Below are 57671 nucleotides of genomic sequence, written 5' to 3'. Positions count from 1 at the left end.
CTCAGCTCAGCCGGCTGAATGAACCGTTCGAAACAGGACGCAGGGAATCCGAACACGGTGGCAGGTCCTTCCATCTATTGGGGCCGAGTGAGGGAGATTAGGCACGTGGCAGAGGCGCTGAGCACCAGCGCACGCGCTCAATCCGCACGCCAGTCAGTGGGATATCGGGGCCAATCCGACAGGAAGATGCCGCCCCTGTAGGTCTTCTGCTGTTGTCCCGTGCTTCTTCTCGGAGCTGCGGTCCGTTCCGAGGCCGTCAGACACACAGAGGCGGCATCTAGGGGTCACCGCATGGGACGCGCTTGCCGAAACATCGCACTGCGCGCATCAGCCCCATGCGACGCATCTCTAGTACCACCACGAGGTTCAGCGGGCCGAACGGAAACGTGCCCGACAGCTGTGACGGGGAAGGTACCTAGTTGTTCGGCCATAGGCTGGCCCGGCCGCTCGATCTCTCATCGGGCCACGACACTCGTCTGCGCGACTCCTGGGCCACACGCCGCAACTTTTCTTAGGCCTGGGCTGCTCACGTAGGTCGTGAGCTGTCCTCAGATAGACGCTCCGCAGCCCTCGTTGATTCATGCGTAGGAACTGGCGGCCAGCATCGCCGAGCAGGTCACGGGATTGCCCTGGAGGGCAAACTGAGACGGGAATTGAGACGGGAGCGGATCGCCGAATTTCCGGCGGCCCGCTCCCTGCCTGCTCAAGGTGGTGGGCGCGGTAGGTTTCGAACCTACGACCCCTCGCTTGTAAGGCGAGTGCTCTCCCACTGAGCTACGCGCCCGGCACGGCATGCGGCCGGAGTCGTCATCGTACCCTGCCGCTGATCGAGGTCTGAGAGTGGCGAGGCAACGGCGGCCGGAAGGGTCAAGCGGTCAGGGTGGCCAGGGCCGAACGCCACGCCTTCTGGTCACGGGCCTCGCCGGGGCCGTTCATCTCGGACCAGACGACGGTGCCGGCGGCGTCGATCAGGAACGTGCCCCGGTTGGCGTAGCCACGCTCCGGGTCGAAGACCCCATAGGCCGACGCGACCTCCCCGTGCGGCCAGAAGTCGGCCAGCAGCGGGAACTCGAAGCCCTCCTGCTCGGCCCACACCTTGTGGCTGTAGACCGAGTCGACGCTCACCGTCAGCACCTGGAGGTGGTCGCCGGTGTACTCCGGCAGGTTCTGCTGGATCTCGGTCAGCTCGCCGTGGCAGCGCCGGCTGAACGCCAGCGGGTAGAAGACCAGCAGGACCGCCTTGCGACCGTGGAAGTCGCTGAGGCGTACCTCCTGGTTGTTCTGGTCCTTGAGCAGGAAATCCGGGGCCGGAGCGCCCACCTCGATCGGCATCTCCCCAGACTAGGGCAAACACCTATGGGTCGGCGCCCTAGGGGCGCCGACCTGGAGCGGGAGGGGCAGTGAGTTACTTCTTCTTGGCGCCCCGGGGGGTGACCAGGCGGGCGCCGGTCCAGTCCTTGCCGGCGTTGACCGTCGACGTCTGCTGGAGGCCCGCCGTCGGGGCGGACTCGCTGACCTCGCTGGGCTCGACGTGGCCGTCGCGGCCCGCCTTGGGGGTCAGCAGCCACACCACGCCGTTGTCGGCGAGGGGGCCGAGGGCATCGGTGAGGATCTCGAAGAGGTCACCGTCGCCGTCGCGGTACCACAGCAGCACCGCATCGACGACCTCGTCGGTGTCTTCGTCGACCATGTCACCGACGCGTTCGGTCAGGGCGTCACGGAGATCCTCGTCGACATCGTCGTCGTATCCCATCTCCATGACCACCATGTTCGGCTCCAGGCCGAACCGGTCCGCCAGGCTACGTACGCCGTCGGCCTGACCCGCGGTCGCGCTCACTGTCCAAATCCTCCTAGCCGTCGAGAAAAAAGCCGGAACCTGGGGGTAGTCCACACATTCCGGGGCCGGTGCGCAAGTGGCGCACCGAGTGTGTGGCAATTTACCGTGCCAGCAGGGCGTGGGCACCCTGTGTGATGGCATCCTCTCCCACGAGGACCTGTTGGGCGGCCGGACCCAGCGGAACCGGCACGTCAGCGGCGGCGACCCGGCGCACGGATCCCACGAACGAGCCGTCGACGAGCGCCGCGAGCACGCCCTCGCCGACGCCGCCGGAGCGCCGGGTCTCGTCGACGATCAGCACCCGGCCAGTGACGGTGGCCTCTCTGACCAGGTCAGCGACCGGTAGCGGGTTGAGCCAGCGCAGGTCGACGACCCGTGAGCCGTACCCGTCGGCGGCCAGTTGGGCGGCGACACGCAGCGCCATCCGGACGCCGTTGCCGTACGTCACGATGGTCAGGTCCTGTGCGGTGCCGAGGCCGTAGGTGCGGGCCCGGCCGATCGGGATGTGCCCGTCGGCCCACCCGCCGGGGGCCGGATACGCCGCCAGCCATTCGTTGTCGCCTTGCTGATAGAGGTCCCTCGTCTGGTAGACGGCCACCGGTTCGACGAAGACGCTGACGGTCCCGTCGACTTCGGCGGCGGCCAGGCAGGAGCGGAGCATCGGCGCGGCGTCGGCGGCGCGGGCGGGCACGGCGACGACGAGGCCGGGGATGTCGCGGAGGGCGGCCACCGTGTTCTCGTTGTCCAGGTGGCCGCCGACCCCGAACGGCTGGGCCAGGCCGGGCACCCGCAGCACGAGCGGGTTGCGGTAGGCGCCGGCCGACAGGTACGCCATGGTGGCCGCCTCGGCCCGTAGTTGCTCGGCCGCGCCGTGCAGGCCGGCGAGGCAGTCGAGCTCGGGGACCGGGATCAGCCCGGCCAGGCCGGCGCCGGCGGCCAGCCCGAGGATCGTGGTGGGGTCGGGCGGGCTGTCGAACACCCGTTCCGGGTCGCGGCCGGCGAGGCCCGTGGTGACGCCGTGGCGCCCGCCGCGGGTGGTGGCCGGGCCGAACACCAGCAGGCCCGGATTGGCCGCCAGAGCGTCGTTGAGGGCCGCGGTGATGGTCTGTGCCAGGTTCATCGGGCCGGCGTCCTCGGGGAGCCGTCCGTCGAAGGCACGCTGCCGGGCGGGCGCGCCGGCGCCGAGGGCCCGGCCGGCGGTCTCCGCGACGGCGTGGGCGACGCGCAGCGGGCGGCGGGCGGCCAGCGAGGCGACGACCTCGCCGGCGGAGGCGAGTTTCGGTTCGCCGAGGACCTCCTCGGCGGCTTTGCGGACCTGCCAGCCGATCTCGTCGTAGCGGGTGATCACCTCGTCCGGCCCGTACAGCCCGGATTCGACGAGCAGCCGGGCGGTGCTGATCAACGGGTCGCGGTCGAGGCCGTCGCCGGGTTCCGGGTCGCCGGGGCGGCCGAGCAGGAGGACCGTCGAGAGATGCAGGACCGCGGGGCGGCGTTCGGTGCGGACGAATGCCGCGGCCTCGGCCGCCGCGTCATACACCGCGGCGAGATCACAACCATCGGCGTACGTGTACCGCACGCCGGGCCGCCCACGGAGGGAGGCGCCGGTCCACCCGTCCGGGCCGGGCTCGCCCGGGGTGTCGTCCTCGCAGATCAGCAGGAGCGGCACTTTCTGCCCGGCCAGTTCGAGCCGGCCGGCCGCGTGCAGGGCGGCGGTGGCCCCGGCACTGCCGGCCCCGCCGTCACCGAAGGAGGCGGCCACGATGGCGTCCTCCGGCCAGGCGAGGCCGGAGGCAAGACCGGGCGAGGGGCCGGGAGAGGAGAGACCGGACGAGGAGGCGGCCCGGCTCAGGGAGTGGGCCAGGCCGACCGCACGGGGCAGGTGCCCGCCGGGTGAGGAGAGGGCCGGGATCAGGTGCAGGGCCGGATTGCCGAAGATCTTGTCGCGTCCGCCGGTGAGCGGATCGCGGACCGAGGCGACGACTCCGCGCAGCACGTCACGGGCGGCTTCTTCGAGGCGGTGCGCGGAGTCCTGGCCGGCTGGGCCGGAGTGGTTCGCCGCCCGTACGCAATAGAAGGCCGCCGAACGGTGATGCAGGAGGGCCGGGTCGTCGCCGCGCAAGGCGGCGGCGACCGCGGCGTTGCCCTCGTGCCCGGACGATCCGCCGGTGTGGAAGCCCTCGTTGAAGCTGCGCAGCCAGCGCGCGGCGAGGTCGAGGTGGCGGCTGGTCAGCTGGGCGTCGAAGAGTTCCCGGGCCGCTGCACCGGTGAGGCCGGCGCCGTCGCGGACCGGGTCGCCGGGGGCACGCCCGGACTCCGGTGGTCGCAGGGCCGAGACCGCATCGCGGAACCGCTCGTCGAGGCTTTGCGGAGTGGTCACGGAATTCAGCATTCCCGACTGCGGCCGGTGATGCCACTGCGAGAACGATCGATCTGGCGAACACGGGACGTCACCCGGTGGTGTACTCAACGACATGATCTTGTGGTGGGCCGTCGCGCGCCTGGCGCAGTGCGTGTGCTGGCTGGCCGGTGTCATGTCGGTGTTCCTGCTGCTCGATCTGTACACATAGGCTCGGCCGATGCGCAGCGAACTGATCACCGTGCGGACCGGCGGGTCTCCGGCTGTCGTGGACATCACCCGCGAGGCGGCGGACTTCGTCAAGTCCGAGAGGGACGGCCTGCTGCACGTGTTCGTGCCACACGCGACGGCCGGGGTGGCGATCATCGAGACCGGGGCGGGTTCGGACGACGATCTGCTGACCGCGATCGACGATCTGCTGCCGACCGCGGACAAGTGGCAGCACCGGCACGGCTCCCGGGGCCACGGCCGCGATCACGTCCTTCCGGCGTGGATCGCCCCGTACGCCACGTTGCCGGTGATCAACGGCCAGATCGCGCTCGGCACCTGGCAGTCGGTCTGCCTGGTCGACACCAACGGCGACAACCCGATCCGGCAGGTGCGTTTCTCCTTCCTGGAGGGCTGATCCACAAAGTTACTGGTCAGTACGTGTGTCGAGCGTCGCTGAGACGGCCCGTAGACGTGACGACGCACACCGTGAGGGGGCAGGATGGAGACCTATTCCGCGCGATTCGCCACCTAGGTCGCACGGACGTCCGACACTCACACCAAGAGGATTGCCTGTGGCCACGGAGCGCAAGCGCCCGGTGATCAGCGATGGCCTGCCGAGCCAGCTTCCCGACATCGACCCGGAAGAGACCAACGAATGGGTCGAGTCGCTCAACGGAGTCATCGACGAACGCGGCGCGAAAAGAGCCCGTTATGTGATGTTGCGCCTGCTGGAGCGGGCCCGGGAGCGACAGGTCGGCGTGCCGCCACTGACGTCCACGGACTACATCAACACGATCCCGCCGGAGCGTGAGCCCTGGTTCCCGGGTGACGAGTTCGTCGAGCGGCGGATCCGGGCCTACATCAGGTGGAACGCGGCGATGCTGGTGCACCGCGCGCAGCGGCCGGAGATCGGCGTCGGCGGGCACATCTCGACGTATGCGTCGAGCGCCAGCCTCTACGAAGTAGGCATGAACCACTTCTTCCGGGGCAAGGACCACCCGGGCGGTGGCGACCACATCTTCTACCAGGGCCACGCCTCCCCCGGCATGTATGCGCGGGCCTATCTGGAGGGCCGTCTCACCACCCACCAGCTCGACGGTTTCCGGCAGGAGCTGTCGCACCCGGGTGGCGGCCTCCCGTCGTACCCGCATCCGCGTCTGATGCCGGATTTCTGGGAGTTCCCGACGGTCAGCATGGGCCTCGGCCCGCTGAACGCGATCTACCAGGCGCGGTACAACCGTTACCTGCACAACCGCGGGATCAAGGACACCAGCCAGCAGAACGTCTGGGCGTTCCTCGGCGACGGCGAGATGGACGAGGTCGAGTCGCTCGGCGCGATCGGCCTGGCCGCCCGCGAGGAGCTGGACAATCTGACCTTCGTGGTCAACTGCAACCTGCAGCGTCTCGACGGCCCGGTCCGCGGCAACGGCAAGGTCATCCAGGAGCTGGAGGCGTTCTTCCGCGGCGCCGGGTGGAACGTGATCAAGGTCGTCTGGGGCCGTGAGTGGGACTCGCTGCTCGCCGCCGACACCGACGGCGCGCTGGTCAACCTGATGAACAAGACGCCCGACGGCGACTACCAGACCTACAAGGGCGAGTCCGGGCTGTACGTGCGGGAGCACTTCTTCGGCCGTGACCCGCGTACCCGCAAGCTCGTCGACGGCATGACCGACGACGAGATCTGGAACCTCAAGCGCGGCGGGCACGACTACCGCAAGCTGTACGCGGCGTACAAGGCGGCCACCGAGCACACCGGCCAGCCGACGGTGATCCTGGCGAAGACGGTCAAGGGCTGGACGCTCGGGTCGCACTTCGAGGCGCGGAACGCCACGCACCAGATGAAGAAGCTGACCCTGGACGACCTGAAGGGCTTCCGGGACCGGCTCTACCTCGACATCAGCGACAAGCAGCTCGAGGAGAACCCGTACCTCCCGCCGTACTTCCACCCCGGTGAGAAGTCCGACGAGTACCAGTACATGATCGAGCGGCGGCGTGAGCTGGGCGGGTCCATCCCGACCCGGCGGACCAAGGCGAAGTCGCTGGCCATCCCGGACTCGAAGGCATTCAGCGGCCTCAAGGGCGGCAGCGGCAAGCAGAAGATCGCCACCACGATGGCGTTCGTCCGGCTGCTCAAGGACCTCATGCGGGACAAGGAGTTCGGGGCCCGCTGGGTGCCGATCATCCCGGACGAGGCCCGGACCTTCGGCATGGACTCGCTCTTCCCGACCAAGAAGATCTACTCGCCGCACGGCCAGACCTACACCTCGGTGGACCGGGAGCTGTTCCTGTCCTACAAGGAGTCGACGGACGGCCAGATCCTGCACGAGGGCATCAACGAGGCGGGCTCCACGGCGAGCTTCATCGCGGCCGGCACGTCGTACGCGACGCACGACGAGCCGATGATCCCGCTGTACATCTTCTACTCGATGTTCGGGTTCCAGCGCACCGCCGACGAGCTGTGGGCGGCCGCCGACCAGATGACGCGGGGCTTCCTGCTCGGCGCCACCGCCGGCCGGACCACGCTCAACGGTGAGGGCCTGCAGCACGAGGACGGGCACTCGCTGCTGATCGCGGCGACGAACCCGGCGGTGGTCTCCTACGACCCGGCCTTCGGGTTCGAGATCGCGCACATCATGGAGAACGGCCTGCACCGCATGTACGGCGAGAAGCAGGAGAACATCTTCTACTACCTCACCATCTACAACGAGCCGGCGATCCAGCCCGCCGAGCCGGCCGGCCTCGACACCGAGGGCCTGCTCAAGGGCATCTACAGGTTCAGCGAGAGCCCGCAGAAGGACGGTCCGAAAGCGCAGCTGCTGGCCTCCGGCACCGGCATGCGGTGGGCGCTCAAGGCGCAGGAGCTGCTCGCCCAGGACTGGGGGGTCAGCGCCGACGTCTGGTCGGTGACCTCGTGGACCGAGCTGCGCCGCGACGCGATCGAGGCGGAGGAGCACAACCTGCTCCACCCGAGCGACGCGCCGCGCAAGCCGTACATCCAGCAGAAGCTGGAGGCCACCGAGGGCCCGTCGGTCGCGGTCAGCGACTGGATGCGGGCCGTGCCCGACCTGATCGCCCGGTGGGTGCCGAACGGCTACACCTCGCTGGGCACCGACGGTTTCGGCATGAGCGACACCCGGCACGCGCTGCGCCGCCACTTCCACGTGGACGGCGAGTCGGTGACCGTGGCGACGCTGCGTGAGCTGGCCCTGAAGGGTCAGATTCCGGCGCACGTGCCGGCCGAGGCGGCCAAGAAGTACGCGATCGACGACGTCAACGCCGCGCCGGTGGGCGAGACCGGCGGCGACTCGTAGGAACCGCTGTCGAGGGGGCCCGGGCGGGCCCCCTCGGCACAGCGTCAGGCCGGCACGTAGCTGATGACCTCGACCCCTGTCGAGGAGCGCCAGCTGCCGATGTGGGTGAGGGCGATCCGGGTGCCGGGCTCCCAGAGCGGGCGGCCCTCGCCGATCACCACCGGGTTGATCATCACCCGGTACTCGTCGATCAGGTTGTGCCGGGCCAGGTGGTTGACGAGGGTCGCGCTGCCGTTGATCAGCAGGGTCTCCGAGCCGGTCTTGAGCTTCTCCACCGCCTCGGCGACGTCGCCCTCGATGAAGGTGGCGTTCCACTCCGGCTCGGTGAGTGTCGTGGTCGCCACGTGCTTGGGCATCTCGTTCATCTTCACACCGAACTCACCCGTCTCCGCGGCCATCTGCGGCCAGACCGCCTTCATCCCCTCGTAGGTGACCCGGCCGAGCAGCAGCGCGTCGGCCTCCGCCAGGTTGTGGGCCTGCCAGGCGCCGAGCTCCTCGTTGAAGTACGGCCCGCTCCAGACCGGCTCCTCGAAGACGCCGTCGAGAGTCATGTACTCCACCGCCACGATCTTGCCCATCGTCCTCACCTCGTTGCTCGACGTAAGTCCCGGCTGGTTGTCGCGCTCTCTCTCGCTGCTCGCGAGACAACGCCGACAACCGGCCGCCATTGAAAACGGCAACGAGCGGGCGGCGCGCTGGTCGCGGCGCAATGATCCAGGTGTGGGATTCCGGATCAGGCACAAACTGCTCCTACTCGGCCTGGGCAGCGTCCTCGTCACGGCGATCGTGCTGGTCGCGGTCGGGGCGTGGCAGAGCGGCCGGTTCGCCGACAGCACCGAACGCGAGGTGCTGCGCCAGAACGAGGCGGCGCTCGCGCAGACCGCCGCCGATGTGAGCGCGCTGGTGCGTACCGTCGCCGACGAGGTGCAGCAGGGCGTCGACAAGAGCATGGCCAGCGCGTCAGCCTTCCTGACCCGCAACGGCGGCATGCGGACGACCAGCCGGCGGGTCACCTGGACCGCAACCAACCAGGTCACCCAGGAGGCGACCACGGTCAGCCTGCCCCGGGTCGAGATCGGCGGCACGTGGCTGGGGCAGAACACCGACCTGAACCGGGTCACGCCCTTCGTCGACGACGCCCGGGACCTGTCCGGCGCCACCGTCACCGTCTTCCAGCGGATGAACGCGGCCGGTGACCTGCTGCGGGTCGGCACCACGGTCAAGTCCGCGAAGGGCACCCGGGCGATCGGCACGTACATCCCGGCGACCGCGGACGGCAAGGCGAACGCGGTGGCCGCGGCGATCTCGGCCGGGAAGACGTATCGGGGGGTCGCGGCCGTCGTCGGCACCCCGTACATCACCGTCTACCAGCCGATCAAGAGCGCCGGTGGCGCGGTGATCGGCGCACTCTTCGTCGGTGTGCCGCAGGCCGACGCCCTGGCCACCCTGACCGGGACGATCAGCGAGCTGAAGATCCAGGTGAACGGCTGGGTGAGCGTGTTCAGCACGGCCGCCGTGGACCGGGGCCGGATCGTCGCCTCCAACCTCGAAGGCGCGGCCGGGACCACCGTGCTCGACGCCGCCGACGCCAACGGCACGAAGTACGTCGAGGAGATCGTCACCAAGGCGCCGGAACTCACCGACGGGGGCACCTGGCAGGCGAAGTACCGGCTGCCCGGTGCGGCCGGGGCGCCCGCCGGGGACACCACCACGACGGTCGGCTACTACGCGCCGTACCAGTGGGCGGTGACCGTGGGCGGCTACGACGCGGACGGCGCGGCGGCGGTCACCGCGGTCCGCGACGGGCGCGGCACGATGCTGACCTCGTTCGTGATCGCCGGGGTGCTGCTGGCGCTGGCCGGCGCGGCTGCGGCGTACCTCCAGGCGTCGCCGATCTCCCGCCGGATGGCCGCGCTGACCGGGGCGCTGACCCGGCTCGCCGACCGGGACCTGACGATCCGGATCGACGACCGTGGCCGCGACGAGATCGGCGAGGCCGGTGGCGCGCTCAACACCGCGGCGACCGAGCTGCGGGCCGTCATGCAGGAGGTGACCGGCGCCTCCGACGAGGTGGCCGGCACCGCCCGGCGGGTGGCGGCCACCGGCGGCGAGATGTCGGCCGCCGCGGACACCGCGGCGAGCCGGGCCGACACGGTGAGCGCGTCGGCGGAGAGCGTGTCGCACGTGGTGGCGACGGTCGCCGCCGGCGCGGAGGAGATGGGCGCGTCGATCACCGAGATCTCGCACAACGCGCAGGAGGCCGCGCAGGCCGGGCGGGACGGGGTGGGCCTGACCGCGGCGGCCGCGGACGTCATCGCCGAGCTGCGCGACTCCACCTCGAAGATCACCGACGTGGTGCAGCTGATCGCCACCATCGCCGAGCAGACGAACCTGCTCGCGCTGAACGCGACCATCGAGGCGGCCCGGGCCGGCGAGACCGGCAAGGGCTTCGCGGTGGTCGCCGGCGAGGTCAAGGAACTGGCCCAGGAGACCGCCCGGGCGACCGAGGACGTCACCTCGCGGGTCGCCGCGATCGAGGCCAACACGGCCCGCGCGGTCACCGCGATCGACGCCATCTCGGCCCGGATCGCGCAGGTCAACGACTATCAGACGGCGATCGCGGCGGCGGTCGAGGAGCAGGCCGCGACGACCGCCGAGATGGCCCGCAACATCTCCGAGGCGGCCGGTGGCAGCCGGGACATCGCCGACGGCATCGGTACGGTCAACGGCGCGATGCGCAGCACCAGGGACTCGGTGGCGGTGTCGCACCGGGCGGCCGACGAACTGACGGCCACCGCGCAGCGGCTGACCGGTCTGGTCGGGCGCTTCACGGTCTGAGGCGGTCGGTAGTCTGGGGCGGTGACTGTTCGCGTACGTTTCGCACCCTCACCGACCGGCATGTTCCACGTCGGCGGCGCCCGATCGGCCCTGCAGAACTGGATCTACGCCCAGCAGCACGGCGGTGTCTTCGTGCTCCGGATCGAGGACACCGACGCGGCCCGCAACCGGCCCGAGTGGACCGAGGGCATCATCTCGGCGCTCGACTGGATCGGGATCGAGCGGGGGACGTACGAGGGGCCCTACTTCCAGTCCTCCTACGCGGCCGACCACACCGCCGCCGCGACCCGGCTCTACGGCGAGGGCAAGGCCTACTACTGCGACTGCACCCGTGACGACGTGGTGGCCCGCTCGGGCAACAAGCACACCGGCTACGACGGCTTCTGCCGCGACCGGGCGCTGGGGCCGGGCGAGGGCCGGGCGCTGCGCTTCCGCACGCCCGACGAGGGCGAGACCGTGGTGGAGGACCTGGTCCGCGGCAAGCCCACCTTCGAGAACCGGCTGATCGAGGACTTCGTCATCGCCCGCAGCGACGGTTCGGCGGTGTTCCTGCTGGCCAACGTGGTCGACGACCTGAGCATGGGGATCACCCACGTGTTCCGGGCCGAGGAGCACCTGCCCAACACGCCGAAACAGCAGCTGCTGTGGGAGGCGCTGGGCCACACCCCGCCGGTGTGGGGCCACGTGCCGGTGATCGTGAACGAGAAGCGGCAGAAGCTGTCGAAACGGCGTGACAAGGTCGCCCTGGAGTCGTACCGGGACGAGGGCTACCTGGCCGCCGCCATGCGCAACTACCTGATGCTGCTCGGCTGGTCCCCGTCCGGCGACCGGGAGATCGTCCCGTGGTCGGTGGTCGAGGCGGAGTACCGGATCGACGAGGTCAACCACGCGCCGGCGTTCTTCGACGTCAAGAAGCTGCGGGCGTTCAACGGCGAGTACATCCGGGCGCTCACCCCGAGCGAGTTCACCCAGGTCTGCGCCCCGTGGCTGACCGGCACCGAGACGATCGCCGCCCCGCCGTGGGAGCCGGCGAAATTCGACGCCGAGCTGTTCAGCACGATCGCCCCGCTCGCGCAGACCCGGATCGCGGTGCTGTCGGAGATCGTGGAAAATGTCGACTTCCTCTTCCTGGACGAGCCGGTGCAGGACGAGGCGTCCTGGGCGAAGGCGATGAAGGACGGCGCCGCGGAGATCCTCGACGACACTGCGGCCGCCTTCGGCGCCCTCGCCGACTGGTCGGCCGAGACTCTGAAGGCGACGCTCGAGCAGGTCGGTGAGGCGCGAGGTCTCAAATTGGGAAAGACCCAGGCGCCGGTACGGGTGGCGGTGACCGGCCGCACCATCGGGCTGCCGCTCTTCGAGTCGATCGAACTGCTCGGCAAGGAGCGCACGCTCGCGCGTATTTCCGCTGCTAGGGCGCGCCTCTGACGCATCTACCGCATCCGACGAGCGGCGCGCCAGAGCCGGTCGTCGGATCCGGTGATGCTCTCCGTCACCAGGGTGACCACCGGCCCCGCCTGTTGCGGAGTGTGGGTACTATTCGGCGGCTGATCAACGGCCGTTCCCGTCTCCGCGGTCATCCCCACATGGCTCCAATTCACCCTGCCTCGAGATGCGGGCAGGGCGGTGCCCAGGGAGGCTGGAGACCTGGGCCGTGTTCCCGGTTCCACCGCCGGGCACGAGCAGCAGGTCGAGTGGGCCATGTCCATCCACGGGCGGGGAGGTCGGATGGTGCGGGGGGCGATCACGAGGCTGGTGTCGACGGCTGCGGCAGCAGTTGTGGCATTGGCTCTGACGATGGGGGCGGGGCCGGCAGCGGCACAGGCCGCGCCCAAGGCACCACAACCGGATGCGATACAACTGGTCGGCAACGGCATCGAGGAGACGGTCCTGGTCCGGCAGGACGAGCGGCCGCGACTGTTCCAGATGCTGACCAGCGAGGTGGACTGGCTGGCGTCGGCCCCGTCGTCGAGCTCGGCGCCGAAATCGGCGCAGCTGGGCCCGAAATACACGCTGACGCTGCTGGTCAAGAACGCGCCGAGCCAGCTCTTCCACCTGTACCCGCTGGCCCAGGGTGGCCCGCGGGCACACCGGCCGGCGAAGCAGCCGTCCGGTAAGAAGGCGGAGGCCTGGTTCTACGGTCGGCTCTCGATGCCGGAGTCGCTGCGGCTCGGCGGCGCGCCGCTGGAGGCCAAGCCGGACCTGGTGCACGGCGGCATCGGTGGCGGTGTCGGCACCGATCTGGCCGTGGAACGGGCCGACCCGTTCGAGGAGGTGAGCCAGGCGATGACCGAGTTCCGCCGGCTGTTCCTGCTCAACGGGGCGGTGCTGCTGGTCATCCTGACCGGGCTGGCCGGGATGGCGTTCCTCATCCGCCGGCGCGTCTGACATCCTCCGGTTGTTCCGTTTTCACACGGGGCGCCGCTGAGTTCTCGATCATGCCGATCAGGTCTTCCAGATCGGCGTCGAACTCGGCGGCGCCCTCGAGCATTTCCGGGGTTGATCCGGGCAGCCCGCCGGTGACCTCGCCGGTCGTGTAACCGAGCAGGAACGCGCAGATCAGCCGGGCCTGCCGGGGCACTTCGGTAGCCGGCACCCCGGCGTCGGCCAGGATGCCCTGGAGCGCGGCGGCCAGCCAGGACGCCGACGGCCCGGCCGCCGAGCGGTTCAGCAGCAGTGGGAAGGCGCTCGGGTGGGCCCGGGCCAGCGCCCGGACGGCCCGGCCCAGCGCGGACAGGCGGTGCCGCCAGTCCAGATCCGCCGGGTCCCGCCCGACATGACTGCCGAGTTCCAGGTGCAGCAGGTCGACCAGGCCGTCCAGAAGGGCGTCCTTGCCTCCGACGTACGGGTAGAGCGCCATCGAGGTGAGCCCGACGCGTTCCGCCACCGCCCGCATCGACATCGCTGCCAGCCCGCGTTCGTCCACCAGGGCCAGCGCCTGATCCAGGATCTGCCGTCTCTTGTCGTCCACCACGCCAACCTGACCAGTCCGGCCGCCGCATAGCCCGGAAACGCGCCCGTCACTCACCCGTACGGGGCAGGCTCTAACACCAGCGGCCGGGTGGGCGGCCGCGGCCGGCGGCCCGGCGCCTCGGGCGGACCGCGCCGTGCAGGTGCGCGCCGGCCCAGCCGCGCAGCTCGGTGCGGCATCCGACCCGGCCGGTGCCCGGGTCCACGATCAGCTCCTCGTCGGCCGGCGACACTGCCGGCGAGTCGTCGAGGGCGGGATCCCTGTCGGAGCACGCGAACGCGTCGTCCCGTTCCATCATCTCGCCTCCTCGATCCGTGCGCTGGGCGCCGGCTCCCCCGGCACCGACCTTTCATCGGCCCTTTCATCGGCACAGCCGCGTCTGGTGTTAACCCTGCGGCCGGAGCGCCGTCCGACACGATGCCAGGTCACCGACCGAAATCGCGGGAGAGGCGCACCGCTACGCCGGTCAAATGTCATAAAAACTCCTAAAAACCGCATCCGCCGTGTTTCCGACATATGTCACCCATACCGAGGCAACCGGGCGGCTCGGGCTCCGGCGTGCAACCCTGTGCGCGTGGCAGACACCGACACCGGCACATCGGCCGGGGGCAGGCCGGAGACCCCGGCGAAACCCCTGGCCCCGGGCACCCTGCGCCGCATCGAGCGGCAGGCCGGCACGCTGGCCAGCGCGGCGGTGGCACGCATGGATGAGACGCTCCCCTGGTTCCGGGCGCTCCCGGCCGACCAGCGCTCCTGGGTGATGCTCGTCGCACAGGCCGGCGTTCGATCTCTGGTCGAGTGGCTGCGCTCCGGCGGGACGGTCGCGGCCAGCACCGAGATCTCCGACGAGGTGTTCGCCGCCGCGCCGCGCGCGCTGGCCCGGGTGATCACGCTCACCCACACCGTCGAGATGATCAAGGTGACCGTCGACGTGGCCGAGGCCGAGGTGCCCGGCTTCGCCGAGTCCGGCGAGCAGGAGGCCCTGATCCAGGCCATCCTGCGGTTCTCCCGGGAGATCGCGTTCTCGGCCGCGCGGGTCTACGCGCGGGCCGCCGAGTCCCGCGGCGCCTGGGACGCCCGCCTCCAGGCCCTGCTCGTCGACGCCCTGCTGCGCGGTGACTCGTCCGACGTGCTGGCCAGCCGGGCGGCTGCGCTGGGCTGGGCCGACGCGCCGCCGGTGGCGGTGGTGGTGGGGCGCTCCCCGGGTGGCGACATCACCCCGGTGCTGCACGCCGTCTACCGGGCGGCCCGGCGGGCCCGGCTGGAGGTGATCGCCGGAGTGCACGGCGACCGTCTCGTCGTGGTGGTCGGCGGCGCCACCGATCCGGTCACCGCCGCGTCCGCGCTGGCCGGCGGCTTCGGCGAAGGCCCGGTGGTGGTCGGGCCGGCGGTGCCCTCACTGGACCAGGCCACCGAGTCGGCGCGGGCCGCGCTCGCCGGGTTCCGGGCGGCCCCCGCCTGGCCCGGGGCGCCCTCCCCGGTGGCCGCCGACGATCTGCTGCCCGAGCGGGTGCTCTCCGGCGACATGGACGCCCGGCGCAAGCTGCGACACGACGTCTTCGGGGCGCTGACCCGGGCCGGCAGCGGGCTGCTGGAGACCCTTGACGCGTTCTTCGCCTCGGGGAGCGTGCTGGAGAGCGCGGCCCGGGAGCTCTACGTGCATCCGAACACGGTGCGTTACCGATTGCGGCGGGTCGCCGAGGTCGCCGGCCTGTCACCGCTGGACGGCCGGGACGCCTTCACCCTGCGGATGGCCCTCACCATCGGCCGTCTGGACCCCGCAACGTGACCGGGATCTCTCACCATTCGACACGTTCACCGGAGGTATGAATGTGGTTGAAGTGACCCAAGAACACCTCTGTTTTGTAGGAACCCTACAACCCACGTCGTAGGGTTTGGTCGCGCCCGGCTACCCCGGAATGCCGCCGGATCCGGAAGAGTCGAGGACGTGCTCGCCGTACTCTCGCCCGGCCAGGGTTCCCAGAAGCCCGGCTTCCTCACCCCCTGGCTCGACCTCCCCGGCGCCGAGGCCCGTCTGACCGAGTGGTCCGCCCTCGCCGGCGTCGACCTGCTGCACCTCGGCACCCGCGCCGACGCCGAGGAGATCAAGGACACCGCCCGGACCCAGCCGCTGCTGGTCGCCGCCGCCCTGCTGGCCGGTGAGCAGCTGCCGCTGGAGCGGGTCGCGGTGATCGCCGGGCACAGTGTCGGCGAGCTGGGCGCCACCGCCCTCGCCGGTGTGCTGACCCCGGCCGACGCCGTCACCCTGGCCGGCGTCCGCGGCCGGGAGATGGCCGCCGCCTGCGCCCTCGAGCCGACCGGCATGAGCGCCGTCCTCGGCGGCGACCCGGACGAGGTGGTCGCCACCATCGAGAAGCACGGGCTGTTCCCGGCCAACCGCAACGGCGCCGGCCAGATCGTCGCCGCCGGCGCGCTGCCCGCCCTCGCCGAGTTCGCGGCCGCGCCGCCGGCGAAGGCCCGGGTGATCGCGCTCGCGGTGGCCGGCGCGTTCCACACCCCGTTCATGGCGCCCGCCGAGACCGCGCTGGCCGCCGTCGCCGAGGGTGTCACCGTGCAGGACCCGGCCCGGACCCTGCTGTCGAACCTGGACGGCGCCGCCGTCACGGCCGGCCCCGAGATGCTGCGCCGCCTGGTCCGCCAGGTCACCGCCCCGGTCCGCTGGGACCTGTGCATGCGGACCCTGAAAGACCTCGGTGTCACCGGCGTCATCGAACTTCCGCCCGCCGGCACCCTCGCCGGCCTGGTCAAGCGAGAGCTCAAGGGCGACGGCGCCCCCGAGATCGTCACGCTCAACACCCCGGACGACCTGCCGGCCGCCCTCGATCTGATCGCCCGCACCGAAGGAGACGCACGATGACCGCGGGTTCCCGCATCCTCGCGATGGGCCACTACCAGCCGTCGCGGGTGATCACGAACGACGACCTGGCCAGCACACTGGACACCAACGACGTCTGGATCCGGGACCGGGTCGGCATCGCCGAGCGGCGGGTCGCCGACGGTGAATCGGTCGCCGACATGGCCACCTTCGCGGCCGAGAAGGCGCTGGCCGCCTCCGGGCTCACCGCGGCCGACATCGACCTCGTCATCGTCGCGACCTGCTCGGCGATCGACCGCTGCCCCAACGTGGCGACCCGCGTCGCCGACCGGCTCGGCATCAACGCCCCGGGCGCGTTCGACGTCAACACGGCCTGCTCCGGGTTCTCCTACGCGCTCGCCACCGGCGACCACGCGATCCGGGCCGGAGCCTCCCGTAACGCACTGGTGATCGGCGCGGAGAAGCTTTCCGACATCACGGACTGGTCCGACCGTACGACTGCCGTGCTCTTCGGCGACGGGGCCGGAGCCGCGGTCCTCTCCGCGGTGCCGGACGGTGAACCCGCCGGGATCGGTCCCGTCGTCTGGGGTTCCACTCCGGAGAAGGGCGAAGCCCTGAAGATCGCCGGCTGGCAGCCCTACATCAAGCAGAACGGACAGGCGGTCTTCCGCTGGGCCACCACCGCCCTCGCGCCGTTCGCGATCGAGGTCTGCGAGAAGGCCGGGATCGCCCCGTCCGAACTGGCCGCCTTCGTCCCGCACCAGGCCAACACCCGGATCATCGACGGCATCGTCAAGCGGCTCGGCCTGAGCCCGGACGCGATCGTCGCCAAGGACCTCGTCGAGTCGGGCAACACGTCCGCCGCGAGTGTCCCGCTGGCCCTGTCCAAGCTGATCGAGCGTGGCGAGCTGCCCTCCGGGGCGCCCGTCCTGCTCTTCGGCTTCGGCGGCGGCCTCACCTACGCCGGCCAGGTCGTCCGCTGTCCTTAGGACATCGGTTACCTGACCGACGCCAGCAACATTTATTCAGGACGCTGGAGACGTAACCGGCTCACCTACAGCGGAGCGAAACTCCGGGTAGGTCCTGAACAAATGTCGACCGCACCATCGAGAGGAAAGATTCCCACAATGGCAACTCGCACAGAGATCACCTCCGGCCTCGCCGAGATCCTCGAGGAGGTCGCCGGGGTGAACCCGGACGACGTCGCCGAGGAGAAGTCCTTCACCGACGACCTGGACGTCGACTCGCTGTCGATGGTCGAGGTCGTGGTGGCCGCCGAGGAGAAGTTCGGCGTCAAGATCCCGGACAACGAGGTGCAGAACCTCAAGACCGTCGGCGACGCCGTCAACTACATCGAGGCGAACCACTGACATGAGCAACGTAGACGTCGTCGTCACCGGGCTCGGCGCGACGACCCCGCTGGGCGGGGACGTCGCGTCCACCTGGGACGCCATGCTCGCCGGCCGCTCCGGGGTGGGTCACCTCACCCAGGAGTGGGCCGGTTCCCTCCCGGTGCGGATCGCCGCGCAGCTCGCCGTCGAACCCTCCGAGGTCATCGAGCGGGTCCGGCTGCGCCGGATGGACCGTTCCGAGGCCATGGCCGTGATCGCGGCCAAGGAGGCGTGGGCCGACGCCGGTCTCGCCGACTCGGGAGTCGACCAGGAGCGTCTCGCCGTCAGCTTCGGCAGCGGCATAGGGGGCGCGATCACCCTCCTCGACCAGGACGACATCCTGGAGCAGTCCGGCCCGCGGCGGGTCAGCCCGCACACCGTGCCGATGCTCATGCCGAACGGGCCGGCCGCGTACATCGGCCTCGAACTCCAGGCCAAGGCCGGAGTCCGGGCGATGGCCAGCGCCTGCGCCACCGGTGCCGAGGCGGTCGCGCTCGGTCTCGACCTGATCCGGCTCGGCCGGGCCGACGTGGTCGTGGCCGGCAGCACCGAGGCCGTCATCCACCCCCTGCCGGTCGCCGGATTCGCCTCGATGCGGGCCATGTCGACCCGCAACGACGATCCGGAACGCGCCTCCCGCCCGTGGGACAAGAACCGGGACGGTTTCGTCCTCGGCGAGGGCGCCGGCGCGCTGATCCTGGAACGGGCCGACCACGCGGTCGCCCGGGGCGCCCGGATCTACGCGCGTCTCGCCGGCGCGGGCATCACCTCGGACGGGTACGACATCGTCCAGCCCGACCCGGAGTGCCGTGGCGGCATCCGTGCCATGCGGATGGCGATCGAGGACGCCGGCCTGACCGGCGCCGACATCCACCACGTGAACGCCCACGCCACGTCGACCCCGGTCGGCGACATGGGCGAGATCAAGGGAATCCGGGCCGCCATCGGCAGCCACCCGATCCTGACGTCGACCAAGTCGATGACCGGCCACCTGCTCGGCGCGGCCGGCGCGCTCGAGTCGATCGCCGCGATCCTGGCCCTCCGGGACGGCATCATCCCTCCGACCATCAACCTCGACGACCCCGACGAGCGCCTCGACCTGGAGGTGGCGGCCCACAAGGCGCGGACCGCCGACATCCAGGCGGCGATGAACAACTCGTTCGGCTTCGGCGGCCACAACGTCGCCCTCGTCTTCACCCGCGCCTGATCCCCCTGCCGTGAGCCGATACTCCTCGGGTGTCGATCCGACCCCGGTCGGGCAACACGACCCCGAGGAGCGGCTCCGGGCCCTACTCGACCGCGGAACCATGCGGCCGCTGGCCACCGCTCTCACGGCCCGCGGCCGTGTCGACGGCGCCCCGGTCGTCGCCTTCGCCGGTTCGGGCGGCGCTCCCGATGCGCACAACATCGTCACGGCCGTCGACACCGCGGTCCGCGAACGGGTTCCGGTCATCGGGCTCTGGCAGTGTGCCGGGCCGCCGCTCGCCGACGGGCTGTCCGCCCTGGACGCGGCCGGCCAGGTGTTCGCCGCCGTGGTCCGGGCCTCCGGCCGGGTGCCGCAGATCTCGGTGCTCCTCGGCCAGGCCACCGGCGCCGCGGCCTACGTCCTGCCACTCACCGACGTGATCATCCATTCCCCCGGCCGCCTCCCACCCGGCACCGAGCCGGACCACACCACCGCACCCGAAACCACGCCGGACCGCACCACCGCACCCGGCACCGAGCCGGACCGCACCACCGCACCCGAAACCGAGGCGGACCGCACCACGTCGCCCGGCGCCGGGCGGCCGGGCCTCGTCGCTCCGGATTCCGACAGCGCCCTCGCCGAAGCCCGCCGGATCGCGCTGCTCCTCGGCAGTCAGGGCCGCGTCTCCCCCGACGACGTCGCTCCCGGCGGCACCACAGGCGTCCCGTTGCACACCTTGGTGCCGGCCGGAACCGACCGCGCCTACGACGCCCGCCCACTGGTCCGGGCCATCCTCGACGCCCCCGGCACGGAACTCCACGCCGACCGGGCCACCAACATGATCACCACGCTGGGCCGCCTCGCCGGCCGGACGGTAGGTGTCGTAGCAACCAACCCGCTGCGGCTCGGCGGTTGCCTCGACCCGTCCGGCGCCGAAAAGGCCGCCCGTTTTATCCGAATGTGCAACGCCCTCGGAGTCCCGCTAATCATCCTGGCCGACTCCCCCGGCCTCCTGCCCGGCCCCGAACCCGACGACGCACCCCACCGGGGCGCCAAACTGCTGCACGCCTTCGCGGAAGCCGTGGTGCCCCGCGTCACAGTGATCACCCGGCGCGTCTACGGCGGCGCCTACCTGGCGATGAACTCCCGCTCTCTGGGCGCCACCGCCGTCCTGGCCTGGCCGTCCACGACGATCGCGGTAACCGGCCCGAAAACCGCCGTGAACCTCCACCACCGCCGGACCCTGGCCGCCGTCCCACCCGCCGAACGCGAACCGCTACGGGCCCGCCTGCTCGCCCAGGAACTCGACCTGACCAGCGCGGCCCGAGCCGTCGAACTCGGCCTGGTCGACGAGATCATCCAGCCCGAACAAACCCGACGGCGCATCGCCGAAACCCTCGCCGCGACCCCGGCCGGCCGCGGAAACCACACAAACATCCCCTTATAAGCAAATATTTCGGTACGGCCACACCGCCCACAAACCACACCACCCCGAACCGGGCCTACCCCGCAACGCAGGCGACCCGCCCGGTCCCCAACGCGCCCGCCGGGCATATGCGCCCGTCCCGCTCAAACCTCCGCGCCGCCGGCGTTCCCTCCGCGCTCGAGCACGTCCGTCAGGCGTTCACGTCCGCCCAGCTCAGGGCTCCGCGCCCCGCCCGGGCTCCAACGCACCCGCCGGATGTCTCTCCGGTCAACGAAGCCCTCCGGCCCCCAAGGATTCGGTCCGGCACGCCTCGACCGCTCCCGCACCGACCTCGCGGATCTTGCATGACTATTCACGCTCGCGCCGATCTTGCAGCTCTTTCCGCGCCCCAACAGGAAGAAGGCTGCAAGGTCTCCCCGGCGCAGTGGACCTTGCACGACAAACCACACCCAGACATGAAGAACCCTGCAAGATCGCCTCAAGGGTGCATATTCCTGCAAGATCCTCGAAGGAGCGCGCCGGGCCTGCGGTCGGATCGGCCGCGCAGCGGGCCAGGAAGCGGAACGGACAGCGGGACAGGAAGCGGAACGGGCGGCGGGACGGGCGCATATGCCCGGCGGGCGCGCTAGGGACTTGGCGGGTCGCCTGCGTTGCGGGGTAGGCCCGGTTCGGGGTGGTGTGGTTGGGGGGCGGTCATGCGTACCGCCGAGGTTATTTCGCGCATGCGCTCCGGGGCAGCTTGCCGACCGCGATGGGTGACCGGCCGGGGGCCTTCGCCTTTCCCGCGATGACGGCCGCGAGTGCGGTGAGTGACAGCTTGCTGGACGAGTAGGTGGCGACCAGGGTCGGTGTCGCCGCCTGGGCGAGGAGGCCGGGTGAGTCCATCATCACCGTGATGGCTGCCGCGTCGTCGAGGTCGACGCGCTGGTCTCCGTAGCCGACCAGGCGGATGACCGAGCCGCCCGAGCTCTGGACCTGCACACCAGCCTCCTGGAGGGCCTTGACCAGGTTGACCCGGGCCACCTCGCGGTTGGCGGGCGCGGTGACCGAGACCGGGCCGGTGGCGAGCGGGCCGGCGCACGGGCCGCGGAGGACGGTCACGGCGGCGGCGTCGAGGGCCGTCACAGCCTGTTGGTTGGCGGGGGAGCCGATCACGGAGAGTTCCGGCTGTGGGGTCTGCGCGGTGCGGAACTTGAGGGTGAGGATTCGGGTGACGGCTTCGGTGAGGCGTTCGCGTTTGAGGGTGCCGTCCTTGAGGCCGGCCAGGATGCCGTCGCGGGCGCCGCCGATGTCCGGGGGCATGAGCAGCATGTCGTTGCCGGCGTTGAGGGCGCGGACGGCGGCCTCTCCGGCGGGCCATTTCTTGGCGGGGGCCATGTTCATGGCGTCGGTGACGGCGACGCCGGTGAACTTGAGCCGGCCCCGCAGCTCGTCGGTCATGATCTTGTGGGAGAAGGTGGCGGCCACGCCCTTGTCGACCGATTGCAGGTTGAGGTGGCCGGACATGACCACTCCGGCGCCCGCGGTGATGCCGGCGCTGAACGGTGGCAGGTCCTGCTGCTCCCAGCGTTTGCGGTCCTGGCCGATCAGCGGCAGCTCGTCGTGGCTGTCTGCGGTGGTGTGGCCGTGGCCGGGGAAGTGCTTGAGGGCGGCGGCGACACCCGACGACTGCAGACCGCGGACGGCGGCGGCGACCTGGTCGGCGTTGGCTTTCGGGTCGCTGCCGAAGGAGCGGGAGCCGATCACCCCGCCGCCGGTGGTGTTGAGGGTGTCTGCGACCGGCGCGAAGTCGACGGTGACGCCCATCGCGGCGATCTCCTGGCCGGCCGCGCGCCAGGCCGCCTCGGTCAGGTCGGGGCGGCGGGCGGCGCCGAACGCCATGGCGGCCGGGAGGATCGTCACACCGTCGGTGACCCGGGTCACCGTGCCGTACTCCTGGTCCATGCCGATCATCAGCGGCGCGGAGGCGGGCAGTTTCCGGGCGGCGTCCTGGAGGCCGGCGGTGAGAGCGCGGACCTGCTTCGGGTTCTCCACGTTGGTGGTGGGGTTGGTCTTGCTGGTCGGGTCGTCGACCGTGAACCCGACCAGGATCAGGCCGCCGAGACGGTACTTGGCGATCAGTTCGGCCGGTGTGTTCACGCCGCCGAGGCCCTGGTTGGCGCGGGCGTTGTCGGCGTCGACGTCGGTGGCCGAGCTGCCGTAGGCATACGGCATCAGGACCTGGCCGGCCAGATCCTCGTCGCTGAGCCGGGCCACGATCTCGGCGGCCCGCGCGGCGGGGTCACCGACGGGGGTCGCCGAGGCGCTCTCCGGCGCCGGCGAGGCGGGACGCGGCGCGGTGGCGGCCGGCGGGGCTGCCGCGGGTTCCGGTTCGTCGCCGCACGCCCCCAGACCCAGCAGCAGGGGTACGACCAGAGCACGCGCCAGATTTCTCACGATCGCCATCGAACCAGTTCACGCCAAACGTCGCCACTTCGCACCGCCACCACGTTTTGGGCATGCTTGTGGGGGATTTGCCCCGTCGCCAGGTGGGGCAGGTCAGCCGACCCTGGTGAGCAGCGTCACCGGGGCGCCGTCGCCGGCGTACCGGTACGGCTCCAGCTCCACGTCCCAGGCGGTGCCGAGCGCCTTCTCCAGCGCATGCGACAGCGCCTCGGGCGCACGGACCGAGGACATGATGGCGCGCAGCCGGTCCTCACCGATCTGGATGTCGCCCGAAGCGCCCATGACCCCGTGGAACAGCCCTCGGCCGGGAACGTGCATGAAACGTTCCCCGTCGACCCCTGGGCTGGGTTCCTCGGTTACCTCGAATCGGATCATGGGCCACTGTCGCAGGGCAGCAGCCAGCTCGGCGCCAGTGCCGGCCCGACCGGTCCAGCTGCACTCGGCTCGGCGCATGCTCGGATCGACCGGTTGCACGGTCCATTGCAGGTTGACCGGCGCGGTCAGGACGCGCGCGATCGCCCACTCGACATGCTGGCACACGGCGAGTGGGGTCGAGTGGACGTATACGACGCCACACGTTGGCACGGTGACCTCCCGGAGACCGAGGTGCGTCTTCCCCTACGACCTCGACCGCGGTTGATCGTGTCCCATGATGCCGGTTGGTACGGATGGTGCGCCAGAGAATCCGCAACATCGACTATGGGAGCCGCCGTAGTGGCATACCCTGCCCAACGGCCTTACCTGCTCTGACGGTATGGTCGAGGGGCCGTCGTGTAGAGTTGCCACGGCCTTTTTTCTTTCTGCCCCAAGCTTTCCTTCAAGGAGTACCGCCGTGGCGAGCAACACTTCAAAGACCGCCCGCGCATCAGTCCGCGCCGGCCAGGGCAGCGGTGGCGCCCTCAGCGTGCTCGGTGAGTACAAGTACGTGATCCCGCTCGCCGACGGCCGCTTCGCCTACGTGCGCAACCTGACCAACGGCAAGACCGCGCACCTCAAGACCGACTCGGACGCCTTCGTCGAGGAGATCCGCGTGCTGACCGGTGCCGGTCACGGCGCCAAGATCCGCGCCGAGCTGGTCACCCTGCACGAGAAGAACCCGGAGCACGGCTGGGCCGCCACCGAGAAGCGTCTCGTCGACGCCGGCGTGTTCGAGGGCTGAGTCCCCGCACCACGCGAAAGCGCCTCCCGGTTTCGACCGGGAGGCGCTTTTTCGCATGATCAGTGGATCAAGGCAGCGTGATCGGTGGGTCAGGCAGCGTGATCGGTGGGTCAGGGCAGGAACTCGACCCAGCCGCTGTCCAGGTCGTAGACGGCCCCGGCCACCTTGATCCGGCCGGCCTCGATCTCCGCGGCCAGCTCGGGCACGTCCCGGAGCCGGTCCACGGTGCGGCTCACGTGCTCGCGGACCGCCCGCTCGTCGGTGTCGTCGCCCTCCAGCCCGACCGCCTGGACCGCCGGGGCCAGCTCGTCGACCAGGTAGCCGACGTAGCCCACGTCACCGCCCGGGGTGGCGCCGGCCCGCAGCGCCTCGACCGTGGCGTGCACGGCGCCGCAGCGCTTGTGCCCGACCACGAGCACGAGCGAGACGCCCAGCTCGGCCACCGCGAAGTTGATCGAGCCGATCAGCGAGCGGTCGAGCACGTGCGCGCCGGAGCGGGCGACGCAGATCGAGCCGAAGGTCTGGTCGAAGATCGCTTCCAGGGGGACCCGCGAGTCGATGCAGCCGAGCACCAGCGAGTGCGGCTTCTGCCCGTTCGCGGTGGCGGCGGCACGTGCGACGTCGTGGCCGTAGCGGGGACGTCCGTAGACAAAACGCTTGTTACCGGCGATGAGTTCGCTCATGGCTGCGGAGGACGTGCTGACCTGGGCGTCACGAGTTGCCGTCATGTTAGCGATTTTCGTCGGCCCGGATCCCGGGTGAAGTGTTTGCGAGGTAACTCACTGTCCTGACAGGGCCGTCGCCTCAGGGCGAAAGTCCTCCCGAAACATGCTGGTAATACTCGGGATCACGAGTGATGCTTATTACCCGCGGGTACTGCGGGGACCGTGACCATCACGGAGGTACCCATGTTCACTCTCGCCGACGGCGTACGGCTGCACGTCTCCGTGTCCGGCCCCATCGACGCGCCGGTCACCGTGGTGCTCTCGCACGGGTGGTGCCAGGACCGGCGTACCTGGCGGCAGCAGATCGCCGCGCTCGGCGAGATGGGGCACAAGGCGCCGCGGGTGATCGCGTACGACACCCGGGGCCACGGCCGGTCCAGCGCCACCCACCTGCGCTCGGCCACCCTGGCCCAGCTCGGCGACGACATGGCCGAGGTGATCCGCCGGTACGCTCCGGCCGGCCCGGTGGTGCTGGCCGGCCACTCGATGGGCGGCATGACGATCATGGAGTACGCGCACCGCCACCCCGCCGAGTTCGCCGACCGGGTGAAGGGCCTGCTGCTGGTCTCGACCACGGCCGAGGGCCACACCCACACCCGGTACGGCCTGCCCGACCAGCTGGCGGCCCTGATGCGGGCCGGCGAGACCCTCGGCGCGGGCCTGCTCGCCCGGTCCGGGGCCTGGCGCCCGCACCGGGTGATGCTGCCCGCTCTGCGCCCGGCGCTGCGCTGGCTGCTGTTCGGCGACGAGTGCGCCGACGAGGCGATGATGCTGACCATGGGCGGGCTGGGCCGGGCCCCGTTGCGCTCGATCGGCGGCTTCCGCGAGTCGATCGGCGCCCAGCTGCGCCTGGACACGCTGGCCGGGCTGGGCATGCCGGCCGCCGTGCTGGTCGGCTCCCGGGACCGGCTGACCCCGCCGGCCTGCGCCGAGTCGATCGCCGCGGCCCTGCCCGGGGCCGAGCTGACGGTGGTGCCGGGCGCCGGGCACATGCTGCCGCTGGAGAAGCCGGCCGAGGTGTCGGCGGCACTGGTCACGCTGGTGCGCCGGGCGGCCCGGCAGGCGAAGCGGGATCGCCGGCCGACCATCGGACACCCCCGCTGCCGCAAGGCCGCGTAGTTCGTTTTCCACGGAAATGCACACCTCGCAGTGATTCGGCGACGATCCTGGGAAGTTCGAACTTCTGCGTGACCGCCGGGCTCGTTCGACGCGGGCGCACGGGCAGGAGTAAGTTCGATTGCCCCCTTCGCGCGAGCGCGTCCGCGCGTGTGGTGGTGCGCCACGAGAGGGAGAACAGCGGACTTGAGCGACACCACCGTCCTGGAGCAGGAGATCGCGGTCGAGCAGGAGCACGTGGACCGGGTCTACGCCCGTCTCACGGAGCTGCGCCGGGACGCCTCACGGGCCGAGAAGGAGGGCTATCAGCTCGCCGGCGTCGGCACGTTCGGGGCGCTCGTGGAGCGGGACGCGATGGTCTTCCATCAGGCCCGCCGCCGGCACGCCCTGGACGCCGAGCACGAGGGCCTGGTCTTCGGCCGCCTCGACCTGAAGACCGGGGCCACCCACTACGTCGGCCGGATGGGCATCCGCGACGACAACGCGAGACCGCTGGTCGTGGACTGGCGGGCGCCGGCCGCGGCGGCGTTCTACCGGGCCACCCCGGCCGATCCGCTCGGCGTGGTCCGCCGCCGGATGATCCAGTCGGCCCGGGAGCGGGTCACCGGCATCGAGGACGACCTGCTCGACCCGGACTCGGCGCCGGACGGCATGCGGGTGGTCGGCGACGGCGCCCTGCTGGCCAGCCTGGCCAAGGCGACCGGCCGCGGGATGCGCGACATCGTGGCGACCATCCAGCGCGAGCAGGACGACGCGATCCGCTCCCCCGCCTCCGGCGTGACGATCGTCACCGGCGGTCCGGGCACCGGCAAGACCGCGGTGGCTCTGCACCGGGCGGCGTACCTGCTCTACTCCGACCGCAGCCGGTTCGCCGGCGGCGGCATCCTGGTGGTCGGCCCGTCCGGTGTCTTCGTCGACTACATCGCGACGGTCCTGCCGTCGCTCGGCGAGGAGACCGCCACGCTGCGGTCGCTGGGCACGCTGGTGCCCGGCTGGGACGCGACCCGGGTCGACCCGGGCGACGTGGCCTCGATCAAGGGCTCGCTGCGGATGCGCCGGGTGCTGGAGCGGGCCTCGCACGACGCGGTGCCGGGCGGGCCCACCGAGCTGAAGCTGCTCTACCGGGGCACGCTGCTGCGGCTGGACGCGAACGACCTGGACCGGATCCGGCGGTCGGCGCTGCAGCGCGGGGCGCGCCGCAACGAGGTCCGTGGGCACGGTTTCGACCGCGTCTTCGACGCGTTGTGGGCACAGGCACGCGACGCGAAGGTACGGCTGCCGGAGAAGCGCGAGTTCGAGTCGGAGCTGGCCGACCGCACCGACTTCCGGGAGTTCCTCAAGGCGTGGTGGCCGCGGTTCACGCCGATGCGGGTGCTGCGCTGGCTGGCCGACCCGCGCCGCCTCCGGGCGTATGCGAACGGGGTGCTGTCCCGCGACGAGATCGCCACGTTGCAGGGCTCGTTCGACGCGCTCGCCGAGCACGGGCCGACGATCGCCGACGTGGCGCTGCTGGACGAGCTGGACGAGATCATGGGCCGTCCCCGGCAGCCGCAGCGCAAGACGAAGAACCCGTTCCACGTGCGCGACGGGATCCAGGAGGTCAGCACCTACGCCGACCGGCAGGCGGCGGCCCGCGCCCAGCAGGTGCAGCGGGAGGAGGACTACCGGGAGTACGCGCACGTCGTCGTGGACGAGTCGCAGGACGTGTCGCCGATGCAGTGGCGGATGATCGGGCGGCGCGGCTCCTACGCCTCGTGGACGATCGTCGGCGACCCGGCGCAGACCGCGTGGTCGGGTGACCCGGCCGAGCTGGACCGGGCGCGTGACCGGGCCCTGGGCAGCCGCAAGCGCAACAGCTACGCGCTCACCACGAACTACCGGAACTCGTCGGAGATCTTCGAGGTGGCGGCGCGGGTCATCCGTACGATCATGCCCGATCTGCCGTTGCCCTCAGCGGTGCGCAGCACCGGCGTCGCGCCGGCCGACGTCGTCTCCACCGTCCCCGGCCTGCCGGAAGCAGTCCGCGAGCTGGCCGAGAAGCAGCTCGCCGAGGTGGACGGGACGATCGGCGTGATCATGCCGGTGCCGCGGCGCGACGAGGTGGCCGGCTGGGTGGCCGGGCTGCCGGAGCGGGTGCAGGTGGTGACCGCGCTGGAGGCCAAGGGCATGGAGTACGACTCGGTGGTCCTGGTCGAGCCGTCGCAGATCGCGACCGACCCGGCCGGGGTCCGCACCCTGTACGTGGCGCTGTCGCGTGCGACGCAGCGGCTGACCACGGTGGGCACGAACCCCGGCTGGCTGCCGAACGACTAGGGAATCGGCACGGAGACCGCGTTGTACGTGGTCTCCGGCGTCGGCGGGGTGGTGAAGCGGGCGTTCGGCAGGTAGAAGCGCTTGCGGTACTCGGCGATGGTGGTCGGCACGTCGAAGCCCGGGTCGGTGGTGACGGACTCGACCGTCCCGGTCGTCCCGGACCGGTTCAGCCTGACCTCGGCGATCTGGTTGAGCCGGTTCTGCACGACGTAGAGGCTGCGCCCCCGCAGCCACAGGCCGTCGCCGTTGGTGAGCAGCGAGGCGCCGACATCGATCCGCGAGGTGACCCCCGAGGTCGAGACCCGGAACAGGAACCCGGTGTTCGACTGGACGATGATCAGGCCACGGCCGTCCGGGGTGGTGCTGATGCCGTTGGCGTTGTTGCCGGTCTGCAGCGCGATGTCGCCGGTGAGCGGCACCGCGACGGCCTCCGCCGGCAGTTCGCCGTGCCTGCCGAACGGCAGCTTGAACAGGGTCAGGCTGCGCGAGTCGGTGAACCAGGCGGCGTCGCCGGTGACGATCACGTCGTTGATGAACGGGCCGTCCGCGGCAGGCCGCAGCTGGTAGGACCGCAGGACGGCGCCGGTGCGCAGGTCGATCACCCGGGCGTCGCCGCCCGAGCCGCCGGCCACGAAGAGCCGGCCGTCGTCGATCTTGAGGCCGAGCGAGGGGGTGCCCGGGCCCTCGGTGAACGTGGCGCCCGCGCCGGTGCGCAGGTCCACGCGGTAGATGTCGCCGTCGACGCGGGAGCCGAAGTAGGCGTACGGCTTGCCGCCGATCGCGATGCCCTCCGGCTGGAAGCCGTTCGGCAGGGTGAGGGTGGTCGGTAGCGGGCTGGACGGGGACGCCGCGGCGGGCACGGCGGAGACGGTCACCGCCAGGGCGGTGAGGCAGAGAACGTTCGCAAGGGTACGGCGAAGCACGAAACTTCCTTTCCTATGCAGAACGGGTCGTCAGGATTCTCATTGCACGCGAAGTCACACACAACCGGTAGAGGCAATGGCGATCTTCCCGGGTTTCAGGGGACGATCGGGTCATGCCTTACACACGGCATCTGTACTTTTTGCGAACCGCCACGCCGGATGCGCAAAAAGATAACAATGCGAGACATGAGTGACGGGCGTGTCATGGTCTTCGCGCCGGCCCCACAGCTGACGGTGACCATCGAGCAACACCACGACGAGCCGGAACTGCACGTCCACCCGGGCGGGCAGGGCATCTGGCAGACCCGGATGATCACCGTGCTGGGGGCGCAGGTGACGCTCTGCACCGCCGCCGGCGGCGAGGTGGGGCGAGTGCTGGCCCCCCTGCTCGGCGAGCTGCCGGGCGTGACGCTGCGGCTGGTCCGGCGGGAGCACGGCAGTGGCTGGTATGTGCATGATCGCCGCGGCGGCAGCCGCCAGGAGATCGCCGAGCGGCCCGGGAGCCCGCTGTCCCGGCACGAGCTCGACGAGCTCTACAACCTGACCCTGGCCGAGGGCCTGCGCGCCGGCATCGCGATCCTCAGCGGGCCGGCCCACCCCTCGGTGATCAAACCCGAGGTGTACGGGCGGCTCGCCGCCGATCTGCGGTCCAACGGCTGCCAGGTCATCGCCGACCTGTGCAGCCGTCACCTGGCCGCCGTGCTGGAGGCCGGGATCTCGGTGCTCAAGATCAGCCATGAGGAGCTGATCGCCGACGGGATGGCCCCGGACGGCAGCACCGGGGCCCTGACCAAGGCACTGGTCCAGTTGCACGAGGCGGGCGCCGAGACGGTGCTGGTGTCCCGGGCCGACATGGGCGCGCTGGCGCTCTTCAACGAGGAGATCTACACGGTCGCGCTGCCCCGGCTCACCCCGGCCGAGCATCGCGGGGCCGGCGACTCGATGACCGCCGGAGTCGCGGCCACCCTGGCCAACGGCGGTCCGATGGACGCGGCGGTACGCACCGGGGCCGCGGCGGGCGCTCTCAACGTCACCCGCCACGGGCTGGGCACCGGCCACGTGGACGCGGTCCGGGTCCTCACCGAGAGGGTCCGGCTGACCCCGATCGAGAAGGCGTAGGCATCATGACCCCCACCCCGGGCAATCACCAGCGATTGCGAATCCTGATCACCAACGACGACGGCATCGAGTCCCCGGGGATCCGCACCCTGGCCCGTACCGCCGCGCACGCGGGATACGAGGTCGTGGTGGCGGCGCCGCTGAGCGAGTCGAGCGGCGCCAGCGCCTCGATGACCGCGGTCGTCCAGGACGGCAAGATCGTCTCGGAGGCCCGGGAGCTGGCCGGCTGCAAAAACATCCCGGCGTACGGGGTGGCCGCCTCGCCCGCCTACATCGTCCTGCTGGCGCTGCGGGACGCCTTCGGGCCCGCCCCGGACCTGGTGCTCTCCGGCATCAACCGGGGCGCCAACGCCGGGGCGGCGGTGGTGCACTCCGGCACCGTCGGCGCCTGCCTCACCGCGGCCCACGCCGGCCTGCACGGGCTGGCGGTCTCCCTGGACGTGCTGACCCCCGCCGCGGCCAGCGCGTCCAGCGGGGGCGCCGCCATCGCCGCCCTCGACAAACTCGACGACGAGCAGCACCACTGGATCAGCGGCGCCGAGATGGCGATCAAGCTGCTGCCGTCACTGATGCACACGCCACCCGGGACCGTCTACAACCTCAACGTCCCCGACCTGCACGTGGACGGCATCCGCGGGCTGCGGCAGGCGTCGCTCGCCCGGTTCGGCCAGGTGCAGATGAGCATCGCCGAAGCGGGCGACGGTTATGTCCGGACGGCGGTGCAGGCGGCCGAGGAGACCCTCGACGAAGGCACCGACCTGGCCGCCCTGGCCGAGAACTTCGCCGTCGTCACGCCGATCCGGGCGCCCCATGAGGACCAGAGCATCCGGATCAACGTCGAGGGCGTGCTGGTGCAGAGCCCGGCTTACTGAGGCGGGTCAGGCGGTGACCGTCTCGTCGAACGGCTGTGGATTGCCGAAGAGACCGAGCAGGCCGGTGACCCAGAGCTGGCGGTGCGCGAACCGGCTCGGACGGGTCACGACCAGCTTGACGTCACTGACGCCGGCCAGCTGGAACGCCGCGACCAGGGCACTGATGCCCACCGAGTCGATGAAGGTCACGTGCCGCATGTTCAGCTCGATCCGGGCGGGTGATCCGGCGGACAGCTGGGCTGCCACTGCTTCACGGATCTCGTACGCGTTCTCAACGTCGATCTCGCCTCGCGGCGACACCTCCACCGCGCCGTCGGCCAGCGTCGACGTCGTTATCGACAGCGTCACGTCTTTCCCTCCACCCACCCGGCAGATCCGGGTGCTGTTCCTTCTATACGCGGGCGACCACGACACCGGCCCCGGGTAGGGCGGCGAGGGTTACCCCCGAAAGGTTCGGTGAAACTGCCCGAAAGGTTAGGCGCCGAACCTGTTAGTCACCTGAGTGGCCCGTGTGAACCTCGTCAACAGTACTGCGGGCCGTCAAATCGTATTCGAACCGTGATGGCGTCCACACCGGACGTTTGTGGGGGCCGCCAGCGGGAAACTTGCCTGGATGACCGTGCACTGGAGGTGACGGACGATGTTCGCGAGGAAGAACCGGGCCGAACGGACCGCCGACGAGGCCTGGGAGCACCTTTCCAGCGCCTGGGCGACAGCCGGGGACAGTGCCGGAAGGGCAGCTGGGAGGGCTGGGCGCAAGGGGCGGCGACTCGCCTCACGGGCCGGCGACCGGGTGACATCGGTCACTGACGAGGCCGTGACCCGCGCCTCCGCGGCCGCCGACGCGCTGGCCGGGCGCCGTCCGTCGCGCCCGTGGCTGCTGATCGCCGGGGTCGGGCTGCTCGGCGCGGCGCTCGGCTGGGCAGCGGCGAGCACGGCCCGTGCGGCGATCGAGCGGCAGGCCGAGAACGAGGAGATCGAACTGGCCGAGACAGCGGTGGTGGTCACCCCGACGTACGACGACCACTGACCGTTCGGGGGCGTTCTGCCAGGCCCTTGCTGCTCTCCCATGTTGAGCTCCGGCTCTGTACAGTTGAGCGGCATTCGCCCTTGAACTCCTACAGATCCTCGATCTCCGCACAGATAAGGTCCGCTGGTGCTCAGTGCAGGAAGCCTCCTGGACAACCGCTACCGGTTGGACGACCGGGTCGCCACCGGCGGCATGGGTGACGTCTGGCGGGGCACCGATGTGGTGCTCGGCCGCACCGTCGCGGTGAAGGTGCTGCGGACGGCGATGCTGGAGGACCCGGAGTTCGCCGCCCGCTTCTACGGCGAGGCCCGGATGATGGCCGCCTTCCGGCACCCGGGCGTGGTCGAGGTCTACGACTACGCGAGCGACGGCGACTACGAGGGCCCGGAGAAGGTCGCCTACCTGGTGATGGCGTTCGTGGAGGGCGATCCGCTCTCCAGCCGGGTCAAGGAGGGCCCGATCGGGGTCGCCGAGACGATGGCGATCGTGGCGCAGGCGGCCGACGCGCTGCACGCCGCCCACGAGAACGGGATCGTCCACCGCGACGTCAAGCCGGGCAACCTGATCGTGAAGCCGACCGGCGCGGTGATCCTGGTGGACTTCGGGGTCGCCCGGTCCACCGCGATGACGAGCGTCACAGGTCTCAACGCGATCGTCGGCACCGCCCTCTACATGGCGCCGGAGCAGGTCGCCAAGGGCAACCTGACACCGGCCACCGACATCTACGCGCTGGGCGCGGTGGCCTACCACTGCATCGCCGGGCGCCCGCCGTTCGACGGCGACAACGCGCTCCAGGTGGCGCTGCGGCACCTGGAGGACGATCCGGATCCACTGCCCGCCCACGTGCCGTACGAGGTGCGGGAGCTGATCGCCCGGGCGATGGCCAAGCAGCCGGCCGACCGGTTCCAGAGCGCGGCCGAGTTCGCCGAGGCGGCGTTCACGGTGGCCGGGCCGATCGACTGGAAACGGCTGACCGGCACGTCGATGACCGCGCCGATCAGCCCGGCCCGGGTCGGCAGCGGGGCCTACCCGGCGGCCCGCCAGCCCAGTGGCGCCTACCCGGCCTACGGCTACCCCGGAGAGGCGGGCGCGACCGCGCCGATCAGCCCGGCGGCGCCCCGGCAGGCGCTCCCGGCCCAGCGCAGTGTCGCCGCGCCGGCGCCCTACCCGGCCTCGCGGCCCGGTCAGTCGCCGATCCAGCGCGTCCTGATGTTCGCGATCCTCGGCCTCTTCGTGCTGGCCGGCGGTCTCGGTGTGGCCTTCGCGCTGGACAAGGAGGAGCCCACCTCCAAGAGCAACACTCCCTCGCAGGTGGAGCCGGACAACCCGATCGGCCCGGTCGAGTCCGACGAGCCGAGCACCGATCCGTCACCCGTCGAGTCCGACGACGATGTGGTCAAGCCGTCGACGAGCCGCACCAAGAAGCCGTCGCCCAGCGCCTCGGCCAGCTCGTCGCCGAAACCGAGCGCGTCCTCGCCGTCCCCGGCTGCCTCCTCGGCGTCACCGACCCCCGACAAGACCAGCGAGAGCCCGACGCCTGATCCGGATCCGTCGACGCCGGACATCCCGCCGGTGCTCGGGGTCGGCCTCGACTCCTGAGAAAGTCCGCCTCGGCACCTGAAAAACAACTAATCCTCAACTCGGGCGGCCCTCGGCCGATGGTCCCGGCGGCACGGAGAACCAGCCGGGCCGTTACGGGAAGAGGGTCACACCACGATGACAGTCCAGACTCCACCGGAGCCGGGCCACTACCCGAGCGCGCCACCCTGGACCGGGCAACCGGAGCCGGGTCACCATCCGCACTGGGCCGGGCCACCGGAGCCGGCCCACCACCCGCACTGGGCCGGGCAACCGGAGCATTATCCGAGCGCGCCGCCGTGGGCCGGGCCACCGATTCCGGAACCGCCTCCTCCACCGCACACGGCGCCGCTGTACGGCGGGACCGTGCCGGCCTACGGCTCCCCGGAGAACAAGCACGGCCAGTTGCTGGTCCGGTTCCCCGGTGAGGTGCACGACCTGAACCGGCCGGAGGCCCCGTCGTGGCGGCCGGTGGTGGTCTGGACGTTCCTGCTCAGCGTCCTCGGCATCATCTCGGTGCTGCGGCGGGCGGCACAGGCGCGTCGCTACGGGCGGCGCCGGCGGCCGTACTGGATCGCCTTCGTGGTGACGCTGGTGGCCGGTGGCGCCTTCTGGACGGCGGCGGTGTTCAATGCCGCGATTCCGCTGTACCACCAGTACCGGGAGGCCGGGCTGACCGAACAGCTACAGACCGCACTGGTCTCGGACAGCCGGGTCACCAAGGAGTTCGGCGCGGTGTCTGCGGTCGAATGCAGCACGGTCGGTGACCGGGATGCCGACGGGGTCCGCACCTACCTGTGCACCTTCCAGCTGTCCACCGGCAAGGCCAACGGCATGTACGTCAACGCCGACACCAAGGGCAACTGGCGGGAGAAGGAATGAGCACGGGCCGGCCCGGGTGACCGGACCGGCCCGTTGTGGTCAGAAGACCGGCACGCCCTCGCGGACGAGCTGCCAGTTCTTGACGTAGAAGTCGGCCGGGTCGATGGCGCCCTTCGCCTGGGCCCAGTCGATGAGAAGCTGACGGATCTCCTGCTGGGCGTTGTAGACCTGGGTCTTCACGATGCCCGGGAAACTGCCGCCGCCGGAGCGCCGGTAGTTGTTGACCGCGATCACGAACTGCGCGCCGGCGGCCACGTCCACGCCGCCGATCTGCAGGCGGGTGATCCGGCTGCCGACCGGCTTGCTGATGTCGATGTCGTAGTCGACGCCGGAGATCACGTCGTAGTTGTAGTCCGGCACGGCGGAGTCACTGATCGTCTCCGGGTTGACCGGGGCGCCGACCGCGTGGGTGAGGAAGTACTTCGCCGAATACTCCAGGTACGCCTTCACCTCGGCGCCGGTCAGCACGACCGCCTCCAGGGTGTTGTCGTAGATGTAGAGCCCGGCGACGTCCTTGATCTTCACGTCACCCTGCGGGAACACCGCGGTCCGGCTGAACGGCGCGGCGATCGACAGCACCGGCAGCGCGGCATACTCGGTGCCGGCCAGGGCCGCGCTGACCGTGTCGGTCTGCACCTTGTTGATGTAGTCGAGGATCGGGGTGTCCTCGTACCGGCTGGTCGCGGCGGACAGCTCCACCGTCGACGCGGCGACGACCTGGTTGACGTACGCGACCGTCTTGTCGTGCTGTTTCTTCACCACGGCGAGGACCTTGGGGTCGGCCTCGACGGTGTTGGTGTTCAGCGACGCGGCCGCCTTCGACGTGATCTTCCAGCAGCCCTTGACCCGGGTCAGGTCGAAGTCCATCTTGGTGAGCCGCTGGCCCCACTTGGACGGCTCGGAGAGCAGCACCTGCTCGCCCGTCGTCAGGTTGGTGACGAACCGCTGCGGGACCTCGCGGTGCGCGTGCCCGAAGAGGATCGCGTCGATGCCGGCCACCTGCTCGGCGATCAGCGCGGTCGGGTTCTCGTTCGGCAGCTCGGGGCCGTAGCTGCTGGTGCCGCTGTCGCCACCGTGCGCGGAGATCAGCACGACGTCGGCGCCGCGGGCCCGCATGATCGGCACCCACTTGGCCGCCGTGGCGATCATGTCGGTGAACTGGATCTTTCCTTCGACGTTCGCGCGGTCCCAGATCGCCGAGCCCGGGTTGGTCAGGCCGAGGATGCCGACACGCAGCGTCGGCGCGTGGCGGCCGAGCGAGACCTTCTTGATGACGTACGGGGTGAACGCCGGCTTGCCGGTCTTGACGCTGATCGCGTTCGCGGCGAGCGCCGGGAACCCGAGCTGGCGGATCCACAGGTTCAGCAGTGGCAGACCGTAGTTGAACTCGTGGTTGCCGAGCGTCACCGCGTCGTAGTGCAGCACGTTCATGGCCCGGGCCATCGGGTGCTTCTCACCGGTCGAGGTGATCGGCTCCTGCTTGGCGTAGTAGGTGGCCAGCGGGGTGCCCTGGATCGTGTCGCCGGCGTCCAGCACCAGAACCGGGCCGGTCGCCTCGGCGCGCAGCTTGTTCACCAGCGCGGCCAGCTTGGCCACACCGACGTCGTTGTGGGCGCTGTCGTCATACTCGGCGTCCCGGTAGTAGTCCCAGTTGTAGACGTTGCCGTGGGTGTCGGAGGTACCCAGCACGGTCAGGCGGTACGTGGCCGTGCCGCCGCCCTGGTGAGCCTCGGCCGCCCCGGAGACCATCAACGGCGCGGCGGCACCGGCCGCGGACGCGGCGAGGACACTGCGCCGCGAAACGCCTGTGGGATTGGACATTGCGGACCTCTCAACATCGGATCAGGTGGCGCCTCGTGGGCGCTGAAAACTGCACCCTAACGGCCGGTAAGCGGATCGGTCGATGGAACCCGGGTTGCGCGCAGATCAAATCTGGTCAAGGGCCTCGATACCCAACAGAAACATTCCGGTGTGGAGAGTCCGTGCGGTGAGGTCGGCCAGCCCGAGCCGGCTCGCCCGCACCTCACCCTCGGCCCGCAGCACCGGACACCGCTCCCAGAAGACCGAGAACGCCACGGCCAGCCCGTGCAGGTACACCGCGAGCCGATGCGGTTCGGCCGCGTCCGCGGCGGCCCGGACCGCCGGTTCGAAACCGAGCAGCGCCAGCGCCAGGGCCCGCTCGGCCGGCTCGGTCACCGTCACCGGGCCGGGTCCGCTGCCGGCCTTCCGGAACAGCGACCGGATCCGGGCGTACGCGTACTGGAGGTAGGGGCCGGTGTTGCCGGTGCTGGCCAGCATCCGGTCCCAGTCGAAGACGTAGTCGCCCATCCGGTCGCCGGACAGGTCGGCGTACTTGATCGCGCCGATGCCGACGGCCGGGTCGGTGGCCCGCGCGGTCGCCTCGTCGAGCAGCTCGGCCAGCTTGATCGTGTCACCGGCCCGGGACTTCAGCATCTTGCCGTCCGCACCCAGGATCGACCCGAACCCGATGTGCTCGGCGATCACGTCGCCGGGCAGCCAGCCGGCCTCCCGGGCGACCGCGAAGACCATCTGGAAGTGGATCCGCTGCGGGCTGCCGACCACGTAGAGCATCCGGTTCGCGCCGAGTTTCCCGGCCCGGTGCCGGACCGCGGCCAGGTCGGTCGCGGCGTACCCGAAACCGCCGTCGGCCTTCCGCACGATCAGTGGCAGCGGGGCGCCGTCCCGCCCGGTGAACCCGGCCGGGAACGCGCAGAGCGCCCCGTCGCTCTCGGTCAGCAGGCCCTTCGCGGTCAGCCCGGCCACCACCGCTTCGAGGTCGTCCTGATACCGGCTCTCCCCCGCGAAGTCGTCCGGGCCGAGCGTGACGCCGAGCCGGGCGTAGACGTCCAGGAAGTACCGCTCGGACTGGGCGACCAGCTCCCGCCACAGCGTCCGGGACAGCGGATCGCCTGATTGCAGCGCTACCACCCGCAGCCGGGCCCGGGTCCGGAAGTCGTCGTCGGTGTCGAACTTGACCCGGGCCGCCTGATAGAAGGCGGTCAGGTCGCCGATCGAGTGGCCGCCCGCGCCACCGGCGTCGATCAGGTGCTCGACGAGCATGCCGAACGGGGTGCCCCAGTCGCCCAGATGGTTCACCCGGATCACGTCGTGACCCAGCCACTCGTACGTCCGGGCCAGGGCGTCCCCGATGATCGTCGACCGCAGGTGGCCGACGTGCATCTCCTTGGCCACGTTGGGGCCGGAGTAGTCGACGACGATCCGCTCCGGCACGGCCACCGGGGCGACACCCAGCCGCTCGCCGGCGGCCGCGGCCCGCAGCGCCCCGTCGATCAGCTCGCCGGTCAGGGTGAGGTTGAGGAAACCCGGTCCGGAGACGGCGACCCCGGCGATCCCGGCCAGGTCCGCGGCGGCGGCCACCTCCGCGGCGATCTCCCGGGGCGGCCGGCCCAGCTCCCGGGCCAGCCCGAGCGCCGCCCCGGACTGGAAGTCGGCGTGCGGCGAGGCCCGGACGGCCGGATCGACGGGATGGCCGGCGACCGCTTCCAGGGCGGGCGCGAGCCGGTCGTGCAGAAGGGATTCGAGATTCATGGTCGACTCCGTCGGTGATCAGGACGGGTCGGACCGGGGCCTTCTCCAGCTCCGGCGGGTGTCGACCCGCCGGAGGGAAAGCATGGCTTCAGCGGCGGCCGTGAGGACGCCGACGTCGCGCAACGAGGCACTGGACCTCGGTGACGAGCTGAACGCTGAAGCAGGACATGCGGCGACTATAACCCGCCTGGCACTATCAAGCCCATGACCGGGTGGGGCGAGGACGACGCCGGAATCCTGCGGCTGCCGTCCGGGCGGCTGATCCGCGGACGCGGCCTGCGGAACGCGATGCCGACCGGGCATCCGCCGCACCTCGGGATCTACCTGCAGGGCGCGGCGCCGCCGGAGTTCGGGTGGGACAGCCGGTGGGTGCGATGGCCGGACTTCTGGCTGCCGCGCGATCCGGCGTACACCGCTGAGGTCCTGACGGAGGCCTTGCGCCGCGCGGAGGGTGAGCGGGTCGAGATCGCCTGCACCGGAGGTGTCGGCCGGACCGGCACCGCCATGGCCTGCCTGGCCGTCCTCGACGGCGTGCCGCCGGACGAGGCGGTGGCCTACGTCCGGCGGCACTACAACCGTCATGCGGTGGAGACGCCCTGGCAGAGACGGTTCGTCGAGCGCTTCACCTCGTCGGGGGGCGCCAGATCGTGAAGTCCTCGATGTGGAAGTGGCTGGCCACGGTGCGGAAGGCGAACCAGCCGCTGGGGTACGGGTCCGGGTCGGTGTAGTCGAAGACCAGCTGGTCGTCGCTGTAGTAGCGGATCTGCCGGCCGTTCACCTGGATGCGGACCCGGATCGGCACGTTCGCCTCGATCAGCGGGGACGTGTAGTCGTAGATCAGCGGGCGGTTGCCCGGCTCGCCCACGTACTTGCGGAACCTCGTCGTGGTGTTGAGGTTCGCGCCCTGGCCGACGTAGTAGGTCTTCAGGTAGTCGTACTGGGCGAAGGCGCCGTTGCGGGTGGTCGCGAAGATGTCGCCGGGTGAGCGCACGTCGCGGGCATTCCAGAACGTGTTCAGGTCGGTGACCTTGTCGTTCGGCCCGCCGTCGCGGACCGGGGTGGCGGTGAACTCGATCTCGTACGGCCCCTCGATCTCCTGCTCGAGCCAGACCGTCGCGCCGTTGGGCACGTCGATGTCCAGAATTCCGCCGGAGGCCGCGACGGTCCCGCCGCTCTGGAGTTCCGAGGTCCACTTGCCGGAATCGGTCACGAAGTTGTCCTCCGCGATGACCGACCACGTGCTCCGGCGGGCCGTGGTGATCGGCGGCTTGGCCGGTGGGCGGCTGCCGAACCCGAGGTAGAAGTCGGTCAGCGTCGACTGGAGGTAGCCGCGGACCGTCCAGCCCAGCCGGTAGCCGGGGTTGTGCGCCAGGGTGTAGAGCTTGACGTTCGTCGGGATGTTCGTGGTGAACAGCCGCAGCGTGGTGTGGTCGGCGGTCTCGGCGAAGTACTCCTCGCGCCAGTCGCCGAGGATGTCGCCGTAGAACGGGACCGCGTTACGCCACGACGGGACGACACCGGACGGTTCGAAGATCTTCGAGGTGGTCTGCTTCTTCGGGTTCCACTTCTCGACGTACGTGTTGTCGAGCAGCTCGGAGCCCTTGTCGCCGTCCCACCAGATGCGGAAGTTGACGCTCGGCGTGGTCTTGCTGATCTGAGTGCCGTCGACGCTCCACACACCCGCGCCCGGCAGGTCGGCGCTGGCGGTGGCGGCCCAGAACTCGTAGCCGTCGTGGGACGGGTCGATGTCGGCGGTGGTGCCGCGCGGGATGTCCCAGAGGGCGGCGTCCTGCGGGACGTCCGGGTGCGAACCGGTGATCAGGCGCTCGCCGGTCGCCGCGTCGTAGTAGTACCAGGGGAAGCCGGTGAAGATCCCGCCCTCGGTCTGCTGGATCGCGTAGCCCTCCAGGCCGGGCCGCTTCGGGTCGAGGTCTCCGATGTGGAACCGGTCGCCGTGCACCGATCCGGCCACCACGTAACGGAACGTGCCGTCACTGTTGACGACGTAGTTACCGTCCGCGATGTCGTCCTTACCGTCCTGGTCGACGTCGATGATCCGCAGCTGGTGGAAACTTGTGCCCTGGTCGATTCCCCGAACGAATTTCCACCGCTGAGTCAGGTTGCGGCCGTCGAAGTCCCAGGCCGCGAAGAGGACCCGGAAGTCGCCGCGCTTGGCGCCGATCCGGACCACCTGCTTGGTGATCAGGCTGGGGTGCACGCCGTCCAGGTAGGCGACGCCATACTGGCCACCGGACGGGCCGTCGGCCACGAAGTCGGCGGCGACCGGGACCCGCTCCCGCTCGACACCCGTCCGGCCGTCGATCACCGAGACGAACTGGTCCAGGGCGCCCGCCGACTTCACCACCGCGCCGTCACTGAACGTGACGCCGTTGGCGGTCTTCACGAGGACCTCGGCCCGGCCGTCACCGTCCAGGTCGTACACCGTGACGTTGTCGTCGTTGCGGTAGCCGGCCACCTCGCCGTATCCGCTGATCGCGGCGAGCGGGGGATCGTTGGCGGCGTTGCCGCCGGCCCTGGTGTACGAGTTGACGCCCAGGTCGACCCGCCACAGGTTGCGCCCGTCGAGGGTGTACGCCTCCAGGTAGTTCGGCTGGTCGAGGGCGTAGGACAGCCGGGAGACGACGATCTCGTAGCGGCCGTCGCCGTCGAGGTCGCCGGGCCACGCGTGGTGCACGTAGTAGTTCGGGGCGGGCAGCAGCGGGATGTCACCGGGTGTGATGGCCGGGCCGCTGGGGGCCTGCTCCCGGTTCTTGACGACGGCCCGGACGGTGTAGACGCCGGCGCCGGGGGTGGTGTCGGTGAAGTTCGTCGACTCGTCGATCGGCTTGCGGTTGAGCTTCGTCGCGCCCTTGTAGACGTTGAACTCGACGTTGTTGCCGTATTCGGTGCCGAGCAGGCGCCAGCTCAGGAAGGTGCCGCCGTTCTGGGCGGGCACGGCGACCAGGCCGCGGTCCAGTGACTCGACGATGCGCCTTCTATCGGAGCCGGCGTACGCCGGTGTCGCCAGGAGGCCGGCGGCCAGTGTGAGGCCGGCCGCGGCGGCGGTGATCGCTTTCATGCCGCGGAAGGTAGGGGACGACTATGTATCGACGTTTGCGGAAGTTTGAACCCCACCTTCCCGATGGGGATGGTTAGCTCAGGTGAGAGCTTTGCCGCGCTGCAAGATTGAGACGGTGGCCACGCTCCCATCGAGCGCGGCGTTCAGCAGATCGAGCTGTTCCAGCAGCTCGGGACTGACCGGCAGGCCCGCGACGATCTGCTGGACCTCCTCGTCGACCCGGTCGTGCAGGCGGCGGCCGCGAGCCGACAGGTGCACCCGGATGCGCCGCCGGTCCACGTCGTCGCCCCGGCGGTAGACGAGGTTCTCCTCGACCAGGTGGTCGATCAGCCGGGTGAGGCTGCCCGGCGGGAGGAAACTCAGCTCGGACAGCTCGGTCATGAAGTGGCCGTTGCCGTCGGCCAGCACGCGGAGCACCCGCCACGCGTCCATGGAGCAGCGTTCCGCGTCGAGGACGACGGCCAGGCGGCGTGACATCAGCCGCTCGGCCCGGGTGAGCAGGTAAATGAGGTCCGTGGATCCCCGCATCGTCGGGATGTTACCGAACTTCCATTTCGGGCCGGCGGTGCTGGAGCATGAGGCCATGTCGTCGTTCGACGTGGCATTCGTCGTGCCGTTGCAGGGGCCGGCCGGGATCTTCGGGCCGAGCGCCGAACTCTGCGCGGAGCTCGCCGCCGAGGAGGTCAACCGGGCCGGCGGCATCCTCGGGCGGGAGCTGCGCCTGCTGCCGGTCGACGGCGGCGCCGCGCCGCAGGCGGTGGCGGCCGAGGTGGCCGGGCTGGTCGACGCGGGCGCGGTGCAGGGGGTCACCGGCTGGCACATCTCCACGGTCCGGCAGGCGGTCGCGCCGCGGGTGGCCGGCCGGGTGCCGTACGTGTACACCGCGCTGTACGAGGGCGGCGAGCGGGCCGAGGGCGTCTACCTGACCAGTGAGACCCCGGACGTGCAGCTGTTCCCGGCGATGAGCCTGCTCGCCGGCGAGCGGTCGGCCCGCAACTGGCACATCGTGGGCAACGACTACGTGTGGCCGCGCCGGACCGCCCAGGCCGCCCGGCGGCACGCGATCGCGGACGGGATGACGGTGGCCGGGGAGAGCTACGTCCCGCTCGGCACGCACGATTTCACCGCGGTGCTCCGGCAGATCGAGCGGTCCGGGGCCGACGCGGTGCTGATGCTGCTGGTCGGCACGGACGCGGTGCGGTTCAACCGGGCGTTCGGCCGGTCCGGCCTGGCCGCCCGCTGCCTGCGCCTGAGCACGCTGATGGACGAGAACATGCTGCTGGCCAGCGGCGCCCCGGCCACCCACGACCTGTTCAGCACGGCCGGGTTCTTCGCCTCGATGATCACTCCGGAGAATCTGGACTTCCACGGGCGGTACGCCGCCCGGTTCGGTCCCGAGGCGCCACCGCTGGGCAGTCTCGGTGAATCCTGCTACGAGGGTGTGCTGCTGCTCGCGGCGCTGATCGGGCAGGCCGGGTCGTCGGACCTCCAGGCGATCGGGGCGAACGCCGAATCGGTGTCGTACGAGGGCCCGCGGGGACTGCTGCGGCTGCGCCAGCGGCACGTGAACCAGCGCATCTATCTGGCCGAAGCCAGGGGCGTGGAGTTCGACGTGCTCACTCAGCTGAGCTGAATCGACCCCTGGCGATGTCAGGAGTGTGCCATCGCCATCACACCTTCACCGAGGATGGCAGAACTCTGACACCGCTGCCGCCTGATCTTCCGCGCTCTTACAGGGGATTCTCGTAGGGGCCGATGCGGCGGCTACATAGTTGGAACAGTCAAGAAATGTCAGAGTAATGACTCCGAGTCAATCTGCTCTCACCTGCAGCAACCGACCGCACCTTGTCGGCGCGACCCCGGCTGCACGCCCCCATTGAGCAGGAACGGAGTTCTCATATATGTCCAGCACCAGCAAACGGCTGCGCACGCTCACGGCCATGAGCGCCATCGGGTCGGCCATGGCCCTCGTGCTCGCCGGCTGTGGCGCCCGAGCCGGCGACGAAGCGGCCGGCAGCGCAGCGTCCGCGGCGCCCAGCTGCGTCGACACCTCCGGCAGCACCGTCAAGCTCGGCTTCCTCAACTCGCTCACCGGCGGCATGGCGATCTCCGAGAAGACCGTCTCCAACGTGCTGCACATGGCGGCCGACGAGATCAACGCCGCCGGCGGCATCCTCGGCAAGAAGATCTCCTATGTCCAGGAGGACGGCGCCACCGACTGGCCCACCTTCGCGGAGAAGACCGAGAAGCTGCTCACCCAGGACTGCGTCGCCGCGATCTTCGGTGGCTGGACCTCGTCCTCCCGCAAGGCCGTCAAGCCGGTCGTCGAGAAGAACAACGGCCTCTTCTTCTACCCGGTGCAGTACGAGGGCCTCGAGTCGTCGCCGAACATCTACTACACCGGCGCGACCACCAACCAGCAGATCATCCCGGCGATGGACTTCCTCGCCTCCCAGGGGGTGAAGCGGCTGTTCCTGGCCGGCAGCGACTACGTCTTCCCGCGCACCGCGAACGCGATCATCAAGCTGTACGCGGCCAAGCTCGGCATCGAGATCGTCGGTGAGGAGTACGTGCCGCTGGACAAGGACGACTGGACCAGCCAGGTGGCGAAGATCGTGGCGGCCAAGCCCGACTTCATCTTCAACACCATCAACGGCTCGTCGAACGTCGGCTTCGTCAAGGCGTACTACGACGCCGGCCTCACCGCCGCGACGACGCCGATCATCTCGGTGTCGATCGCCGAGGAGGAGGCGCCGGCGATGGGCCACGAGGTCACCGGCCAGTACGCGTCCTGGAACTACTTCCAGTCGCTCAAGACCGACACCAACCCGAAGTTCATCGAGAGCTGGAAGGCCTACCCCAGCAGCAGCGGCGTCACCTCCGACCCGATGGAGGCGGCCTACATCTCGCTGTACCTGTACAAGGCCCTCGTCGAGGCGGCCGGCTCGTTCGACGTCGACGCGGTGAACGCCGCGGCGAAGAAGAACACCATCACGTTCGACGCGCCGGAGGGCAAGGTCACGCTCGACGGCGAGAACCACCACATCTCCAAGCCGGGTCACATCGGCAAGATCAACGCCAGCAACCAGTTCGACATCGTCTGGGCCTCCGACAAGTTCATCGAGCCCGACCCGTACCTCGAGGGTTACGACTGGTTCCCGGCTGACATCCGCAAGCAGCTGGTGGACGCAGCGGGCTGACCGCCCGGCGGGGTCGCGTGCCGCCCGCGGCGCGCGACCCCCATTCGGAGAACATCAACCCGCTACAGGGAGAGAGCACGTGGACGCACTGATCGCCCCACTGCTTAACGGCAGCGCACAGGGTGCGCTGCTCCTGCTCGCCGCGCTGGGCCTCTCGCTCACCTTCGGCCAGATGGGCGTGATCAACATGGCCCACGGCGAGTTCCTCATGCTCGGCGCCTTCGCCGCCTACCTCGTCCAGCAGGTCATCGCCGCCAGCGACCTGTCGATCCCGGTCGCGTTGCCGGTCGCGTTCGTCGTCGCGGGCCTGTTCGGCCTCCTGCTGGAAGTCACCATCATCCAGTGGATGTACCGCCGGCCCCTCGACACGCTGCTCGTCACGGTCGGGGTCAGCCTGATCCTGCAGCAGGCGGCACTCCAGATCTTCCCGTCCCAGGGCGTCCCGGTGGAGAAGCCCGGCTGGCTCGACGGGCAGCTGAACATCCTCGGTTACGAATGGCCGCTCCGGCAGGTGTTCACCATCCTGCTCGCGGCCGTCTGCGTCGCCGCGCTCGCGGCCTGGCTCAAGTACACCTCGTTCGGCCGCCGCATCCGGGCGACCGTGCACAACCGGGACCTCGCCGAGACGTCGGGCATCTCCACCCGCAGAATCGACCGCCTCACCTTCTTCGCCGGGTCCGGTCTGGCCGGGGTCGCCGGCGTGGCCGCGTCGCTCATCGGCGGCACCAACTCCCAGATGGGCGCGCAGTACATCATCCCGGCCTTCCTCGTCGTCGCCGCCGGTGGCATCGGGCAGCTCAAGGGCACCATCATCGCCGCGTGGGCGGTGGGCGTCGCCCTCTCGTACTTCGCCTACTGGACGACCGGCAGCCTGGCGCAGGTGCTCGCCTTCATCCTCGTGATCGTCTTCCTGCAGCTGCGCCCGCAGGGCCTCTTCACGGTCCGGACCAGGAGCCTGGCATGACAAAGAAGCCTTGGATCTCCCTCAGCGGCATCGGGGTGTTCGCCGTCCTGCTCCTCGCGGTCGCTCCCCTCGTGCTCACCGACCACTGGCTCAACAACCTCGGCAAGTACTGCTGCTGGGCCATCGCCGCCGTCGGCATCGGCCTGGCGTGGGGCCGCGGCGGGATGCTCGTGATGGGACAGGGGGTGTTCTTCGCCCTCGGCGCGTACTCGATGGCCATGCACCTCACGCTGGAGACCGCCGGAGACCGGGTCCCTGGGTTCATGGTGCTCTACGACCCGCTCGCGCCGCTTCCGGCGTTCTGGGAGCCGTTCCGCAGCGCGGGGTTCACCCTGCTGGCGATCGTGGTGCTCCCGGTGATCGCGGCCGGTGTCCTCGGCTACGCGCTGTTCAAACGCCGCGTGAAGGGCGCGTACTTCGCGATCCTGACGCAGGCGCTCGCCGTCGCGCTGGCCACCATGATCAGCTCCACGATCCGGGAGACCGGCGGCGACACCGGGCTCAGCGACTTCAAGTACTTCTTCGGCTTCGTGCTGAACGACCCGGCCAACAAGGTCATGGTGTTCCTCATCGCCGCCGGGCTGCTCATCGTGTGCCTGCTCGTGGTGTGGCAGCTCTACCGCAGCCGCTTCGGCGAGCTCCTCGTCGCCACCCGGGACGCCGAGGAGCGCGTACGCTTCCTCGGCTACGACCCGGCCAACGTCAAGCTGGTCGCGTTCGTCGTCTCCGCGCTGATGGCCAGCATCGGCGGAGCGATGTTCGTGCCCATCGTCGGCATCATCACTCCGGCCGAGATCGGCGCCGCCGCCTCGATCCTGATGATCGCGGGTGTCGCGTTCGGCGGCCGCGCCTCGCTCTTCGGCCCCGCGCTCGGCGCGATGGCGGTCGGATGGGGGCAGTCGAGCCTCGGCTCGACCTGGCCCGAGGGCTGGACCTACATCCTCGGCCTGTTGTTCGTCGTCGTGATCCTCTTCCTGCCGAACGGGCTGTCGTCGCTGCCGGCCAGGTTCCTCGCAGCGCGCCGGCGCCCGCCCGAACCGCCCGTCCCGGTGATCCCCGCCGCTGAGCTCGAAGAGGTGCGAGCATGACCGACGCTTCGCTCGTCGTGACCGACCTGCGCGTCGAGTTCTCGGGATTCGTCGCGGTCGGCGGCGTCTCCTTCGACGCGCACCCCGGCGAGGTCCGGTTCCTCATCGGACCGAACGGCGCCGGCAAGACCACCTGCATCGACGCCATCACCGGGCTGGTCAAGGGCACCGGGTCGGCGACGCTCGGCGAGAAGGAACTGCTCGGCAAACAGGTGCACAAGATCGTCCGCCTCGGGGTCGGCCGCACGTTCCAGACCGCGAGCGTCTTCGACGAGCTCACCGTGCTGCAGAACCTCGACATCGCCGCCGGGCGCCACCGTTCCCCGCTCTCGCTCCTGCGGACCCGCCGTGGCATCGACCCGTCGATCGAGCAGGCGCTGGAGGAGACCGGGCTCACCGGCGAACTCGGCACGCCGGCCGGCATCCTGTCGCACGGCCAGAAACAGTGGCTGGAGATCGCGATGCTGCTCGTGCAGGACGCGAAGGTGCTGCTGCTCGACGAGCCCGTCGCCGGCATGAGCCACGACGAGCGCACCGCGACCGGCGAGCTCCTGCAGCGCATCGCGGCGAAGCGGATCGTGCTGGTGGTCGAGCACGACATGGACTTCATGCGCCGGTACGCCACCCGCGTGACGGTTCTGCACCAGGGCAAGGTGCTCTCGCAGGGCACGGTGGCCGAGGTTCAGGCCGACCCCCGCGTGCAGGAGGTCTACCTCGGCACCGCAGACGCCATGACGGAGGCTTGACATGCTGGAACTCACCGACATCGAGGCCGGCTACGGGCGCACCCGGGTGCTGCACGGCGTGACGGTGCCGGCCGGCAAGGTGGTGGCCGTGCTCGGCCACAACGGCGCCGGCAAGACGACCCTGCTGCGCCTCGCGATCGGCCTCGTCAAGCCGTCGAAGGGCCGCGTGCGGTTCGACGGCGAGGACATCACCTCACTCGCCCCCAACCAGCGCGTCGCCCGCGGCATGGCGTACGTGCCACAGGGTCAGCAGTCGTTCGGCCAGCTCACGACGCTGGAGAACCTCCAGCTCGTCGCCGACGGACGCCGGCGCGGCAGGGCCCTCATCGACGCGCAGCTGGCTCGTTTCCCGGCGCTGGAGCAGTTCGCCACCCGGAAGGCGGGTCTGCTCTCCGGCGGGCAGCGCCAGCAGCTCGCGATCGCCCGCGCCCTGATCACCGAGCCGAAGCTGCTCATCCTCGACGAGCCGACCGAGGGCATCCAGCCCACGATCGTCGCCGAGATCGAGCAGACCATCATGCAGCTGGCCGGCGAGGGCATGAACGTGCTGCTGGTCGAACAGCACATCGGGTTCGCCCTGGAGGCCGCCGAACACTACGTCGTGCTCGCGTCGGGCCACGTCACACAGACCGGCGAGGGCGGCAAGGCAGCCACCTCCACCGTGCGGGCCGCCATGGCGATCTGAGCCAAGGCGGGCACAGCATGACTCACACCCGCAACGCCGTCGTAACACCGGACAGCAAAATTTGCCCTGTGTCGACGGACAACGCGCGGGCGGCCGCAGAGGACAGCCTGGAGGACTACGCCTTCCGCTATGTGCCGCGTACCTTCCGGCGCTGGAGCGCGGCCTCCGTCGGCGCGACCGCCCTCGGGTCCATCGCGTTCCTCGCCGACTTCTCGATCGGCGCGAGCATCGGCATCGACCACGGCACCGCCAACGCCGTGCTCGGCATCGTGTTCGCGTCGGTCATCATCCTCATCGTCGGCGTGCCCGTCGCCTACTACGCCGCCCGCTACAACCTCGACCTCGACCTGATCGCCCGCGGCTCGGGATTCGGCTACTACGGCTCGATCATCACGACGGTGATCTTCGCGGGCTTCACCTGCATCTTCTTCGCTCTGGAGGGCGCCATCATGGCGCAGGGGCTGCAGGTGGCGACGGGGATGCCGCTGTGGCTCGGCTATCTCATCTCGACCGTCGTGGTGATCCCGATCGTCATCTACGGCATGCGCGCGCTGGAGCGGCTCCAGTTCTGGACCACGCCGCTGTGGCTCGCCCTCGCCCTGCTGCCGCTGCTGTGGATCGTCGTCTCCGACCCCGAGGTGGTACGCGCCTTCACGTCGTTCACCGGCGACTCCAGCGGCACGGTCAGCTTCGGCGCGGTGGTGTCGAGCGCGGCCGTGTGTTTCGCCCTCACCCCGCAGCTGGCGGAGCAGATCGACTACCTCCGCGCCATGCCGCCGCGCACGCCGTCGAACACCCGCTCGTGGTGGACGTCGTTCGCGTTCGCCGGACCCGGATGGGTCGTCTTCAGCGGCACGAAACAGGTGATCGGGGTGTTTCTCGCCGTCTATCTCCTGGTACGGGTCGAGCCCACGCTCGGGCATCAGGCGACCGAGCCGGTCAAGCAGTTCGTCGAGATGTACCAGACCCTCGTCCCGGACTGGCTCGCGATCGTTCTCGCCCTGGTGCTCATCGTGGTCGCGCAGGTGAAGATCAACGTGACGAACGCGTACTCGGGCTCGCTCGCGTGGTCGAACGTCTTCACCCGGATGGCGAAGCACTACCCGGGCCGTACGATCTTCGTGCTGTTCAACCTGGTGATCGCGTACGTGCTCATGATGCTGGACGTCTTCACCCTCATCTCCTTCGTGCTGAGCCTCTACGCGAACGTCGTCATGGCATGGCTCGTGACGATCGCCACCGACATCGCGATCAACAAGTGGCTGCTGCGCATCTCGCCGCGTTTCCCCGAGTTCCGCCGCGGCATGCTGCACGACTGGAACCCGGTCGGGCTCGTGTCGGTGGGGCTCGCCTCGGTGCTGTCGCTGCTCGCGTTCGCCGGGCTGCTCGGCGCCGCCGTCAAGCCGTTCTCGGTGCTCATCGCGATCGGCGTCGCGGTCGTGGTCACGCCGGCCGTGGCCCTCGCCACGCGGGGGCGCTACTACCTGCGCCGCCGTTCCGACGGCATCGACTCCCCCCGGTTCGACGAACACGGCAACCCCTCAGGCGAACGGCTGCGCTGCCATGTCACCGGCTACACGTTCGAGCGGCCGGATATGCTGGCCTCGGCCGAGAGAGGACCGCACGGCGAAGTGCAGTACGTCTCGTCGCTGGCGCTCACGCTCGACGATTCCGACCACTACGTGCTCCCGCCGGAAGTCACCGGGCCCCCGCACCGAGCGGCCGCCCGAAAGAGGGAGACGTGATGGAGGAGCCGGTCGACACCGCGACCGCAATTCTCGCGAGCGCCGCGGTGCTGCTTCGCGAGCGCACGTTCGACGACATCTCCTATCGTGCCCTCGCCGACGAGGTCGGCATCTCCGAGCGCACGATCTACCGTCAGTACCCGACACGTGCGCACCTGCTCGCCGCGCTGTCGAACTGGATCGAGCAGACCTGCTTCCCGCTGCCGCCGTTCGTGACCGTTTCTGATTTCTGCGCCGCCGTGCACGAGCGATTCCGCGCCTTCGACGCGCAGCCGGCGTACGCATATGTCGGCGCCCGGGCGTCCGCGATCTCACCGACACTCGACATCGAGCCGGCCTACATCACGCGGGCGATCGAGGCGATGCTCGACGTGGCGGCGCCGACGCTCAACCGGCGGGACCGGCGGCGGGTCGCGGCGTCCCTGCGCTACTTCTCGTCGGCGATGTTCTGGGCGCGGCTGCGCACCGGCTTCGACCTGGACGCCGGCGAGATCTGCGACGCGTTCGACCACGCGGTGGGCACCGTGCTGGCGCGACTCCCCGAAACGATGTGGGCGAAACCGGACGCCACATGGGCGGATCCGCTCTCAAAACAGCCGGACGCGACGTGGGCGGAGCCGTGACCGGGGAGTCGGCAGGACCGGCACTGAGCGGCACCCAGGAGGCGATTCTCGCCGCCTACACCGAACTGATCGAGGAGCTCGGCAGCGACGACGTGTCGTACCGGGTCATCGCGCGCCGGGCCGGCATCGCCGAGCGCACGGTGTTCCGCAACTATCCGACCCGCGTCGACCTGCTGCTGGCGACCGCGGCCTGGATCGAGGCGACGCTGTTCGCCCGCGAGGAGTCGCACTCGATCTTCGACCTCCCCCTCGCGATCCGAGAGGCGATGGAGCGGTACGACGCACGGCCGGAACTCGCGCACGTCGTCGCCGAGACGGCGATGCGCGGGGTGAGCGGCGCGGCCCCGTCGCCCGGCCGGGCGCAGCTCGAACGGCTGCTCGATGCCGAGGTGCCGTCCCTGGACGCGGCGCAGCGCCGGGCGGTCATCGCGGCCCTGTCGCACCTCGACTCGGTCGGGGCCTGGGTGACGTTCCGCCGCGAGTTCGGCATGGACGGGCGTGACATCGCCGACGCCGCGGCGTGGGCGGCCGAGGCGGTGCTCGACCGCCTCCGCGACCGCACCACCCCGGCCTGACGCCGGAGCAAAAGGCCGGCCCCGCCCCGTCACACCTGGTTGGACGGATCCTCGGCGAGCAGCTTGTCGACCTTGCCGTCGATCTCGGCGAGGGCCGCCTCGGCACGGGCGTGCTCCCCCGGCACATGGGCCAGGATCGAGCCGGCCTCGGCCACGTAGGGCGCGGTGCCCGGCTCGAAGTTGATGTTCCACTTCGTCTTCCACACCCGCTCGGCGGCGCTGGTCGCGGCCTTGTCGATCTGGGCGGCCAGCCACTTCTTGTCGGCTTCGGTGAGTGCCACGGGAATGTCCTCCAGATGCCAGGAAGCGGTCGAGGCTTCGAGCTTCGTCTCGTACGAGGCGGAGAAGTGCGCGTGCTCGGTGTGCGGGCTGTCCCCGGTGTACGAGCGCTGCTTCCAGCCGTTCGACGCCTCCCAGATGCGCCGGTTGTAGATCACGTAGCGCAGTCGTTTCTCGGTGCCGCTGCGGCAGCGGGCGAGCACGTGCTGCACCACCATCTCCATGGTCAGGTTGGGTTCGCGCAGGTCGGTGTCGAGGTCGATGGCGTGGACCTCGTGTTTGGAGTCGGCGTCCCGGATCGGGACCCGGCCGACCTCGTCGTCGTTGTGGTCGGAGACCCGGTTCTGGTGCGCCGAGTCGCCGATGGTGCCGTCGCTGGACTTGTCCCTGTTCGGCGCGAGCCGGTTCAGCTCGGTGCGCAGTTGGCCCAGGCACGGCACGAGAAGCCAGGTGGCCATCGAGCTCCTCTCAGCGTCCGTCAACCCCGTCTGTCGCTTGTATATCTCCCGGAGGTACGCGCGGAAATCACCCGAAGCCGCGATTATGAGTGCCAAATTGGTCTTTTGTGACGCCGATCACCATGTGAAACGACCGGGATAGACCACATCGGCCAGTTCCTTCTGACCCTCGGCGTTCGGGTGGAAGTAGTCGAACTGGTTGAGCTGATCGATGGCGAATCGGACCCGGTGGGCAGCTCCGCCATCCCAGCGGCAGCGGTCCCCGTACTCCCGGCAGGCTTGTCGCAGTTGGGTGTTGTAATCGTCGATCCGGTCCCGGACGCTCTCCCGCCGCTCCTGATCGGCATCGGCGGTGGAGGTCGGGTCGGCCAGCATCGACGGGCAGATGCCGCCCCGGCTCCAGATCTCGGTGGCCTTCGGGTTCTCCCGGCCCACCTCCCAGAGGCGGTAGAGGTCGGGGATGCTGACCACCAGCACCCGCGCCTTCGGCAGGCCCTTGCGCAGCCGGGCCAGCCCGCGGTCGACCTGCGCACGGAAGGTGTCGACGGGTGTCATGTCCTGCACCCGGCCGGCGCATGCGTCGTTGGCCCCGATCAGCACCGTCACATACTGCGGTTTCAGCTGGACCGCCCGCTTGGCCTGGTCGTCCAGCGCGTCGGCCTCGGCGCCGGGGTTGGCCAGGTTCTCGGCGTTGCCCTGGATGCTGTCGTTCTTGTCCAGGATCCGCTGGTAGTGGCTGTTGATCGCCTCGTTCGTCCCGGTCGACCAGGAGTTGCGGGTGCAGGCCACGTAGGCGAGACAGGCGCCGAGCCCGGCGGTGATCGAGTCGCCGAGCGCCACCATCGAGGCCGGGTAACCGGCCGCCGACCTGGTGGGCTCCGGCTTCCCGGAGGCGCCCGGGGTGGCCCGGCCCGCCCCGTCACAGGCCAGTGCGAAAACGGCGAGCAGGGCCAGAGCGGCGACGTGCCATCGTCGAATCACCGTTCCAGCTTGCCTCACCCGTCACGCCGGCCCCAATCAGCTCACCTCGGAGATCGGGCGCAGATAGGACGGATCGCTCAGCACCCGGTCGACCTCGCCCATCAGCGCCTCGGCCCGGGTCGCGACCGTCGCCTGCCGGGCCAGGATCTCGTCGACGTTGAACCGGTCCACGGCCAGGCCCGGCACGTACAGCCAGCCCTTGGGCAGCGCCTTTCCGCTCTTGGCGTGTTCGGCCTGGAGCCGGCCGGCGACGGCGCCCTTCACGTAGTGCTCCGGCGACACCAGGATCAGGTCGCCGGTCTTGACCGCGGCCAGCGACTTGGGGTCGATGTCGAACGCGGCGGCCACCCAGGAGGCGACCTCCCGGCGGCGGATCTCGGCGAGGTTCCAGCCGTCGGCGTCGCTGGTCCCGATGAAGGCGAGGGCCGACGGGTTGACCTTGACGAGCGTCTCCCAGGCCTCCATGTTCGCCTCCACCTCCTGTTTCGTGTCGAAGGGGCCGAACACGCTGACGGCCGGCAGGCGCTCCTTGAACTCGTCGCGGATGCCCATGGCCCGGCGGTCGAGCACCGAGACACCCGGTGACGAGGTGCCCAGGACGACCTTGCCGGTGGCGTTCGACGGCAGCTGGGTGATCACCTTCCGGGCCAGCAGCCGGCCCAGCTCGTAGCTGTCGTTGCCGACGAACAGCTGCACCCCGGCCGACGGCAGGGCCGGGCTGTCCACCGCGATGACCGGGATGCCGTCGGTGATCGCGGTCGCCAGGGGCTCGGCGAACAGGTCCGGGTTCAGGGTGAAGACCGAGATGCCGTCCGGGGCGGTCTTGCGCATCTCCTGGAAGAGGGCGAGCTGCCGCGGGCCGTCGATGATGTTGGGCCCGTCCACCTGGAGGCTGACGCCTTTGACCTGGTTCACCCCGGCGATGAAGCCGAGCGACATCTCCTGCGAGTAGTTGAGCTGCTTGTTCGCCACCACGAACCCGACCGTGGGCGTGCGGTCCCCGTCGTTGTCCTGTTTCGTGCACGACGCCGAGCCGAGGAGGAGCAGCACCAGCGCACAGCGAAAGATCCGATATTTCATAGCTCTTCCATGTTCGACCCTCGGCCAAGTCAGTATGAGGGATCTCCTTTAACCGGGCGTCGGTTCAGCCGATCGATAGCACCGCGAGCGGAACCCTCAAGCGGTCCGCCTCGGGATGTTCTGTGGAGGTATCGGGGTGCTCGGGAAGGTTGTCCGTAGCAAGGCCGTGGCGCGTGCCGCCGTCATCGGTCTCGCGGTCGGTGTCTTCGCGCTGGCCGCTCTGGCCGCGATCAGCATCACCACCAACGCCAGGACCACCAGCCACGTACGGCACGTCTCACAGATCAGCGATCACTGGGCCGAGCTGGATGTCAACATCAGCGTCGAGACCGAGGCGCTGAACAGTTACGTGGTGGCCAAGAAATTCGGCCGGGACCTCCTGGACAGCGCCCTGCACTCGGCCAGCCCCGGGCTGGCCTGGCAGGCTCGCAACGGTGATGAGCTGGACGCCCAGAACGCGCAACTGGCCACCGACGCGTATGGCGCGTTCACCCAGACGCTCATCGACGTGCGCCGGTCGACCAGTGATCCCGAGTACACCCAGATGCTCGCCGACCAGGCCGCCCTCGGCTCGTCGATGCTGCGCAAGATGGCCAACGCGAACGTCACCAGGCACCGGCTGGCGATGGACGCCTACCTGGCCGACGCCGACGAGTTCAACCAGAAACTGAGCCTCGCCGCGACCGTCGTCTGCGGCACCGACTTCCTGCTGCTCGTGCTCTGCGCGTCGATCCTGCTCACCCACCAGCGCCGGATCGAGGGCCAGGCGGTGGAGAGCCGCTACCGGGCGCTGCACGACGAGCTGACCGGGCTGGCCAACCGGGCGCTGCTGGCCGACTCGATCGACGCCGCGCTGTGGGAGGCCGAGCAGCAACACGAATCGGTCGGCCTGCTGCTGCTCGACCTCAACAAGTTCAAGGAGGTGAACGACACCCTCGGCCACCACGCCGGCGACCTGCTGCTCAAGGAGGTGGCCGACCGGCTGACCGCCGCGGTGCGCACCTCGGACACGGTGGCCCGGCTCGGTGGCGACGAGTTCGCCGTCCTGATGCCGGAGATCAACTCGCCGGAGCACTGCTCGGAGATAGCGCGCCGGCTGCTGGAGTCGCTGGAGGGCCCGGCCGACCTGGAAGGCGTGACCGTCGACATCAGCGGCAGCATCGGCGCCGCCGTCTACCCGCTGCACAGCTCGTCCGGCGCCGAACTGCTCCAGCACGCCGACATCGCCATGTACACGGCCAAGCGCAACCGGCTCGGGATCGCCGTCTACGACCCGTCCGCCGACAACCACAACTCGCAGCAGCTCAGCCTGATCGGTGAGCTGCGCCGGGCCATCGACGAGGACGAGCTGGTGCTGCACTACCAGCCGAAGGTGTCGACCAAGACCTGGCGGGTGGTCGGGGTGGAGGCGCTGATCCGCTGGGAGCACCCGGTCCGCGGGCTGCTCCAGCCGGGCGAGTTCATCCCGCAGGCCGAGGAGAACGAGATCATCGTGCCGCTCACCGACCGGGTGCTGACCATGGCCCTCAACCAGCACCGGATCTGGCGGGCCCAGAACACCCCGCTGCCGGTCGCGGTCAACGTGCCGACCGTCTGCCTGCTGGACGACACATTCCCGGACCGGGTCGCGAAGGCTCTCGCGGCCTCCGGCGTCAACCCCGGCGCGCTCACCCTGGAGATCACCGAGACGTCGATCATCAGCGATCCGGTACGCGCCTCGAAGATCCTGACCGACCTGCGCGCGATGGGCGTCCGGCTGTCGGTGGACGACTTCGGCACCGGCTACTCGTCGATGTCGTACCTGCAGAGCATGCCGCTGAACGAGCTGAAGATCGACCGCAGCTTCATCAAGACGCTGTCCGACTCGCACGGCGGCACCGCGATCGTCCGCGCCGTGCTCGAACTGGCCCGGGCCCTCGACCTGGAGGTGGTGGCCGAGGGTGTCGAGGACGAGGAGACCCTGATCCTGCTCGGCAACATGGGCTGCACCAACGCGCAGGGCTACTACATCAGCCGCCCGGTCCGCGCGGCCGACCTGATGAAGTGGCTGGGCCGGCCCGCGCTGGAACACGTCTGACCACAGGCACCACAGAACCGCCCCCGGTGATCCGTACCCGGGGGCGGTTCTGCTTTTCTCGAAGTTTCCTGGAAATCGTCTACAACCGATCCGTGCGTGCCCCCGTCGGACAGGATGAGACAGCGACAGGGAGCGGAACCCATGCCGGAACGATCCGACCGTGACTACCTGGCATACGTGCACGCGCGCGTGGCAGGTCTGCGGCGTACCGCCTTTCTGCTCTGCGGCGACTCCCATCAGGCCGACGACTTCGTCCAGGAGACCCTGACGAAGCTGTACGCCAGGTGGCCGCGGATCGGGCGGGTGGAGAACGTGGACGCGTACGTGCACACCATGCTGGTCCGGGTCTTCCTCGACGACCGGCGGCGGGGCTGGTGGAAGGTCCGGTTGCTGACCGGCCCGCCGGAGCCGCCGCCGTCCGACCTGAACCCGGAGGACGGGCCGGCGGTCCGGACCGCGCTGGCGAAACTGCCACCGCGGCAGCAGGCGGTGCTGGTGCTCCGCTACCTGTGCGACAAGCCGGTCCGTGAGGTGGCCGAGCTGCTCCGGTGCTCGGAGGGCACGGTGAAGAGCCAGACCGCGCACGGGATCACCCGGCTGCGTGCCCTTCTCGGCGTCGCCGACCTCGAACCAGCTGTCTCGCCGGATCGACGGTGAACGACGATGAAAGATGAGGACGAGATGACCGACGAACGCGCGGTCCGGCTGCTGCTCCCACTCCGGGAGGAGCCGGACGGCCCGGCGCGGATCGACGTGCCCCGGACCATGGTGGAGGGGCGCCGCCGCCGGGTGCTGCGCCGCTGGTCCGGAGGCGCCGCGCTGATCGCGCTGACATCGGTGGCCGCGGGTGGCGGCACCCTGGCGGTCGCGGCGCTGCGCGACGGCAGCCCGGTCCCGGTGCCGACGGTCACTGCCACGGCGACCCCGAGTGCGGTGGCGGCCGCGCCGGCCCAGCCGACCGGCTGCACGGTCACCCGGCTGCCCACCGACGGTGTGCGCAAGGCGGTGGTCACGGCCGGCGACCCGACCGGGCGCTACCTGGCCGGGCGGACCTACCAGCCGTCGCCCGGCCCGATCCTCTGGAAGGACGGGAAGATCCTGGACCGGCCCCGGCTGACCGGCGACGACCCCAGCTTCGACGACATCAACAGCTCGGGCGTCGCGGTCGGGTCGGCGTTCCTCGGCGACCTGCAACAGCAGGGGTACGCCTACCGCGACGGCCGGGTGACCGAACTCGACGGGAAGCACACCGTGCCGATGGCGATCAACGACGCCGGTGTCATCGTCGGGACGATCGGCGAGGTGCTCAAGGAGGTGCCGGTCCGGTGGGACTCGGCCGACGCGAAGGCCGAGCCGCTGCCGATGCCGGCCGGCATGACCACCGGCAGCGCCGACGCCATCGCCGAGGACGGCACCGTGGTCGGCAGTGTCGCCACCGACAGCCGCGCCACCGCGAGCGGCTATCTGTGGCTGCCCGACGGCACCGGCCGCAAGATGGCCCGGCCCGAGGTCGACGGGGTGGAGGCCGACTACTTCTGGCCGGAGTCGATCACCAACGGATGGGTGGCCGGGCGGGCCGTCGACGACAGCCCGGACGGCAGCACCCGGTCGTTCGCCTCGATGCGGTACCGCATCGCCGACGGCACCTACCACCCGCTGCCGCAGAGCGTCTTCCCGGCCCTGATCGCCGGCAACGGCTGGGTCGCCGGTGAGGCCGGGCCGCCGGTCATCCTGGCCGGTTCGAAGGTGGTCGAGCTGCCGCGGTACCGGACGCTGAAGGAGTACCAGATCTCCTACTACAGCGCGGACGGCCGCCGGGTCGCCGGGCACAGCACCGACTCGGAGGGCGACCAGGTCGGCAACGAGCCGCTGCTCTGGACCTGCCGGTAACGCACGGGCGGGGGGGGGCGGGGGGGGGGCCCCCCCCCCGGGCGGGCGCCCGGCGGAGGGTGGAGGGCCCGCGGGGGGCACAGGAAGGGGCGCTGGCGGAGGGCGGG

50 protein-coding genes and 1 tRNA gene are annotated in these 57671 nt (G+C 70.2%); 32 read left to right on the top strand and 19 right to left on the bottom strand.

Going from position 1 to position 57671, the window contains the following annotated elements:
- Nucleotides 1–709: 709 nt before the first annotated feature.
- From AB0E94_RS42725 to AB0E94_RS42710, 4 genes are all read right to left on the bottom strand, one after another.
- Nucleotides 710–784: transfer RNA gene (locus tag AB0E94_RS42725), tRNA-Val, on the bottom strand.
- Nucleotides 785–867: 83 nt separating this feature from the next.
- Complete coding sequence (locus AB0E94_RS42720) at nt 868–1332, bottom strand: peroxiredoxin (RefSeq protein ID WP_360338838.1); 465 nt, start codon at nt 1330–1332, stop codon at nt 868–870.
- A gap of 73 nt (nt 1333–1405) precedes the next feature.
- Complete coding sequence (locus AB0E94_RS42715; RefSeq protein ID WP_317787897.1) at nt 1406–1837, bottom strand: DUF3052 domain-containing protein; 432 nt, start codon at nt 1835–1837, stop codon at nt 1406–1408.
- A gap of 100 nt (nt 1838–1937) precedes the next feature.
- Nucleotides 1938–4226, bottom strand: coding sequence for a transketolase C-terminal domain-containing protein (locus tag AB0E94_RS42710; protein ID WP_360338835.1), 2289 nt, complete (start codon nt 4224–4226; stop codon nt 1938–1940).
- A 187-nt stretch (nt 4227–4413) separates the two neighbouring features.
- Here AB0E94_RS42710 and AB0E94_RS42705 point away from each other — a divergent pair, with 187 nt between their 5' ends.
- Together AB0E94_RS42705 and aceE are read left to right on the top strand one after the other, a co-directional pair.
- Entirely contained in the window at nt 4414–4818 is a 405-nt protein-coding gene (locus AB0E94_RS42705) for a YjbQ family protein (RefSeq protein WP_360338832.1), read from the top strand.
- Nucleotides 4819–4975: 157 nt separating this feature from the next.
- On the top strand, nt 4976–7714 hold the full coding sequence (aceE, locus tag AB0E94_RS42700) for a pyruvate dehydrogenase (acetyl-transferring), homodimeric type (protein WP_360338829.1): 2739 nt from the start codon (nt 4976–4978) through the stop codon (nt 7712–7714).
- Between the two features lie 44 nt (nt 7715–7758).
- Here the strand turns inward: aceE and AB0E94_RS42695 are convergent, their stop codons facing one another.
- On the bottom strand, nt 7759–8292 hold the full coding sequence (locus tag AB0E94_RS42695) for a dihydrofolate reductase family protein (protein ID WP_360338826.1): 534 nt from the start codon (nt 8290–8292) through the stop codon (nt 7759–7761).
- 142 nt (nt 8293–8434) lie between these two features.
- Here AB0E94_RS42695 and AB0E94_RS42690 point away from each other — a divergent pair, with 142 nt between their 5' ends.
- The 3 genes from AB0E94_RS42690 to AB0E94_RS42680 all read left to right on the top strand — a co-directional run bounded on the left by AB0E94_RS42690 (nt 8435) and on the right by AB0E94_RS42680 (nt 12940).
- Nucleotides 8435–10552: a methyl-accepting chemotaxis protein gene (locus AB0E94_RS42690; RefSeq protein ID WP_360338823.1), complete on the top strand. Its 2118-nt coding sequence runs from the start codon at nt 8435–8437 to the stop codon at nt 10550–10552.
- A 21-nt stretch (nt 10553–10573) separates the two neighbouring features.
- On the top strand, nt 10574–11980 hold the full coding sequence (gene gltX, locus AB0E94_RS42685; RefSeq protein WP_360338820.1) for a glutamate--tRNA ligase: 1407 nt from the start codon (nt 10574–10576) through the stop codon (nt 11978–11980).
- Between the two features lie 351 nt (nt 11981–12331).
- On the top strand, nt 12332–12940 hold the full coding sequence (locus AB0E94_RS42680; protein WP_360338817.1) for a hypothetical protein: 609 nt from the start codon (nt 12332–12334) through the stop codon (nt 12938–12940).
- Here AB0E94_RS42680 and AB0E94_RS42675 read toward each other — a convergent pair.
- Both AB0E94_RS42675 and AB0E94_RS42670 read right to left on the bottom strand, forming a co-directional pair.
- Nucleotides 12921–13523: a TetR/AcrR family transcriptional regulator gene (locus AB0E94_RS42675; RefSeq protein ID WP_360338814.1), complete on the bottom strand. Its 603-nt coding sequence runs from the start codon at nt 13521–13523 to the stop codon at nt 12921–12923. The genes AB0E94_RS42680 and AB0E94_RS42675 overlap by 20 nt on opposite strands.
- Nucleotides 13524–13596: 73 nt before the next feature.
- Nucleotides 13597–13821: a hypothetical protein gene (locus AB0E94_RS42670; RefSeq protein ID WP_317787908.1), complete on the bottom strand. Its 225-nt coding sequence runs from the start codon at nt 13819–13821 to the stop codon at nt 13597–13599.
- 336 nt (nt 13822–14157) lie between these two features.
- On the opposite strand from AB0E94_RS42670, the gene AB0E94_RS42665 reads away from it, so the two are divergent.
- The 6 genes from AB0E94_RS42665 (at nt 14158) to AB0E94_RS42640 (ending at nt 20383) form a co-directional block, all read left to right on the top strand.
- Nucleotides 14158–15312, top strand: a complete 1155-nt coding sequence (locus AB0E94_RS42665; RefSeq protein ID WP_360338851.1) for a helix-turn-helix domain-containing protein — start codon at nt 14158–14160, stop codon at nt 15310–15312.
- Nucleotides 15313–15471: 159 nt separating this feature from the next.
- Entirely contained in the window at nt 15472–16401 is a 930-nt protein-coding gene (locus AB0E94_RS42660; RefSeq protein ID WP_360338810.1) for an ACP S-malonyltransferase, read from the top strand.
- Nucleotides 16398–17348 carry a beta-ketoacyl-ACP synthase III gene (locus tag AB0E94_RS42655; RefSeq protein WP_360338807.1) on the top strand — a complete coding sequence of 317 codons (951 nt, stop codon included), beginning with the start codon at nt 16398–16400 and terminating at the stop codon, nt 17346–17348. Before AB0E94_RS42660 ends, AB0E94_RS42655 begins: the two co-directional genes overlap by 4 nt.
- 138 nt (nt 17349–17486) lie before the next feature.
- Complete coding sequence (locus AB0E94_RS42650; protein WP_109591874.1) at nt 17487–17729, top strand: acyl carrier protein; 243 nt, start codon at nt 17487–17489, stop codon at nt 17727–17729.
- Nucleotide 17730: 1 nt separating this feature from the next.
- On the top strand, nt 17731–18957 hold the full coding sequence (fabF, locus tag AB0E94_RS42645; protein ID WP_360338802.1) for a beta-ketoacyl-ACP synthase II: 1227 nt from the start codon (nt 17731–17733) through the stop codon (nt 18955–18957).
- A 100-nt stretch (nt 18958–19057) separates the two neighbouring features.
- Nucleotides 19058–20383 (top strand): carboxyl transferase domain-containing protein, encoded by a 1326-nt coding sequence (locus AB0E94_RS42640; protein WP_360338848.1) that lies wholly within the window; start codon nt 19058–19060, stop codon nt 20381–20383.
- A 690-nt stretch (nt 20384–21073) separates the two neighbouring features.
- Here the strand turns inward: AB0E94_RS42640 and AB0E94_RS42635 are convergent.
- Both AB0E94_RS42635 and AB0E94_RS42630 read right to left on the bottom strand, forming a co-directional pair.
- The gene (locus AB0E94_RS42635) at nt 21074–22807 is read right to left on the bottom strand and encodes a glycoside hydrolase family 3 N-terminal domain-containing protein (protein ID WP_360338799.1); all 1734 of its coding nucleotides are present in this window, start codon (nt 22805–22807) and stop codon (nt 21074–21076) included.
- Nucleotides 22808–22900: 93 nt separating this feature from the next.
- Complete coding sequence (locus AB0E94_RS42630) at nt 22901–23392, bottom strand: DUF3145 domain-containing protein (RefSeq protein WP_093611019.1); 492 nt, start codon at nt 23390–23392, stop codon at nt 22901–22903.
- A 247-nt stretch (nt 23393–23639) separates the two neighbouring features.
- Between AB0E94_RS42630 and AB0E94_RS42625 the strand changes: the two genes are divergently transcribed.
- Nucleotides 23640–23966 (top strand): hypothetical protein, encoded by a 327-nt coding sequence (locus tag AB0E94_RS42625; RefSeq protein ID WP_360338796.1) that lies wholly within the window; start codon nt 23640–23642, stop codon nt 23964–23966.
- A 110-nt stretch (nt 23967–24076) separates the two neighbouring features.
- On the opposite strand, the gene AB0E94_RS42620 is transcribed toward AB0E94_RS42625, so the two are convergent.
- Complete coding sequence (locus AB0E94_RS42620; RefSeq protein WP_360338793.1) at nt 24077–24694, bottom strand: carbonic anhydrase; 618 nt, start codon at nt 24692–24694, stop codon at nt 24077–24079.
- A 180-nt stretch (nt 24695–24874) separates the two neighbouring features.
- Here AB0E94_RS42620 and AB0E94_RS42615 point away from each other — a divergent pair, with 180 nt between their 5' ends.
- Both AB0E94_RS42615 and AB0E94_RS42610 read left to right on the top strand, forming a co-directional pair.
- On the top strand, nt 24875–25810 hold the full coding sequence (locus AB0E94_RS42615) for an alpha/beta hydrolase (protein ID WP_360338790.1): 936 nt from the start codon (nt 24875–24877) through the stop codon (nt 25808–25810).
- 183 nt (nt 25811–25993) lie between these two features.
- A complete protein-coding gene (locus AB0E94_RS42610) occupies nt 25994–28120 on the top strand; it encodes an AAA family ATPase (RefSeq protein ID WP_360338787.1) in 2127 nt (708 codons plus the stop codon).
- On the opposite strand, the gene AB0E94_RS42605 is transcribed toward AB0E94_RS42610, so the two are convergent.
- Nucleotides 28117–29043, bottom strand: coding sequence for a superoxide dismutase (locus AB0E94_RS42605; RefSeq protein WP_360338784.1), 927 nt, complete (start codon nt 29041–29043; stop codon nt 28117–28119). The genes AB0E94_RS42610 and AB0E94_RS42605 overlap by 4 nt on opposite strands.
- A gap of 177 nt (nt 29044–29220) precedes the next feature.
- On the opposite strand from AB0E94_RS42605, the gene AB0E94_RS42600 reads away from it, so the two are divergent.
- Nucleotides 29221–30162 carry a PfkB family carbohydrate kinase gene (locus AB0E94_RS42600; RefSeq protein ID WP_360338781.1) on the top strand — a complete coding sequence of 314 codons (942 nt, stop codon included), beginning with the start codon at nt 29221–29223 and terminating at the stop codon, nt 30160–30162.
- 5 nt (nt 30163–30167) lie between these two features.
- Nucleotides 30168–31034: a 5'/3'-nucleotidase SurE gene (locus tag AB0E94_RS42595; RefSeq protein WP_360338778.1), complete on the top strand. Its 867-nt coding sequence runs from the start codon at nt 30168–30170 to the stop codon at nt 31032–31034.
- 6 nt (nt 31035–31040) lie between these two features.
- On the opposite strand, the gene AB0E94_RS42590 is transcribed toward AB0E94_RS42595, so the two are convergent.
- Nucleotides 31041–31382, bottom strand: a complete 342-nt coding sequence (locus AB0E94_RS42590; protein WP_360338775.1) for an STAS domain-containing protein — start codon at nt 31380–31382, stop codon at nt 31041–31043.
- A gap of 292 nt (nt 31383–31674) precedes the next feature.
- Between AB0E94_RS42590 and AB0E94_RS42585 the strand changes: the two genes are divergently transcribed.
- The 3 genes from AB0E94_RS42585 (at nt 31675) to AB0E94_RS42575 (ending at nt 34524) form a co-directional block, all read left to right on the top strand.
- Nucleotides 31675–32064 carry a hypothetical protein gene (locus tag AB0E94_RS42585; protein ID WP_360338772.1) on the top strand — a complete coding sequence of 130 codons (390 nt, stop codon included), beginning with the start codon at nt 31675–31677 and terminating at the stop codon, nt 32062–32064.
- A gap of 126 nt (nt 32065–32190) precedes the next feature.
- The gene (locus tag AB0E94_RS42580) at nt 32191–33663 is read left to right on the top strand and encodes a protein kinase (protein WP_360338769.1); all 1473 of its coding nucleotides are present in this window, start codon (nt 32191–32193) and stop codon (nt 33661–33663) included.
- Between the two features lie 117 nt (nt 33664–33780).
- Nucleotides 33781–34524, top strand: coding sequence for a hypothetical protein (locus tag AB0E94_RS42575; RefSeq protein ID WP_360338766.1), 744 nt, complete (start codon nt 33781–33783; stop codon nt 34522–34524).
- 39 nt (nt 34525–34563) lie between these two features.
- On the opposite strand, the gene AB0E94_RS42570 is transcribed toward AB0E94_RS42575, so the two are convergent.
- Both AB0E94_RS42570 and argS read right to left on the bottom strand, forming a co-directional pair.
- A complete protein-coding gene (locus AB0E94_RS42570) occupies nt 34564–36345 on the bottom strand; it encodes a 5'-nucleotidase C-terminal domain-containing protein (protein ID WP_360338763.1) in 1782 nt (593 codons plus the stop codon).
- A 105-nt stretch (nt 36346–36450) separates the two neighbouring features.
- Nucleotides 36451–38094, bottom strand: coding sequence for an arginine--tRNA ligase (gene argS, locus AB0E94_RS42565; RefSeq protein ID WP_360338760.1), 1644 nt, complete (start codon nt 38092–38094; stop codon nt 36451–36453).
- Nucleotides 38095–38298: 204 nt separating this feature from the next.
- Here argS and AB0E94_RS42560 point away from each other — a divergent pair, with 204 nt between their 5' ends.
- A complete protein-coding gene (locus AB0E94_RS42560; RefSeq protein WP_360338757.1) occupies nt 38299–38745 on the top strand; it encodes a protein-tyrosine phosphatase family protein in 447 nt (148 codons plus the stop codon).
- Here the strand turns inward: AB0E94_RS42560 and AB0E94_RS42555 are convergent.
- Nucleotides 38717–41173, bottom strand: coding sequence for a DUF6250 domain-containing protein (locus AB0E94_RS42555; protein WP_360338754.1), 2457 nt, complete (start codon nt 41171–41173; stop codon nt 38717–38719). The two genes, AB0E94_RS42560 and AB0E94_RS42555, sit on opposite strands and share 29 nt — an antisense overlap.
- Nucleotides 41174–41251: 78 nt before the next feature.
- Complete coding sequence (locus AB0E94_RS42550) at nt 41252–41701, bottom strand: MarR family transcriptional regulator (protein WP_360338751.1); 450 nt, start codon at nt 41699–41701, stop codon at nt 41252–41254.
- 55 nt (nt 41702–41756) lie between these two features.
- Here AB0E94_RS42550 and AB0E94_RS42545 point away from each other — a divergent pair, with 55 nt between their 5' ends.
- The 9 genes from AB0E94_RS42545 (at nt 41757) to AB0E94_RS42505 (ending at nt 50799) form a co-directional block, all read left to right on the top strand.
- The gene (locus AB0E94_RS42545) at nt 41757–42806 is read left to right on the top strand and encodes a substrate-binding domain-containing protein (protein WP_360338748.1); all 1050 of its coding nucleotides are present in this window, start codon (nt 41757–41759) and stop codon (nt 42804–42806) included.
- 268 nt (nt 42807–43074) lie between these two features.
- Nucleotides 43075–44373, top strand: coding sequence for an urea ABC transporter substrate-binding protein (gene urtA / locus AB0E94_RS42540; RefSeq protein ID WP_360338745.1), 1299 nt, complete (start codon nt 43075–43077; stop codon nt 44371–44373).
- A gap of 79 nt (nt 44374–44452) precedes the next feature.
- A complete protein-coding gene (gene urtB, locus AB0E94_RS42535; RefSeq protein ID WP_360338742.1) occupies nt 44453–45337 on the top strand; it encodes an urea ABC transporter permease subunit UrtB in 885 nt (294 codons plus the stop codon).
- Entirely contained in the window at nt 45334–46425 is a 1092-nt protein-coding gene (urtC, locus tag AB0E94_RS42530) for an urea ABC transporter permease subunit UrtC (protein ID WP_360338739.1), read from the top strand. Before urtB ends, urtC begins: the two co-directional genes overlap by 4 nt.
- Nucleotides 46422–47171 (top strand): urea ABC transporter ATP-binding protein UrtD, encoded by a 750-nt coding sequence (gene urtD / locus AB0E94_RS42525; RefSeq protein WP_360338736.1) that lies wholly within the window; start codon nt 46422–46424, stop codon nt 47169–47171. Before urtC ends, urtD begins: the two co-directional genes overlap by 4 nt.
- 1 nt (nt 47172) lies before the next feature.
- Nucleotides 47173–47856 carry an ATP-binding cassette domain-containing protein gene (locus AB0E94_RS42520; RefSeq protein ID WP_360338733.1) on the top strand — a complete coding sequence of 228 codons (684 nt, stop codon included), beginning with the start codon at nt 47173–47175 and terminating at the stop codon, nt 47854–47856.
- 68 nt (nt 47857–47924) lie between these two features.
- Complete coding sequence (locus tag AB0E94_RS42515) at nt 47925–49601, top strand: hypothetical protein (protein ID WP_360338731.1); 1677 nt, start codon at nt 47925–47927, stop codon at nt 49599–49601.
- Complete coding sequence (locus tag AB0E94_RS42510) at nt 49601–50224, top strand: TetR/AcrR family transcriptional regulator (protein ID WP_360338728.1); 624 nt, start codon at nt 49601–49603, stop codon at nt 50222–50224. The genes AB0E94_RS42515 and AB0E94_RS42510 overlap by 1 nt, the downstream gene beginning before the upstream one ends.
- Nucleotides 50209–50799 (top strand): TetR/AcrR family transcriptional regulator, encoded by a 591-nt coding sequence (locus tag AB0E94_RS42505; protein WP_360338725.1) that lies wholly within the window; start codon nt 50209–50211, stop codon nt 50797–50799. The genes AB0E94_RS42510 and AB0E94_RS42505 overlap by 16 nt, the downstream gene beginning before the upstream one ends.
- A 29-nt stretch (nt 50800–50828) precedes the next feature.
- Here AB0E94_RS42505 and AB0E94_RS42500 read toward each other — a convergent pair whose 3' ends face one another.
- The 3 genes from AB0E94_RS42500 to AB0E94_RS42490 form a co-directional block, all read right to left on the bottom strand.
- Nucleotides 50829–51536 (bottom strand): hypothetical protein, encoded by a 708-nt coding sequence (locus AB0E94_RS42500; protein WP_360338718.1) that lies wholly within the window; start codon nt 51534–51536, stop codon nt 50829–50831.
- Between the two features lie 117 nt (nt 51537–51653).
- Nucleotides 51654–52517: an SGNH/GDSL hydrolase family protein gene (locus AB0E94_RS42495; protein ID WP_360338715.1), complete on the bottom strand. Its 864-nt coding sequence runs from the start codon at nt 52515–52517 to the stop codon at nt 51654–51656.
- Nucleotides 52518–52553: 36 nt separating this feature from the next.
- The gene (locus AB0E94_RS42490; protein ID WP_360338712.1) at nt 52554–53597 is read right to left on the bottom strand and encodes a sugar ABC transporter substrate-binding protein; all 1044 of its coding nucleotides are present in this window, start codon (nt 53595–53597) and stop codon (nt 52554–52556) included.
- Between the two features lie 136 nt (nt 53598–53733).
- Between AB0E94_RS42490 and AB0E94_RS42485 the strand changes: the two genes are divergently transcribed.
- The 3 genes from AB0E94_RS42485 to AB0E94_RS42475 all read left to right on the top strand — a co-directional run bounded on the left by AB0E94_RS42485 (nt 53734) and on the right by AB0E94_RS42475 (nt 57564).
- Nucleotides 53734–55674 carry an EAL domain-containing protein gene (locus AB0E94_RS42485; RefSeq protein WP_360338709.1) on the top strand — a complete coding sequence of 647 codons (1941 nt, stop codon included), beginning with the start codon at nt 53734–53736 and terminating at the stop codon, nt 55672–55674.
- A 141-nt stretch (nt 55675–55815) separates the two neighbouring features.
- Nucleotides 55816–56331, top strand: coding sequence for a SigE family RNA polymerase sigma factor (locus tag AB0E94_RS42480; RefSeq protein WP_360338706.1), 516 nt, complete (start codon nt 55816–55818; stop codon nt 56329–56331).
- A 6-nt stretch (nt 56332–56337) separates the two neighbouring features.
- A complete protein-coding gene (locus tag AB0E94_RS42475) occupies nt 56338–57564 on the top strand; it encodes a hypothetical protein (RefSeq protein ID WP_360338703.1) in 1227 nt (408 codons plus the stop codon).
- Nucleotides 57565–57671: the final 107 nt, after the last annotated feature.

The sequence above is a fragment of the Actinoplanes sp. NPDC026670 genome (assembly GCF_040638175.1).
GTDB lineage: Bacteria > Actinomycetota > Actinomycetes > Mycobacteriales > Micromonosporaceae > Actinoplanes.
This window is presented reverse-complemented; position numbering and strand designations above follow the sequence as displayed.

Bases quoted from the DNA above. Each gene is read 5' to 3' on its own strand.
- AB0E94_RS42695 (WP_360338826.1), bottom strand. From the start codon at position 8,292: ATGGGCAAGATCGTGGCGGTGGAGTACATGACTCTCGACGGCGTCTTC.
- AB0E94_RS42705 (WP_360338832.1), top strand. From the start codon at position 4,414: ATGCGCAGCGAACTGATCACCGTGCGGACCGGCGGGTCTCCGGCTGTC.
- AB0E94_RS42655 (WP_360338807.1), top strand. From the start codon at position 16,398: ATGACCGCGGGTTCCCGCATCCTCGCGATGGGCCACTACCAGCCGTCG.
- AB0E94_RS42570 (WP_360338763.1), bottom strand. From the start codon at position 36,345: ATGTCCAATCCCACAGGCGTTTCGCGGCGCAGTGTCCTCGCCGCGTCC.
- AB0E94_RS42600 (WP_360338781.1), top strand. From the start codon at position 29,221: ATGCGAGACATGAGTGACGGGCGTGTCATGGTCTTCGCGCCGGCCCCA.
- AB0E94_RS42545 (WP_360338748.1), top strand. From the start codon at position 41,757: ATGTCGTCGTTCGACGTGGCATTCGTCGTGCCGTTGCAGGGGCCGGCC.
- AB0E94_RS42520 (WP_360338733.1), top strand. From the start codon at position 47,173: ATGCTGGAACTCACCGACATCGAGGCCGGCTACGGGCGCACCCGGGTG.
- AB0E94_RS42670 (WP_317787908.1), bottom strand. From the start codon at position 13,821: ATGATGGAACGGGACGACGCGTTCGCGTGCTCCGACAGGGATCCCGCC.
- AB0E94_RS42615 (WP_360338790.1), top strand. From the start codon at position 24,875: ATGTTCACTCTCGCCGACGGCGTACGGCTGCACGTCTCCGTGTCCGGC.
- AB0E94_RS42720 (WP_360338838.1), bottom strand. From the start codon at position 1,332: ATGCCGATCGAGGTGGGCGCTCCGGCCCCGGATTTCCTGCTCAAGGAC.
- AB0E94_RS42490 (WP_360338712.1), bottom strand. From the start codon at position 53,597: ATGAAATATCGGATCTTTCGCTGTGCGCTGGTGCTGCTCCTCCTCGGC.
- AB0E94_RS42480 (WP_360338706.1), top strand. From the start codon at position 55,816: ATGCCGGAACGATCCGACCGTGACTACCTGGCATACGTGCACGCGCGC.
- AB0E94_RS42650 (WP_109591874.1), top strand. From the start codon at position 17,487: ATGGCAACTCGCACAGAGATCACCTCCGGCCTCGCCGAGATCCTCGAG.
- AB0E94_RS42560 (WP_360338757.1), top strand. From the start codon at position 38,299: ATGACCGGGTGGGGCGAGGACGACGCCGGAATCCTGCGGCTGCCGTCC.
- AB0E94_RS42620 (WP_360338793.1), bottom strand. From the start codon at position 24,694: ATGACGGCAACTCGTGACGCCCAGGTCAGCACGTCCTCCGCAGCCATG.
- AB0E94_RS42640 (WP_360338848.1), top strand. From the start codon at position 19,058: ATGCGGCCGCTGGCCACCGCTCTCACGGCCCGCGGCCGTGTCGACGGC.
- urtD (WP_360338736.1), top strand. From the start codon at position 46,422: ATGACCGACGCTTCGCTCGTCGTGACCGACCTGCGCGTCGAGTTCTCG.
- urtA (WP_360338745.1), top strand. From the start codon at position 43,075: ATGTCCAGCACCAGCAAACGGCTGCGCACGCTCACGGCCATGAGCGCC.
- AB0E94_RS42710 (WP_360338835.1), bottom strand. From the start codon at position 4,226: ATGCTGAATTCCGTGACCACTCCGCAAAGCCTCGACGAGCGGTTCCGC.
- argS (WP_360338760.1), bottom strand. From the start codon at position 38,094: ATGAATCTCGAATCCCTTCTGCACGACCGGCTCGCGCCCGCCCTGGAA.
- AB0E94_RS42635 (WP_360338799.1), bottom strand. From the start codon at position 22,807: ATGGCGATCGTGAGAAATCTGGCGCGTGCTCTGGTCGTACCCCTGCTG.
- AB0E94_RS42550 (WP_360338751.1), bottom strand. From the start codon at position 41,701: ATGCGGGGATCCACGGACCTCATTTACCTGCTCACCCGGGCCGAGCGG.
- urtC (WP_360338739.1), top strand. From the start codon at position 45,334: ATGACAAAGAAGCCTTGGATCTCCCTCAGCGGCATCGGGGTGTTCGCC.
- fabF (WP_360338802.1), top strand. From the start codon at position 17,731: ATGAGCAACGTAGACGTCGTCGTCACCGGGCTCGGCGCGACGACCCCG.
- AB0E94_RS42510 (WP_360338728.1), top strand. From the start codon at position 49,601: ATGGAGGAGCCGGTCGACACCGCGACCGCAATTCTCGCGAGCGCCGCG.
- AB0E94_RS42475 (WP_360338703.1), top strand. From the start codon at position 56,338: ATGAAAGATGAGGACGAGATGACCGACGAACGCGCGGTCCGGCTGCTG.
- AB0E94_RS42585 (WP_360338772.1), top strand. From the start codon at position 31,675: ATGTTCGCGAGGAAGAACCGGGCCGAACGGACCGCCGACGAGGCCTGG.
- AB0E94_RS42500 (WP_360338718.1), bottom strand. From the start codon at position 51,536: ATGGCCACCTGGCTTCTCGTGCCGTGCCTGGGCCAACTGCGCACCGAG.
- AB0E94_RS42575 (WP_360338766.1), top strand. From the start codon at position 33,781: ATGACAGTCCAGACTCCACCGGAGCCGGGCCACTACCCGAGCGCGCCA.
- AB0E94_RS42595 (WP_360338778.1), top strand. From the start codon at position 30,168: ATGACCCCCACCCCGGGCAATCACCAGCGATTGCGAATCCTGATCACC.
- AB0E94_RS42555 (WP_360338754.1), bottom strand. From the start codon at position 41,173: ATGAAAGCGATCACCGCCGCCGCGGCCGGCCTCACACTGGCCGCCGGC.